Here is a 57,018-nt window from a genome sequence, read left to right on the forward strand (position 1 = left end):
CACGATAGGGACATACAACTTATCATTTTCCATTACAGGCTTAATCGTATTCGAATCTAGCAACACATCATTGACCCCAAGTAAAGGAGCCTTCGCTTGTGCACTCGCTGTATTCGTATGTAAACCCAGCAACCCCAAACAACAGATTGCCATCAAGCATACAGCCATCCATTTTACTTTTAAAAGCTTCATTCATTACACCATCCTGTGCTGTATTTTATAATGTGCGGGAGCTATCTCTAGCTTGTCTATGAAGTTATACAGACATGACGATATAGACATGGCAATATAGACATTCACTCAACATAAAGAACATAAACGCATCTCAACCGACTGAACCGGACGTCTTTTGGCCCCCTATACATATTAATAGATTACCAGACTATAGTAGGTAAATATAGTAAAACAATTTGAAAACAATCTCGCAATCCATCTTACCAAATAAGTTACAAAGTTGTGAATAAATCTTGATGGAACTAGAGACTACCTGAAGAAATATGAAGGTAAGGTACTTGGGGATAGAACTCTGGTATCTGACTAAATATTCTAGGTATCTAATAAACTATGGAATGTCATAGAGGAGTATCATTTAACCCGTTTACAAGGTACTAGGTATTAATAGATATAAAGAAAGACCCTGAGGATTGTCGCCCCCGAGGTCTCTCCAGTTGCCTATTCTATTAATGATACCTCAAACCTCTTTTTAACTTTATCCAGATAATTAGCAAGAAACAAATTCTTATTTGTAAATCCTAAAAAATATTCATAGTCATCCTCATCACTAGACGGATAATATTCCTGATGGAATAAAACATTGAAATGTTGTTTAAAATCTGAATCCTTTTTTAAGACAATGCATCTAAATAAATGATCAATTTCAATTGCTTTAATAATATCTTTTTTTTGCATCACTGAAAACCACATTATTTTCGGCGGTGTCTGGTTCGGTTCATTCCAATGAGGTATAGATTCCTTCCATGGCAACACCCACTCGGAATTCACAAAAACACATCTCTCTGAGATAAAATTCTGTGTATTCACATCAAATAAATTCATGTTCCTTTCGTAAAAGGAAAATAATACAATTGAATCCTTTTCAATGAATAACCTTATCAAGTCAGCAATATTCTCCGTTGACATATTATGCTTAATCACACCATAAGGCCGTTTAAGATTTATTTCCAAATTCATCATCCTATTCATTTGAATTAATAGTGATCCGATGTAGTTTTACCTGTCCTAGGGTCAATATATTGAAATTGCATTGGAATATTTGGTCAGGATCATAGATTTATTATCAGTCAAGAAGTAATAATAAAAAAGACCATAACACGAAACTATCTGGTATAGTGTACAGGCTACGGGAGTCATGAGAGTTAAATTCGTTTGGACTTAGCCGCCCAATTCATTCGACACTGGGTGGGGGTAAAAGTAAAGACCTTGAAATGGTATACTCTCAAGGTCTTTTTCTTATCCAAACTTTTTATTGAATCCCATTACTTACCATCCATATTCATTAGCCTTCTCTTCTCATCTAGCCATTCTTCTTCTCTTCTCACCCATTCTTCAGGACTTAATTTTTCGTCCGTCCAAAACGTAGAAGAATCCACAGCATTACCATCTTTATCGGTTGCAATAACCGATGTCCTACTTTTACCGAAAACCAAATTGGGACAAATTTGATGACCATCTTGGTTGTAAGTTAAACAGTGAACACCTATATTTCCCTTACAGCATTTTGAACCATGATTCTCTTCATTGTCTTCATAGAAACAACTTGCCTCTAGAACAATATGTTTCCATCCCATAAGACTCCTCCTTACACTCAAAAAGCAGCCTTTAATTCCTTAATGACGGCCTTGTAGTCGTGGTTGTTTATTCCAAGTCACTCAATTACACCGTTTTCTCGAATTATTCCATAAGCCCAATAAGAACCTTCGATCAGGGAGACACATACTTTCTACCATTTGGGGAACCATTTAGGTGCTCGAAATTCAGACTTGGATGCTCCGGATTCTCCTTGAATTGCTTAAAAGCTGCATCCGCTTTTTCTTGTATATTTTTTAGAAAGTTTATTATACGTTGTTAATTTCTTTACTCTTAATACTGGTGTATTCACACGCACCTATACTAAGGTCGCTTACGAAGTACGTTTGGAACTATCGACTGTCATGTTATAAACCGTTGCCTGCTTGTGCAACAATTCAATATTGTCTTTCTAAAGTGCATTCCCGGCACTCTGAACAAGCAAGTCTCCAACCTTGAAATCTTTAACAAGCGTCCATCCTTTGCCCTATACCCAAAGGAGATGGCTATAGGTAGATTCAATAACTTGACCGCCCACATGGACTTGATAAATCTCATTTATCTCGTATTTGAACATAACCGTAACTTCTTTATATGCTACTTCTACCTCATCAGTCTCCTCATTTTTTTGAAAGAACCATATCTCTGACTTGAATGTCTTCAATATTCTTCTCTCTTTCATCTGTTCTAACCTTCGTACCTGCTGTAAAGCAATTACATTCTCCATACCATTACCTTAACCATATAGCGCAAAAACCCACTTTTCTCTCTGTACAACCTTACAATCAAAGGAGAAGAACATATTACCTCCATTTCCATAAAAAATGTCACATTTTAATATATCGACACCTTAAACTTCCATTTTTATAGGCCAAATGGACCTTATTTTCCATAAACCGGTTAAGCCCATGGGATTAAAAGAAAATCAGGATAGGAGTCACTTGCAAAGCCCCCTTCGGGTATAGTAGTATGTGTTTAAAAAAAATCGGAGGGTATATGCCTAAACAACAAGACAAACATTCCATTCAGGCGTGGTCTCTGATCAATCGCAAATATTTGGGAAAAGGCGTGCGTGTCAAACGTTTTCGCAAACCAACACGCTGTCAAGTACGCAATCGCGTTCTGCTTGCCGTTTTGATGGCTAATGACATTAAACTGTCCCAACTTGCCGAGGAGCTTTCCATCTCCTCTCGCAGCGTCAGCGCGTGGGTATATGAAGGTCGTATTCCCGGCAACACTAATCTGGAAAAGACGTGTAACACACTTGGTTATCCGCACCATATTCTATTTAATGAAGAGGTTGTCCGGCGTTCACCGCTCATTTGTCAACCATCGCCGTCCCGTTTTATGAAACGGACTGTAACTCGTTCTCCAGTTAAAAACCGGATTTTGGCGGGTTTGTGCATGGTACATGATATTTCGGTGACTGATGTCAGTCATTGGATTGGCGTTCACCCCGGTACATTTCGGAAATGGTTGCATCAGGGTACCGTTCCTTCGCAAACTTTCCAGGATCAGGCGGAACAGTTTTTCCGTATTCCAAAATCCATTTTGTTTGCTGATGCCATGCTGAAAAAGTAAAAATGTCCTTTAAAACAAAACGATTGAATTTTTCATGAAAGTCTTTGAAAGGAACGCATTACCATCTTTCATGCATAAGGCTTTCACATCATGTGATTCACAGAATATAAAAGCAAAAAAGCACAGTCTGCCGACTCCTCGGTGTACTGTGCTTTTTAGATAGCAAAATTTAAATGCTTCTTGCTTATAATTTGTATACTTCTTAGGAATGAGCGCTTGCCGCTTCAGTTGAACGTCCACCTTCTGCCTTGATAGCCTTCAGCTTTTTCATAACCGAGTTGCCCCCACATCCAAAGTAGGCGTGAAGACGGCTGTATTCCTCATAGAGCTTATCATAGACGACAGCGTTCTCAGGAATTGGTCTGAAGCTCTCGTCCCGTACACGTGCCATATGGCGCGCTGCTTCGACGATATTGTCGTACCCTCCAGCTTCAGCTCCCGCAGCCACGACTGCCAGTCTGGCCTCCCCAAACGTCCTGATTTAATGTTCCTAATATATTTAGGTCACTCTTCTTACTTTCATTTCTGGTACCACTCTCATCACACACTTGTACGTACAACTCAACCAGCCTTTTTTATGTCTTTTTTCAATAAAGTTTATGTACATATTTTCAAAAATGTATAGAAAAAACAGCCATTTTCTGCAATCCAGAAAACAGGCTGTTCGGTATGGCGAGTAGCATGCCATTCAAAATTCAGCGTTGAACCCAAACGATTGATAGCCCCATTTCAAAATCCTCCAGACATTGCCTGAGCTGGTCCCGTGGATTCGCGTACAATCAACTCTGGAGGTATAATCCACTGACGATCTTCTTCACGATACCCCTTCTCTTTAATCATCGATAGCATGGTATCGGCGGCACGTAACCCCAATTCTTCCTTGGGGTGCCGAATGGTTGTAAGTTTGATTTCCGTGGCTGTCGCCAAAAATGAATCATCAAACCCAACCAGCGATAGATCTTGGGGAATGCTCAGGTCCGCCGAACGTACAATATCCAGTAGCCGCACCGCCAGTTCATCATTATAGGTCACCCATCCGGTCGGACGTTCCCCTGCCTCCATCGCCAGCAGCTGCGATGCGCGTTGTAACGGAAGCTCATTTTTTTCTTCAGTCCGGTACGTCGTTACTGCGTTCGGATGTAAGGTCACTCCATATTTACGGTGAGCAGCTACAAATCCCTTCATCCGCAGAATTCCTTGCATATCATCGGTTTTGAAAAAACCAGCCAATCGCCGGTGCCCCAGCTTGATCAAATGCTCTGCTGCCAAAAAACCACCCTTCTCATCATCCAAACGCAGACAAGGTGCGTCCATCTCCTCATAACGCGCATTGATCATTAAATAAGGGATTTGGCGATTTTCCACGGTTAAATAATAGTTCAAATTGGGATTACGTTCCCCGCTTTTGGTCGGCTCAATAATAATTCCACTCAGTGGTTGACTCAGCAGCATTTCCAAGCACTGACGTTCTTGTTCAGGGTCATTACCTGTGCTTGATAGCAGTAGCTTGTAGCCCTGCCGGCTTAGCTTAGATTCAATTCCCTGTACAATGGATGGAAAAATATAATCCGATATATAGGTTGTAACGACTCCAATTGTCCGTGGATCTTCGGGTTGCTTATGTTCCCGTGTTGCGACAAAGGTTCCCTTGCCCTGTATGCGAAACAGCCAACCTTCCTGTACCAGTTCACCCAGCGCCTGACGAACCGTTTGCCGACTAACTGCAAATTGTTCAGACATTTCATGTTCAGAAGGAAGCTGGCTTTGCGGCTCCAGTTTGGATGAATGAATCCATGATAAAATTTCCTGTTTAACTTGTATATATTTGGGCGCCATAATTTCCTCCGTACTTGCCATATCATGTACCTATTCGTATTCCGATTATAGCATATCGTCCATTTGTATATACAAATGTTACAGGAGCAGGATATCGTTGTATAGCTGCTGGAGGCATAAAGCCATTCACAAATCCCTTCCCATGCTTAGACTGAGTATCTAAAGGACTCTAGTGTAGGTGTAACACACATTACGAACGGAGCAACTGGTGTTCATTCATATACTTGAGTCCGGTATAGCGATCACGCAAAGTATGTGCCGTACGCAAAGCACGATCAAGCTGTTCCTGCGTAACCCCCAGATCGGCAATGGTAGACGGACCTCCAACCTGAGCTAGCCATGCACGCATCTGTTCCGATGTAGGCAAAGTCCGATATACTTTAAAAGCCTCCACATCCTGATTGGCAGCCAATTCCCTGTACATATCAGACAGTAAAGCAGAGGCAACGCCCACTTTGGCACCATGCAAAACTTGCTTGCGCCCCTCTGCAATAAAATCCATCTCAATTCGGTGAGAAATATGATGCTCTCCACCTGATGCAGGGCGGGAATGATCAATCATCAACATCGAAATACCGGATGCAATCAGCGCATTCATCAACACCTCGACACCTGTCTTGCTGCCTGCCGCAATCTCATCAACATGCTCTACACAGGCACGTAAAGCCTCCTCGGTAATTCGGTTAGCCACAGGTGAATACGGCTCGTTTCCCAAATCTCTGGACACATGCCAGTCTGCTAATGAGGTAAACTTACCGAGCATATCGCCAAAACCCGCAGCAGCCATCGTTTGAGGGGCACTCGCCAGTACGGACAAGTCAGCGAAGATCGCCTCTGGCGGGACGGCTTGAAACGTCTGCTTGCTGCCATCTACAATTAATGGGGCACCAGCGGAGGTAAAACCATCTACGGAGGCAGCCGTTGGGACTGACAAGAACGGACGATTCATTTTATAGCACACAAAGCGAACCAGATCGTGAATTGTACCGGACCCTACAGCAAGCACAGCCTGACTTTGATCCGCCACACCCAGCAGAACCTTCATGATATAAGTTTCATCAGCAATAACATCCCCTACCGCATTCGGAGGCAGCCGAACTACATCAACTGTCAAACCTGCTTCACGGATGAATTCAGCTACTTTTTTCCCTGCTGCCGCTGAAGTATGCTCATCCTCTACCAGAGTGACATGCCGATAATTCTGTTGAATTAAATAAGAAGCAATGGATTCAAGTGCTCCATCCCGTACCTCGATAAACAATTCAACCTTTCGGTGAGGATGATCAGCGTTACTAGCCTGCGCCTCTTCGTTCCACAGTTTGATTTGCTCATTCATATTCATTTCATCAGCCTCCTGAAAAAGGAATAATTTGTACAAGAATGATCCATACTAATAAATAGATTCCGTTTGAAAACGATTACTATTTAATTGTACGCACAAGTGTAGGTACAAGTCCAGAAAAAACGTACAAGTTACTATGCAATTCAACCATTCGAAAGGAACATGATTATGAAATTTGGAACGGACATTGCCTGCGCACTCGGGTTACTAGCAGGTACAACGTTTGGCAGTGGGATTGCTTTTTTGTTCGGCTGGCAAGCTTATCGCGCACTGACTTCTGTCACGGTTTTTGGCATTGCAGGGATTATCATTACTATTGCCGTTTTTCGCTTACTGTACCGTAGATCGCTTTCTACGTCCAATTCTCGATGAATTTTTTGAAAACCAGTCCATTTAAATTTGACTGCATACATAAAAAACGGGTCTCACAAGCCATTTGCAGCTTGAGAGTACCCGTTTTTGACTTGGAACCTATTTTACTTAATTCGTGTGAACTTCTGGATCAACGTCCAATTCATAATCAATTTCATCAAAACCGAATCCAAACAATTGAAGGAAATCCAAACGGTATTGTTCAAGATCACCCAATTCGGATACGTTTTCGGTAGTGATCTCAGACCAAGCCGCTTTAACAGCTTGTTGCACATCCTCTCTCATTTCCCAGTTATCCAGACGAATGCGCCCTTCTTCGTCCGTTTCCACTGTGGACCCATTGTATAACGTCTCGAACAGACGTTGCGCCTGCTCAATACATCCCTCGTGTAGTCCTTTTTCTTTCATGACCTTAAACAGTAAGGATATATATAGAGGCACAACAGGTATAGCGGAACTGGATTGTGTAACCAAAGCTTTATTCACTGAAACGTAGGCCTTCCCATGATAAGGCTCCAGTTGCTTTGTTAAAGTATGTGCGGTGGCTTCCAAATCATTTTTAGCTTGGCCAATGGTTCCTTTACGGTAGATAGCCTCCGTAATCTCGGGACCAATATACGAGTAAGCCAGTGTGGTTACTCCTTCAGCCAGCAGGTCGGCTTCTTCTAACGCTTTTAACCATAAAGACCAATCTTCTCCACCCATGACCGTGATGGTATTATCAATCTCCTCCTGCGTAGCTGGTTCCAGCGTAATTTCCGATACGACACCCGTATTCGTATTCACCGTTTTATTCGTAAAAGGCTGTCCGATAGGCTTGAGAACGGAATTGAAGGTTTCTCCTGTATCTGGGTGGGTCCGCCGTGGTGAAGCGACACTATACACGATCAAGTCTACCTTGCCCAGTTTTTCCTTGACCAGCTTTAACGTCTCTTGCTTAATTTCATGGGAAAAAGCATCTCCATTAATGCTTTCCGCTATGTAGCCAGCCGCTCTAGCCGCTCTTTCAAAGGCCACTGTATTGTACCAGCCTGCCGATGCTGTGCGTCCCTCTGAAGCAGGACGTTCAAAGGATACTCCAATGGTGTCAGCTCCCATACCAAAGCTTGCAGCAATGCGTGAAGCCAGTCCATAGCCTGTGGATGCTCCGATCACGAGTACCTTTTTAGCTCCTTGTAATGCTGTGCTGTCTTTGATGTAGTTGATTTGACGATTAACATGAGCCGCACATCCTGCAGGATGTGCAGTCGTACATATGAAACCACGAATTTTCGGTTTAATAATCATTGCAAGGGTCCCCCTACTTTGGCATTCATTTAATATTGATGGAAATGGTTGTCCAGTCATAACTATATTACAAATCAGCTTGTGGCTCAACTTATAACATAGTACTTGAGGGCAACCGATCATATACTCGACAACAGACATCCCCGAACCACCGACTCTATAAAAAAAGAAAATCGCCGTAAACATCATAGTCTCCAGCGCTCTTTCACTCCACTATTCATTTTGACTCATTCTCTAGCAACATCACATCTTCTCCTTGCTGTTGTCTTTTTTTGATATTCGCTCTTCCCCAGGTACACATTAAATCAATTATTTCATTTGCTGTTATACCATATTCCGTTATATAATACTCCACTTTTGGAGGCATTTGATTATACACATGTCTGCCAACGATGCCATCCTTCTCAAGTTCACGAAGCTGCTGTATAAGAACCTTTTGAGAAACGCCTGGAATACTACGCTGTAATTCACTTGTCCTCTTTCTACCAGCCATTAATAAACATATGATTAAGGATTTCCACTTACCTCCGATGATCTCAAGTGTTGCTTCTATGCCTAAATTATATTGTTTCATACGACCACCTTTTCACCGCTAAAATAACTAAGTTGATCCAATTAATTCTATAATCACATATCTTTACTCTAAGTACCATGCACACTTTCAAGTAACTATATTACTTTATTGTGTGTATTTACTTTTTTTATAGCGTACAGAATAATAAGACGTATCCCCAAAAAGCAAATGATGCTATGTAAGAAAGGTGATTTATGATGAAGACTCTCGTGATTTTAGCACATCCGAATATTGAAGATTCCAGAGTAAATCAAAGATGGAAACAAGAATTGCTTCAATATACCAATGAAATTACAATTCATGAAATTTATAAAGAGTATCCAAACTGGAATATTGATGTTTTGAAAGAACAAAAGTTACTTGAAGCACACAACAATATCATATTTCAATTTCCTTTATATTGGTACAGTTACCCTCCTCTGTTAAAAAAGTGGTTTGATGATGTTTTTACGCATGGATGGGCTTATGGTTCAAAAGGTGATAAGTTAAAAGGAAAGAAGCTAGGGATCGCCATGTCGATTGGTGATAAAAAAGAAAACTACTTATCTACTGGTTCCGTTACCTTTACGGTAGATGAAGTTATAGCACCTTTCAAAGCAAGCGCAGTACATGTTGGCGCCACGACATTACCCTATTTCGCTGTCTTTGGAGCCTCGTTTCAAGCAAGTGATGAAGACATTAACCAAAGCGCAAAGGACTATATTAAATATATATTCCAGTATAAATAAAATGGCTGTTTTACAACACGCATCTTAACCATATAAAAACAGGCTCTTGGTGGCATCCAGCCAATCCAAGAACCTGTAATGGTTAGGTATAATGCGGTCGAGAGGACTCGAACCTCCACGGGGGGTTAGCCCACACGGACCTGAACCGTGCGCGTCTGCCAATTCCGCCACGACCGCATACTATGTATTGATGGCAACTTTTTTAATCACCGTAATTAAGATTATATCTTGCATAGAATTTAAAAGCAAGCCATTTTTATATTATATTTTCTATGAATAATACTAGCAAATATAATAAAACCACTGGATATCACCAACCAGATATGGTAAGATGAACGCATCAGGAAAGGAGGTGCGTCAACATCAATAATCACATGTTGAGCGTATCCCTTACCCGGTCCGTTATTCTCTAATTTACAGAGTTGACGGAGGCGCGGGATACGGATCAAGGCTTTAATTAAGCGCCACGGGTAGAAAGGCCGTCTACGGACGGTCTTTTTTATTTCAGTATCATACTTAGTATAGATAAGATTACATAATGTGAAAAGAGGCGTTACAATGTCAATTAGATCTGCGAAAGTAGAAGAGTTGAAAGAACTGGTAGCCATCTGGCTGGATGCTTCTGTAGAAGCCCATCATTTTATTGCTCCACAGTATTGGAAATCTCAAGCTGCCGAGATGGAGAACAAGTACCTTCCCCTCGCTCAAAACTACGTTATCATACAGGATGATCATACGATTGGCGGCTTCGTTTCCATGTTGGATGGATACTTGGCTGCTCTGTTTATACGTGTTGATTCTCAAAGAAAAGGCTATGGCAAGCTACTATTAGATTGGGTTAAGAAGCAGCATGACGAAATTCAATTAAAGGTGTATCAGTCCAACACGAAAGCATTTAACTTTTATACTAAAAATGGATTTACCATTCAAGCGGAATCTGTGGATGCCGAAACTGAGGAGAAGGAATTTGTGATGATATGGACTAAACATTAATAATAATGAAGCACCCTTTAACTTTTTAGAACAAAGGCTCCGCTCCCGTATCCATACGGCACAAGCAGAGCCTTTTAATTTTATCTACTAACTGTCTAGTCTCTTATTTAAGCCCATAAACCTCGGTATATAAAATCTCTTTAAACGGAGCAAACGCCGATTCAGCCAACGCACCTGGATAGCTCATAATCTGAAGCCGCAGATCTGCCTGTCCTTCTCTTAAAGGGGGCTGTACATATTCAAAATCGTTCAGATGAAACCCTAATCGTTCGTAAAAGCCGATTCTTCTCCGTGACCATTCATCCACTGGCGGCTCAACCTCCAGCACTACCGGTTGGTCAGACTGTGAGACAAATTTCCTCATAAGCTTTTTGCCTAATCCGCCGCCTCGTATACGGGAATCTACCGCAATATGCTCTACAAATCGAAAATGTCCGAATTCCCAACCTACCAAGAAAGCCACTATGTTCCCCTGCTCATTCTTTTCAGTCATAATGCGATAGCTAGGATGTTTTAGCAAAGCCTTTTGAGCCTCAAACGTCCTACATTCTGATGCTGGAAAAGAAGACTCCATAATCGCATATATTTCAGGAAAATCGTGTTCATTTATCATATATCTCCAGCTCCTTTACCTCTAAATTCCCCAAATGACAGGCTGTCTTTATTAAGAGGAAGAGGGATGTTTAGATCTTGTTTAATTCCGTAAGCGTCAGCAACATATGTTCCAACAACTCTGAAATATCCTCCATCTGATCTTCGTTAATTTGCCTGGAAAATCGGAGTTCAATCCTATTATGGTATGTAGATGTCTTCTCTCCGTAAATCTGACTTAGCGTCTGTACTGGTCGAAGTTCAGGCTTCCAAATTTCGGCCAGTATTTTTTCAATCCGGCTGCATTGTGCCTCAATATCTCGAATCTTCATATCAAAATACAGCAATAAGCTACATCCCGGAGTTTGATCTTCCATTTCCAAAATTTCTGCAGCCAGGTTGTTTAAATCCATTTTTAGTTGAAGTTCTGCCGTCACACCCGGCTGTTCTCTCAGACTGAACTGTACGCCAAATTCACGCGACATTACCGACATTTCCAATCTATCGATTCGCTGTGTAATGTTAATACGTGAATCCAGATTATCCAGATCATAAACCGCATTTTCCATAGCCACTTTTAAATTATCAAAAACGGTCGGGTCGAACATTTTTCTCACCTCCAATTATGGAGTATAACATAGCTTGTGTTACTCCTAAAGGATGCCCCTTTTCACGAAAGCATATTAAGACGGAATTCTATAGTATACAGTAAGTTGGCTAACTCTTAATTGAAAATTAGTGAATAAATTTGTAAAAACTCATAATTGTGACAAAAAAATATATATTTTTGTTTATTGTTACATTTTTATTCCAATTTACTGGAATATACTATATAATAATGAATGGGATTAGTAAGTATATTATATAAATCCCAAAATAAAAGAAGGGAAGAGATGATTAAATGAAAAAGGCAGTTTTTTCCACACTAGGTCTTGCACTTCTATTAAGCACATCCACCGCTGTTGCATCTGCTCAAGAAGCAGCATCCGCTACAAACGGCTTAACTCCTTCCTCTGTACTTGAATATCATGAACAGGAACCAAATGATAGTTTTGAACAGGCTAACTACTATTTTATAGGTGACGCTGTTATCGGAAGACTTGGTGCCGAGGGTGTGCCTGGAGTCTGGGAAGCCTACGATGTATATAGAATTAAGGCTTTTGAATCGCAAAAAGTCCATTTTACAATTCAGGGAGACAGATATTCTGATTCCTGGTTGCAAATGACTGTTTACGATAATACTGGTCGTAAAATGAAACGTTCAAGAGATAGCCAATATTCTTTAGAAGTAGAACTTGAAAAAGGTAAAGAATACTACCTAGCCGTCGAGGTTTTTCCAGGAATTCAACCTGGAGGACATATATTTGACTATAAAGTCTCTTCTGAAGCTGTAAGGTAGACTAATTAAATTTATGTAACTTTTCAAGTTGTGTATCGTTCTTTAATGCCTGTTGTCGTATTGGATACAAGCAACAGACACATATAAAGACTAAAAAATCCTAACTACATCAAAAAGCCTCACCCTTTTTTAAAAGGGCGAGGCTTTTGTAGTTGAGTCATTCCTTCGTTAAACTCAGTTCATTTAATTTTGCCTTTTCCTTACGACAAACGCGAGCTAAAGTCCTCGTAGGAGAACTGACGGATTACCTTGATGCCCTCTTCATCGTTGTAGCTGGCGATGGCTGGCAGGTTGACTCCGTTGAACATATGGTTTTTGACCATCGTGTAATGGGCCATGTCGCAGAATACAAGCTTGTCTCCCGGCTTCAATGGCTCTTTAAAGGAATAGTCACCAATCACATCTCCAGCCAAGCACGTAAGTCCTCCAAGTCTGTAAGTATGTGCATACTCACCAGGCTTGCCAGCACCAATGATATTCGGGCGGTAAGGCATAGCCAGCACATCAGGCATATGACATTCAGCCGAAGTATCCAGAATGGCAATGTCCATTCCGTTTTTCATCGTATCCAATACGGTTGCAACCAGATATCCGGTGTTCAGAGCGATAGCTTCGCCTGGCTCAAGATAAACTTGCACACCGTATTTATCCTGAAAATATTGGATACAGCGTACCAGTGTGTCCAGATCATAGTCTTCTCTGGTAATATGGTGACCGCCGCCAAAATTGAGCCATTTCATTTGCTTAATGTATGGCCCGAATTTCTCATCCACGACTTTAATAGTTCGCTCCAGCGTATCAGAATTCTGTTCACACATCGTATGAAAATGAATACCGTCCACGCCATCCAGATCCTCAGGTCTAAAGTTAGCCAGAGTCACACCCATTCTGGAGTTGTTATAGCAAGGATCATACAGCGGCGTTTCGATTTCCGAATATTCCGGATTCACTCGAATGCCGATATCGATTTTTTTGGAAGTTACGCCTTGCACTCTGCTTTTGAAGCGGTTCAGTTGATCAAAGGAGTTGAAGACAATATGGTCAACATACTCCAATAGCTCATCAAATTCACTGTCAACATAAGCTGGTGCGTATACGTGAACCTCCTTGTCCATTTTTTCGCGACCGAGTCTTGCCTCGAACAACGAACTGGAGGTTACGCCTTTTAAGTATTTGCCAACCAGAGGAAAGGTCGAAAACATCGAAAATCCCTTAAGAGCAAGCAGAATACTGCAACCTGTCCGCTCTTGTACGGAATTCAAAACCTCAAGGTTTTTGACAAGAAGTCTTTCGTCAACAAGATAACAAGGTGATGGGAGTCCGGTAATATCAATATTCATCGCAGACCTCAATCAAGCAACGTTGGCGAAAAGTTCTCTTGCCATGGCAATCCGTGTTTATTTAGTGCTTCCATGAATGGATCTGGATCGAATTCCTCAACGTTGTAAACGCCTGGCTTTTTCCAGAGACCTTTGATGATAAGCATTGCACCGATCATGGCAGGAACACCTGTTGTATAAGAAATGGCTTGGGAGCCAACCTCTGCATAACATTCCTCATGATCACAAACGTTGTAAACATAATAGGTTTTTGGCTTTCCATCTTTCACGCCTTGGATGATGCAGCCAATGTTTGTTTTGCCTTTTGTTCTTGGTCCCAGAGAAGCCGGGTCCGGCAAAATAGCTTTCAGGAATTGCAGTGGAATGATTTGTTGTCCTTCATAATCAATAGGCTCGATCGAAGTCATGCCTACGTTTTGAAGTACGTTCAAATGATTCAGATAATTGTCCGAGAACGTCATCCAGAAGCGGATTTTTTTCACGCCTTTAATATTCACTGCAAGAGATTCCAGTTCCTCATGATACAAAAGATATATATTTTTCGGTCCAATTTCAGGCAGGTCGTATACTTTTTTCTCAGAAAGTGGCTCAGTTTCAATCCATTCTCCGTTTTCAAAGTAACGGCCTTTCGCTGTAATTTCACGAATATTGATTTCCGGATTAAAGTTAGTTGCAAAAGGATATCCGTGGTCCCCTGCATTTGCATCCACAATATCAATCGTATGAATTTCATCAAAATAGTGCTTTTGAGCATATGCCGTAAATACTCCAGTCACGCCTGGATCAAAACCGCTGCCCAGCAGAGCTGTAATTCCTGCTTTTTCGAATCTTTCTTTGTAGGCCCATTGCCAGCTGTATTCAAACTTCGGCGTATCCGGCGGTTCATAGTTCGCCGTATCAACGTAATGAACACCTGTCTCAAGGCAAGCATCCATTATCGTCAAATCCTGATAAGGGAGAGCCACATTGATAACTACATCCGGTTGAAAGCTTCGAATCAAGTCAATGACCATGTCGGTGTTGTCAGCATCAAGCTGAGCCGTTTGGATCTTCGTACGACCTCCACCCAGCTTCTCTTTAAGCGCATCGCATTTCTCAACAGTTCTGCTTGCGATACAAATTTCTTCAAATACATCTGGGTTTTGGCAACATTTATGCACCACAACGCTGGCCACGCCACCGGCGCCAATAATCAATGCTTTTCCCAAAATAAATAACCTCCTTATTCCATACGCTAATCGCTATTCATTCTTGCAAACAAAATGATTATAAAGACATCCCACCAAATAATCAAGAAAAACGACAATTTGCTGTGTCAAAATTCACAGGAGCATGTCACAAAAACTTTACAAATCCCAAAATTATGCATAAATTCTTTGTGAAGCGAGCCAAAAGCAAACATTTCCCCATACATTACAAGGAATCCAACACACCTTTAATGGAAGTTTTCTTGAATATAATGCTCATGTCTTAAAGAAATCATATTATCTTATTTTTGAACAAAAGACCACCCCTCCGCGTCCTATGAAGAAGATTCATGGGGTGGTAAAATAATGGGCTGATAGGCTAATGCTTCATCTACAATCTCTGCCGCACTCAAATCACGGTCATCCCAATAAATCAAATTACTAATCCCCGGATGAGGTGTATTTTGCATGACTTCAGTCAGCATGCTGTCAAGTTCCTCCTCCGTTCCCTCGCCTCTGATAATTTTGTCCACCAACTGTATAAGCTCACTTCGGTTTAACTTTTGGAGTTTCAATGGGTTTCGGTCCAGACTCATACAATCGCCCTCCTAGGTATGGATATAGTCAACATAGTGTTGTAGCCTTACACTTCTAGTGTAAGCACTATACGACCTATTATGGAGCTTTAAGAAGTGTCATAATAAATAAAGCCGCCCCCGGTACGGGAACGGCTCTATGTCGTAATAAAGCATATTAAACCATGATTTTGCAAATATCGTTCGTGAATTCAACCGGATCTTGCAGCGGCAAGCCCTCGATCAGCAAAGCTTGATTATACAGTAATGCCGTATAGAGGTTTACCTTCTCCTTATCCTCGGCAAAGGCTTCTTTCAAAGAGTTGAACACCGCATGGTTCACGTTGATTTCCAGCACTTTATTCGCTTTGACATCAGCGTTATTCGGCATGGCGTTCAAAATTTTCTCCATCTCAATAGTCACTTCGCCGTCTGCGGACAGACATACTGGATGTGTTTTCAAGCGTTTGGAGGCTTTTACACTGGATACTTTGCCTTCCAGCAAGCCCTTCATGTACTCGAACAACTCCTTGTTGTCGTTTTGTTCCGCTTCAGTTTCTTTCTCATTTTCGTCAGATTCAATCCCCAGATCGCCACTCGATACGGATTTGAATTCTTTCTCTTTATAGCTTAAGAGCATTTTAATAGCGAACTCATCAATATCATCAGTGAAATACAAAATTTCATAGCCTTTATCGGCCACTAATTCGGTCTGCGGCAGCTTTTCAATACGCTCGTTGGACTCCCCGGAAGCATAATAAATATACTTTTGATCCTCTGGCATACGAGATACATATTCGTCCAAAGTAACCTGTTTTTTCTCTGTAGAAGAGTAGAACATAAGCAGATCTTGAAGGGTTTCTTTATGTCTGCCGTAATCGTTGTAGACACCAAATTTCAATTGTCTGCCAAATGATTTGTAGAATTGATCATATTTCTCCCGATCATTTTTGAGTAGTGTCAATAGCTGGCCTTTAATTTTACTTTCGATATTTTTGGCAATCAGCTTCAACTGACGGTCATGCTGCAGCATTTCTCTCGAAATGTTGAGTGACAGGCTTTCAGAGTCAACCATACCTTTCACAAAGCTAAAATAATCCGGCAGCAGGTCAGGAGATTTTTCCATGATCAGTACACCGTTGGCATACAACTCCAGCCCTTTTTCATATTCCTTGGAGTAAAAATCAAACGGTATGTTCTCAGGAATAAACAGAATAGCTTGGTACACTACCGCGCCGTCCGCGCTGACATGGATATGCTGGAGCGGCTTGTCGTAGCCATAGCGTTTTTCCGCGTAGAAGTTTTGATAATCCTCGTCGGTTAGCTCGCTTTTATTTTTTCTCCAGATGGGCACCATGCTGTTAATACGCTGTTCTTCTTTGTAATCCTCAAACTCGTTGTCGCTTCCTTCTTTCAGACGCTTGCCTGTAACATCCATTTTAATCGGGTAGCGGATAAAGTCGGAGTATTTTTTAATAAGCGCTTTTAAACGGTACTCGTCCAAATATTCGTCGTAGGACTCATCCTCGGTGTTTTCATTGATTTTCAGTACAATCTCGGTTCCGACCTCGTCCTTCTCAGCCGCCTCAATGGTATAACCGTCAGCACCTGTTGATTCCCATTTATAAGCCGTATCGCTTCCCAAAGCCTTGGTAGTTACTGTAACTACATCTGCTACCATGAAAGCTGAATAGAAGCCAACGCCGAATTGACCGATGATGTCATGACCATCCTTGGACTCATTTTCATTTTTGAATGCCAATGAACCACTTTTAGCAATGACGCCCAGATTATTTTCCAGTTCTTCCTTGGTCATCCCAATCCCGGTATCACGCAGCGTTAGCGTTCTATGATCCTTATCGGCAATTACTTTAATATAATAATTTTCTTTGTCAAAGACCAATTGATCGTCTGTCAGTGCTTTGTAATAAATTTTGTCAATCGCATCACTTGCGTTGGAGATCAGCTCTCTTAGGAAAATTTCCTTTTGAGTGTAAATCGAGTTAATCATCATTTCGAGCAGACGCTTGGACTCAGCCTGAAACTGTTTTTTCTCCATTCGGATATCTCCTTTCAAATATAAACCTATGTAAGGCCAGCGGATAAGAGCTATGCAAACGATTCAACTTTGTTAGCACTCCCACCATTCGAGTGCTAGCCTACCTTTTTTATAACATTCCTCATTTTTTATGTCAATATCTTGCTTAACCTGCACAGTAAAATTACATTTCAGGAAATCGCTAGTGTCTGATCTGCTTAAACATAACGTTAAACAGTTCGACAGTGGATGGAAACAGCCCCTGCACATGAGGAAGCAGATTACTCCTGATCCGTAGCTCATCCTCATCCAAATGCCTTAGATCCTCATGAAAGAACCATACAATAGGATAATCCCCGTCCTTATGTCTGCTGCCTGCATTTAAACACACAGGACCCTGATTGTCTTCTGCAATTGCAAATGGAATATAGCCTGCTGACAGCAAAGGTGACCATTGATCGATCAAATCATAAAATGCCTTTAAGCCATGACCTATCGGCAGACGTGGAAACTCTACAAACGTACAATCGCTCCAGTATACTCCCGGAATAGATTCATTATCGAATTGTAAAGATACATAATGGTAGGACATGATAAAATTCCTCAGCAGAGGCGGCAATTCAAAATGGTATTTTTCTTCCATATCCCGAACTTCCTGTTCTGTAATCTGTGAAGGAATAGGTTTCCACTTGATCCATCCCTCCTCATCGACGTTCCCATCACGCATTTCGAACGGTACATTTTCTTCCACATCCATAAAAAAGGCTTCATTCATCTGTGCAAATAACTCCTTCATGGATGTGCGAATATCCGCTTTCTTGTCCATGTTCTCACACCTCTTTCCTTTTTATTCCCATTTTGCACCATAGGTGTATGCCTCATGCGTCTTTATATGAAAATAGCATTGCAATTTATCCACTACTCTTTTTATGTTCAGCTTATCAGAACTTGCTTTTTTCACCATTTGCGGAATATTAGTATTACCAGCGCAATGGCTCATAACTACGCCAGAGCAACCAACGCTCTGTCTCGTGAATTGGAGCAGTGCCAATGCTATATTCATCCTTTGAGCCACTCTGCAAATCAATCAAATGAAGCATACCGCCATACGTCCCAACCGCCAGCATGCCTTCATCAGGTGTAACTGCCAGCCCGGATATCGTACTGCCGACAAAATAGCGCCAAAGTTCACGCCCCTCTCTATCAATAAGACGGAGATAGCCGTAGGCATCACCTAGAATAGATCCTTGTGTCAGCGCTACTGCAGCGTATACTCGCATTTCTTCATTTATTATCGGCCATTCTTCCTTATTCTGAGCAATTCCCTGCTCCACTTCGGCAATTGGCATCTGAATGGTGGCACCGTTGTAGAAATGACAGGCATTGTACCAGACATCCATATCATCTTTGGAAAATAGGGCATAATGCGGATAGCTGGAGCCTGGCTCCAATGTATGCACCGTCTTATCGGTTAAGTCCATAAGCAAATGCTCACTCATCTGGCTGCCATATGCGAGCCAGCGTCCATCCTTCGACACAGCTCCATGCGCCATATCCACAATCGTGTCTTCCAGTCCCAATTCCCTTCGTTCAGACGCCGTGGGATGAATCAATTCCACCTGATCACCAGCCAGCAAATAAACACCGTAACCGCAAACCAGCAACAGACGCTGTCCATCGCCAAAAGGAATCACTTCATCTAATATATCCTCAGGGTGCTCCTCATCCGCCAAGCATTCCAAGTCAGGAATAGATGCTTTTAAACGGGCTTGTATATCCTTCCACTGAAAATAGGCTGTCTCTTCCCCTTGCAGATTCCGATCCGGTTGACGAACAATCCGAATCCCATTTCCACCCACCAACGCAAAATAACTCCCGTCCGGCGAACAACCTACTCGGTGCATTCCAGGGATTTGCCTGATTCCATCTTTTCCCGCCACATAGATCTGTCCGCGTTCCCGAGGATTGCCTGCATGTAGAATGACTTCATTGCCTCCATTTATAAAAGCCATCGGCCTAACGGCTTGCAAAGCCTCCTCAAACGCTGCTGTAAGCGGCCAGGATGCAGCCGGAATCTCCTGACGTAACTGCTCTATTTCCCCGGCCTGATTTGCCTCCTGAATCATACGAAAAATATCTTCGGCTAGTTTGGAGCGTTCGTCTTGCTTTGGCTCTGGCTGCTCCTGCTGCCACTGACTTTCCATACCGATTCTGACAAATTCATTCACGTCTGCGGCATACCTTTTTCCTTCCTGTCGCCACTGTGCCGCCATTTCATGATCCAACCAACTCATCCTGCTTCCCCCATCCAGTGTATGTATGTCTTATTTGTTCTACAGGCTTTATTCATTCTGTTAGGTGGTTCCTCACCTTCGTCAACACAAACCACAGGTCTGTCACTGCCTTTACCTCGTCATAGTCCAGATAGGCATCGCGCTTGTCGTAATATTTGACCGCCACAATCACCATCTGAAGTGTCACTGGCTTTCCAGCAGCCTTAAGAACTTCTACAACACTTTCAAAGGTGGCCAGCTCAAACCAGGTTTGAACCTGACGATCTGATATCCATAGGGGAATATACTCGTCCTGTTCGTTGGTTGCGGCTGTACCGTCCTCTGCACATTCCTCCAGCCAATGCTCATCCAAATAATAAATCGGTGTATGAACAGGGTCCTGATCCCATTGATCCACATTCACATATAACCAGTTATTATGCAGCTGCCCCACACTGCACACCAATTCCTGCATTCCTTCAAAAACACGATAAGAAGGGCGCTCCCTGCGACGGTAATCCTCAAGTCTTGTCTCATACCTGCTCATCTCCAGCCACCCCGTTTCTGTATCATCCAAACACTCAAAATTCGCGTAACATACACTTATAACTCATAAAACCCGATATAAGTACAAGCACCTCGTCCATAGTTAAGACTACATAAGGAGATTGATCTATTCATGAAAAGAATCACCGCACTTATCATCCTGTCCATGCTCTTACTTGTAACCCCGATCTACGCTGCTGCACCAGCACCTATGCTGGTTTATGTGGATCAGAATAACCACTCCTTCATCCCGCTTCGCCTCCTGAACAGCTATGAAGGGATCACGCTCAACCTGAACCCAGCGGACAAAAAAATAGAAATAGCGCAAGGCAATACCCGGCTTACCTTATTTACGGGACAAACTGTTGCTAAAGTAAATGATCAAACGGTTCGTATGCAAAATGCACCTTTTACCGATAACGGCGCTACCTATGTACCCTTGCAGTTCATCAGCCAATATCTAAATCTGCAAGTCTTATGGCAAAAAGAAACCTCAGCTGTGCGTATTACGCAGGGTACGACGTCTGTTACGCTTCCGGTACTTACCGGCAAGCTACCCGGAAATACTGCCCCGATCACGACAGCTCATAAGAGCTTCAAGGTTGGACCTCGTACCTTTTCCGCTAAGGTGGTCACCATCTCCATGCTCCATCCCAAGATAAGTTTGGACGTGGCACTGGCAAGCGATACCCTTGGTAAAGTGGAGGACTTAAGCAGTCTTGCCAAACGCAATCAAGCGGTTGTAGCCATTAATGGCACATTCTTTGACGCCTATACCAAAAGCTCATACAAGACGCCTTACGGCTATCTGGTCAGCCATGGCAAGCTGTTGAAAAAAAGCTCCGGTGACCAACGTACCGTCTTTACCTATGATGCTAACCATTTAGCCAAGCTTGTGTCAGGTTCTGTCTTTGAACAACAGTTAAGTCAAGGCAGCGTCGAAGGTGCTCTTCAAGCTGGACCTCGTCTGGTTACGAACGGTCAGGTTTCCCTAAATGTCAAAGCCGAAGGCTTCAAAGACCCTAAAATATTAACAGGCGGCGGCGCCCGCAGCGCACTTGGAATTACTAGGGATCATAAGCTGATCCTCCTGACCACAAGCGGAGCGACCATTCCACAGCTCGCCCAAATGATGAAGCAGGCTGGCGCTTATCAGGCCATGAACCTGGATGGCGGTGCTTCCAGCGGACTGTACTACAACGGCTCTACCTCACCACACCCGGCCGCCAGATCAGCAACGCTATTATTGTAAAGTATCAATAGACGAATAAAGGGCTGTCTTCACGGATCTGCAAGCCGTGGGGATAGCTTTTTCCTTTTTCCCAGTCCCGGTTATTATGGCTCCCCTGTGTTCGAGCGGTTTGTCTGATCCGTTACGGGTTGATCCTGCAACCTACAATCGAACCAGGCTGGTAAAGCTGTTACTGCCTTCGCCTCCTTTTTTAAAAGAAAGATAAATACGGTGGTTTTCTCCTCTGCTTGCCAAGCATTCATAAAGTCCGGGTTGCACAGACAGGAATGACCCTCCCCATATACAATCAGGTTCTAACTCGCCACCTGTGGCTTCCTCTCCTGCACCAATAAATATGTTCCCTGAAGGAACCTTCAAAAACAGCCGCACCATGGGCTGCTCGATATGATCTGTTATCACAACCTCATACGTCCCATCCGCTCCTAGGTTCAAGAAAGCAGCGTTTCCCGCATTTAACTCCCCCAGCTCGTCTGCTTCGATAGACCACCAATCCGGCTCATCGTTCAAGCGATGCTTCAGAGCTTGCGTATCAAATAGGCAAAGAGTCGCCGTGTCTGTCGTAAATTGAAATGGACTGATTGCCATGTTCATCATACAATCCTCCTGATAATAGTCAGCGAATTTCCGTTTTCCCACGTCTTCCGCTATCCGTATTGCTATAGATTTGAGGGAAATTATCCCTGTATGTAAAGTATAACAATGCTTGTAGAACCAGACAACATACTAGAGCCACCATCCATTCTGCATTAAAAAAGCCCTCCCTCACGATGTCGTGAAAGAGGGTCGCTTTGTAAGTTTGAGCGATGCTAACCTAACGTTAGATCAGAAAAGATTTGGTGATAATCACCAACAAAATGAACAATACCAAAATCGCGCCTGTGGATGTCCATGCTCCACCGTAACCTACTTCACCCATGTCTAAATCCCTCCTTGCGTTAAAGCTTACTCTTATCGTATGTAGAAAAGCAGATAACGACCGGGCGAATCGGCAAGTTTATTTGCTGTGAAGGAGCCTCTTAGAAAATGGACTGGTATGTTTCGGATGGGTCGGTAATGACTCGGGATGACAACTGGCAAAGAATGTCGTCGGATCTACGCAACAGCCTGCTCACATCTTTCTGCTTCATCTTTTGAATGAGCGAGGTTTCTAGCTGGGATGAAAGAAATTGAGTGGTGCCTATAAATACAACAATATCCAATCCGGGGTTGGTGTCAGTATGTAATAAGTGCAACAAATCCGCCATGGACAAGAGTCCCGGAGGGAAAATACTATTAGTTTCTTTCATATATAGAGCTTTTACCATGGAGGTTAACGCCCTGTCGCAGAGGATAATGCAGCATTGGAGTTGGTTATGCTTGTACAGTATTTGGGCTAGTTTCATGTGGTATTGGGATAGCGTGTGGAAATCGGTTATTGAATGAGTAGGTGTTGTGAGGGTCTGGACGGTTGAGTGGGACTTGGAATATAGGTAGAAGGAGCTTCTTTCATATCTATTCCTCCAGAGATTCAAGAATAGTCTTATTATACGCCAAAATAATACTTATAGATATCAAAAATATTTATTGTATCTAATATTCAATGTTTTCATTTAGATTTCTTGTCTACACTTTTAGAATAGTGAGGTGTAGACGATGGAAGACAAAGAAGTCCTCAAATTAGTGGGTGCCAGAATACGTGCTTTGCGAAAAGAAAAAGGATTGTCTCAGGAGTCGCTTGGGGAAAAAGGCGGATTCCATTTTTCATACATAGGGCAGATTGAACGTGGAGAAAAAAACGTATCTTTAATAAACATAGCTAAAATCGCTGATGCACTGGATGTTAATTTGATTCAGCTTTTCGCTTATGTAAATGAGGATATTAAGGTTACGAAGCATGAAGATGGTATACAAGAAATCGTAAATATACTTCAAAAGACGAGTCCAGAGAAGGTACGTTTGGCGAGGAATGTGATACGGGAGATTATCAACTAAGAAAATTCTCAAAAATTGTGAGAGCAATCTCTTGGGAAATAAAAAAAGGACCATACTTTTCATTTTCAGAAAATCATAGTCCTCATTTTTTATTCAATACCAAAAAGGCACATTAGTTTTTTGTCGTGACCTTCTTAGATGGAATTTAACGCAACAACCATTCCTTTATTGTCAATGTAGAAGAACCATTTTGAATGAGCGGATCTAAATCCCCAATCTTTGTCGCTTCCTCAAGTGACGCTGCTTTTATTAAATAGGCTCCTCCCGTTCCATCGCTAAATGGACCATACTTTTCAAGAGCTCCCTCTTTCTTTAACTTTTCCAGATGGTCATAGTGCCCTTTGATATCATCAGTATTGAACTTGTTTGTTCGTGTAGTAATTAATAAAAAGTAATTCATTGATTTCCCCTCCATATTTCCCTTGTAATAAAAAATATCTGGCGTTCCTTTAAGAAGATATTACAGCGTTAGCTATTATAATAAAAGTCCTTAAAGATGAAATGCAACTATAAGGGAATTTGGTCAATTTTAGCGGATTCTCAAACTAAAACACGCCCTCAAGTGGCGTGTTTTAGTAATCACGAATCTCTCCAATTCAATTCCCCTAAACTCTTACTTCCAGATCTCGTCCGCAATCTCTTTTATGAAAGCAAGCTTTTTCCACTGCTGCTCTTCTGTCAGAATATTGCCCTCTTCTGTGGAAGCAAAGCCGCATTGTGGGCTGAGGCAGATGTGGTTGATGTCCACGAATTGAGTTGCTTCCTTAATACGGTTGATGACCGTTTGCTTGTCTTCCAGCTCACCCGTTTTGGAGGAAACGAGGCCCAGCACGACTTGTTTTTCATCTTTCAGATGCTTAAGCGGTGTAAAATCACCTGCGCGGTCGGTATCGAATTCGAGATAGTAGCCGTCGATGTTATCGATGCCGAACAGGGTTTCGGCTACAGGTTCATAGCCGCCAGAAGATGCCCAGGTGGAATGATAGTTACCACGGCATACGTGGGTTGTAACGACCAAATCGGCTGGAAGATCCTTCACGGTTTCCTGATTCACGCGAGCGAACAGCTTTTTAGTATCTTCCACATTTTCACCCGCATGCTGTCTAGCTTCCCAATAGTTTTTATCACAGAGCATGCCCCATGTGCAATCATCCAGTTGCAGGCTGCGGCAGCCTTCATTATAGAGCGCTTGGATCACGGATTTGTAGGCTTTGGCAATGTCCGTCACCAGTTCATCCAGATTGCTGTAATACGTATCGGTTGATTCTTTATTTTCTCCACGCAACAGCTCAGCCAGGAACTGCGCAGGTGCCGGAATCGTTTGGCGAGCGATAGCATCCTCTCCTGCGACTTGTTTCAGGAATTTAAAATCTTCAATGAAAGGATGACGGGAATGTCCAATTTTACCGGACAAACGTGCGGTTTCCGCTCTTGTTTCCACACCTTGGAATTGGTAGCCGTTTGCAAGCTGTACCTTTTCCACGCCGTCCAGTCCCCACATAAAATCAAGATGCCACCAGGAACGTCTGAATTCCCCATCCGTCACGGCTTGAAGGCCTACGGATTTTTGCTTTTCCAAAAGTTTGATAATTTCTTCATCTTCAATCTTTCTCAGCTCGTCCGCAGAGATTTCATTATTTTGAAATTGAATTCGGGCATCTTTAATCGCTTGCGGGCGCAAAAAGCTGCCAACCATATCATGCCTAAAAGGGGTCACTTTACGTTGGGATGCATTGTCAAGGATGCTGCTCATTAGGGTTATCTCCTTTTTCGCTTCAGTAGTGAAGTTGTTGTAAGAAAGATAACATACATTTTCAGCTATAAGGTAACTCCAATAAACTATAGCTAGTTATAGCCTAAGGCTATATCAAACTTTTTTATTCCCCTATTGCCTCATGCAACGCTTCTACATAGACTGTGGCCAGCTTGGAGAGCGCGACGTTTTTATGGCAAATCCATCCCACATTAATAGACTCATCACACTCCAGGGGGACGGAAATAATTTCGTTACCGTTCAGATCCGCACTAATCACTCCGGTAGAAATGGTATAGCCGTTCAAGCCAATGAGCAGATTAAAAAGGGTGGCCCGGTCATTGACGCGAATGCTTTTGGGGTGCGACAATGTACTCAGAATCTCCTCGGAGAAGTGAAAGGAATTGTACTCCCCTTGTTCAAAGGACAGATATGGGTAAGGATGAAGTTGGTCAATGGTCACGATAGACTGCCGGGATAGCGGGTTATTGGCACTGATAAATATATGCGGCTTGGCCGTAAACAGGCTGTTGAATTGCAGATTTGCATCTTTTAGCAGCTTGTTGATGACTTTGGCGTTAAATTCGTTCAGATACAGGATTCCGATCTCACTGCGTAGGCTTTTGACATCCTGTATGATTTCATGGGTTTTGGTCTCCCGCAAAGCCAGCTCATATTCATCCTGTCCATATTGATTCACCAGATTTACAAATGCATTCACTGCAAAAGCATAATGTTGCGTAGACACAGCAAAATGCTGTGGTGAAGGCTTGGCATCCAAATAGCGACTTTCCAGCAGCTCCGCCTGCTCAACGACCTGACGCGCATAACCTAGAAATTCCACGCCTTCCTTGGATAAAGAAATGCCTTTATTAGTACGCTCAAAAATGGTGATATGAATTTCTTCCTCCAGATCGCGAATCGCGTTGGACAGACTGGGCTGGGAAATGAACAACCGCTTCGCCGCCTCATTCATGGAGCCACGATTGGCAACCTCGATGACATATTTTAATTGTTGTAGGGTCAATGCATGATGTCCTTTCCGTTTATTGTTTCTTCTATTATATAATACATGATCACCCTCCTGGAAAAGGGAATAGAAACACCCCCTTAAAATGGAAACATCCATTTCAAGGAGGTGCTTTTTTCACTGCTGTATTAATTAACGAATTTCACCGTTTGTAGCGATCAGCTTTTGATACCAATAGAAGCTTTGTTTACGAATGCGACGCAAATCTTTGAGGTCAAATTCCTCACGATCCACATAGATGAATCCGTAACGCTTACTGGAGCCCTGATGGGTACTAACCAGATCAATCGCAGACCACGGACAGAAACCGAACACTTCTACGCCGTCTGTAATAGCCAATTGAATCTGCTCGATATGTTTCTTGAAGAAGTCAATACGATAAGGATCGTTTACTACATCCCCTTCTTCCAGCTTGTCAAAAGCGCCCAAGCCGTTCTCTGTCACGATTAAAGGCAGGCGGTAGCGAGAATATATCTGGCGTAATGTGGTTCTAAAACCAACCGGATCAATCTCCCAACCAAACTCCGTCGTTTGCAGGTTGGGGTTCACAGAACCTCGGTATGCTCCGGGTTCACCCACAATTTCATGCTGATCTCCTGTATGTGAATAATCATTTCCATCATCCAGACTTTCCCCTACGGTTTGAGAGGTATAATAATTAAATGCGATAAAGTCCGGCTTCCCTTTCGCTAATATATCCATATCCCCTTCTTCAATAACAGGCTCATAACCCTTCTCGACCAAATAGCTCCAGGCAATGTGGTTGTAGCGACCAAATACAGCCATATCCAGGTAAAGCCAGTTGCGAATAGCTGCATAGTTGTCAGCCGCCAGCGTATCTTCCGGTTTGGAACTGGCTGGATAAATGACCCCAATATTCGGTGCTGGTCCAATTTTCGCATTAGGCAGCATGTCATGGCACAATACCATCGCCTTCGCCTGCGCGACTAACATATGATGATTTTGCTGATACAGTACCTTTTGCGGATTTTCCAGGCTAGTATCCAATGTACCAATAGAACCGGGATGGAGAATCAGCATGTTCTGCTCATTAATGGTGAGCCAGTATTTCACCCTGTCCCCAAAGTTCTCAAACAACGTTTTGGCATACTGCTCGAAGGCATCAATCGTTTCCCTCTTGGACCATCCGCCTTGTTGTTCAAGCGCATAGGGCAGATCAAAATGATACATGGTAACAATCGGTTCAATACCATATTTAATTAATTCGTCAATCAATGAGCTGTAAAATGCAATTCCCTTCGGATTGACTTCACCCGCGCCTTGTGGATAGATGCGTGTCCAAGCGATCGAGAAGCGATACGCCTTAAAGCCCATTTCAGCCATCAGAGCTACGTCCTCTTTGAACATATGGTAATGATCACTGGTTACCTTAAAATCAGTCACCCCTTCAACGTGGTTAGCCATGTCAATGACAGAGGGCCCTTTTCCATCTTCGTCCCATGCACCCTCTACCTGATATGCGGAAGTTGACCCTCCCCAGAAAAAGTTTTCAGGAAATGCCTTCAATTGATTATGTTTCATGCTAAAGTCCCTCCAGTTATCGTTATATCCTTATAATTTCGCTTCATGTACGTGATGATGAGCTTCCCTGTATTACACCACCAAAGTTAGCAATACTTCATTTTTCTGAACCTGCTCCTGATTGGTCTCAAATACGTCCACTTTATGTTTCGTCAGGGTGACGATGACAGGGGTTACGATTTCGTACCCTGCTTCTATAATCTGCTCTCTGTCAAATTGGATTAACAAGTCCCCTTGTTTTACGATATCTCCCTCTTGAACGACCGGATTAAAATGCTTTCCTTTCAACGCGACGGTGTTAATTCCAATATGAATTAATATCTCCGTACCCGCCTTGGAAGTCAAGCCGATGGCATGTCCTGTAGGAAATAGCGACGTTACAACTCCATCTATGGGCGCTACAACCTCACCGACAGAAGGTTCAATGGCTAACCCTTTTCCCATCGCCCCTGTAGAAAATGCCGAATCGTTCACTTGGCTCAGGGGTGTCGTATTGCCTGTGATCGGGCTGTAGATCGTTTCTTTCTTGATGTCAACAGCCTTGGTTGCTGTAACAGTTGGTAGAGGTTCTTCCGTCTTAACGACCTCAACAGTTGCCGCGGTCTCCCCCTTCACCTTGCTTTCATAGCCAAAAATAAGAGTCAGCACCGTGGCTACCGCGAACGAGCATGCAATGGCAATCACGTAAACCAAGGTAGGGGTATATACTGGAATCGCAAAAATGTTGTGAAACACATAAGCCGTCATTTTCACTCCAAAGTGTCCATTGATGGCCCCACCTATAGCCCCTGAGATAATGACAATCGGAATGACTCGTTTAAAGCGAAGCACCAGACCATACACAATCGGCTCTGTCACACCCGCCAGCAAGCCTGTAATACTCGTGGAACCTGCAAGGGTTCTAAGTGTTTTATCTTTTTTAGCCTTCAGGAAGATACCGAATGCGACACCAATTTGAGCAAATACAGCTGCTGCAGCCATGGCCTCAATCGGATCACCGCCAACGCCGATGTTTTGAATCGTGATCGGGGTAAAGCCCCAGTGAAGTCCAAAGACGACCATAAAGGTCATAAAACCGCCAAGCACAATCCCTGACAAGATGCCGCTTACACCGATTAACCATGTCACACCCGAAGAAATCCAATCTCCTACCGTTGTACCGAACGGTCCAAATGCGATGGCAGATAGCGGAACCATAATCATTAAAGCCAGCATCGGAACTAAAAACAGCTGCAAATCCTTAAGAATGATTTTCTTCAAAAACTTGTCGACCAACGCATAGATGCTGATAGATATGAAAATCGGGAAAACACTCGCTGAGTAGTTCATCATGATCACCGGTATTCCTAAAAACGATACATCAGAGCCTTTGTCCATCAGTCCCGTAAAGTTGGGTTCCAGTAGAGCTGCACCGATCACACCAGCTACATAAGGATTCGCTTTCAGCTTTATACCGAGCGTAATTCCCAGTAAAATCGGCAAGAAGTAAAAGACAGCATTCCCGGCAGCAGACAGGATCAGATAGGTATCACTCGTTGCAGACATCCAGCCTAGCAAGGTCAAAACCGTCAAGAGGGCTTTCAGCATCCCCGAGCCTGCCATCGCCGGAATCAACGGGGAGAAACTGCCGGAAATGACTTCGAAGATTGTGGATATGACCGATGTCTTCTTTCCGCTGGATTCTTTGGCCGTAGAGGTGTCTGACCCAAAATCCCTGTTTTTCATAATCTCTGTGTATACATAGGCAACATGGCTGCCAATCACGACTTGAAATTGTCCTCCGCTTTCAACAACAGTAATGACTCCCTCGTGCTTCTCAAGCGCTTCTCTTTCGGCTTTTCGTGAATCCTTCAGGTCAAATCGGAGCCGTGTAGCACAATGGACAAGCCCATTGATATTTTCTTCTCCTCCAACGAGACGTACGATATCCTCGCCCATTTTCTGATGGTCCATGTTCATTCTCCTCTTGGGCAGATTGCCTGAAAACAAAAAAATACCTAAACGAAAGGCATGCATGATCATAGAAAATGATCACTGCCATTCATTTAGGTATCGCCTGCTTATCAGTAACAATCCTTAAATTTAAGTTGTGAGCCTACTATAAATCACTCCGTAATCGTTTGCAAGCTTTTTTTCTAAGAATCAGCCATATCGTTTCTGGAGGTTACACGCTGTATATGAATCGTCAAATACACTTTTTCATCAATCGACATCGCACTTTCATGCTTTAATTCCAGGTACTGATTAATTAATTGGGTACACTGAAAAGCCCTCTCGTATTTATCTTTGACTTGGTCATACAAAAAGTTATCCCCTGAAGCTAATTGCTCTTGTTCATTGCTCAGCAAGCGCTGGGCAAAGTACTGCAAATGAGTAATAAACCGCGAATAATTAAATGAGGTTTCATCCAGTGTAATCTGATAGTAATCGGTTACAATATTGAAAATGTCATCAATGACTTCCGTAATCTCAACCGTTTGTTTCATGCCCTGACCGTCTTGTCTTGCATTGACAAAATGCATGGCAATAAAGCTTGCTTCATGCTCATCCATTTGAATGCCAAATTGAGCATGAATGATGTCCAATGCATTCATACCTATCATAAATTCTTTTTTGTAAAATTTTTTGATCTGCCATAACAGTGAATTTTTAAGCCCTACGGATTTTCTGTATCGAGAGATGGCAAATTGAATATGGTCAATCAACGAAATATAGATATTATCACTAAAAATATCTCCCATTTCTTTTTTGGCGCTCCCTACAATTTCATCCGCCACTTTTAGATACTCTACAGATGTTTCTCCAATGATATCAATTAATTTTTGCGGAATTTTATCGGACTTTAATACAAAGGTTTTTTCTATTTTTTCTTCATCGACCCTTTGACCATTTTTCTTTTTAAAACCCAGACCGTTCCCTATGACAACAAACTCATGACCTACCTGATTCTCGGCCCGAATGACATTGTTGTTAAATATTTGCCGGATGATCATCTAGCTGCTCACCTCATTGATGTAATGACAAAGTTTGGAATAACAAAAAAACCAAATAACGACTAAGTCCATTAGTCATTATTTGGGTATCGCCTGCTCACCAGTAACAATCCCGAAGGGCACTTCACCCCTCATTCAATTACTCTTACTATACCGCTTTCAAAGCAGAATAACAATACAATCATACCAAAAAAACCGCCAAACACTCGAAATCCCTGTGCTCAGCGGTAATTTAAGTTCATGCTTAACGTTCTTTTTCTTTGCAAAATACGTCTTTGGCAACCTGAACTGCTGAGGCTGCCCGCGGCCATCCTACGTAAAAGGCTAGCTGTGTAATGACCTCAATCAATTCTTCCTCCGAAATCCCGTTCTCCTTGGCCAGATTCAGATGATAAGGAAGTTGATTCACATGCTCACCCGCTACCAGAGCGGCAACTGTAATAAAACTCCGTTCCCTAAGAGACAACTCACTTCTTCTCCATACATCTCCAAAAAGAACATCCTCCGTATAGGTTACAAATGCGGGTGCAAAATCACCTATCGTTTCCCGAACACTCGATTTGATTAATTTATGCTTCATAAGACCATCTGGGCAAGTCCGTTGCCAAAGGACCAATCCTCTAATTCAGTCTCTACCAGTGTCACAAATACATCCTCTGGTCTAATCTTGCATTCAATAGATATGAGTTCGGCTAACCTTTGGTAAAAACCCTTTTTTTGTTCCGTAGTTCTACCCGATCCCATTGTAATTTGGATGTACAACAGCTTGTCTGTTCTGGGTACATTCAAATAATCGGGACTATAATAAAACTCGCTCTGCTTATGGGCATGAAAAACCTGAAAGTAATCTTTGGACGGGACCTGAAAATGTTCGATCAAAGCATTCATGATACAGCGGCTAATGCCAGGCAGCTCTTGTTCTGTGTATTGCTGCTCCATGTAGCCTACTCGTACAAAGGGCATATTCATCTCTCCTATCTTGGGAATAAGATGATTGTACTCCCCTCACCTCCATCTGTATAATTGAAAATAATAATAATTATATTCAATTTCATCGATGGAGATGAGTCCATATGGATTTAAAAGAGTTAACTACGTTTCGTACAATTATTGAAGAAGGAACCTTCTCAAAAGCTGCCACCAAATTAAACTACGCGCAGTCTACAGTCACGAACCAAATCCAGAGGCTAGAGAAAGAGCTGGGGTTTCAGCTTTTTATAAGAGGCTGGGATGCGGAATTAACTCCCTCAGGAAAAATTTATGCCGAAGAGGTAGACGGACTGATTCAGCATTGGAATTTTGTAATGGACCAGGCGAAGTCGCTGAAAAAAGAGGAGATTGGCACGCTCCATATCGGTGTGATTGAAACGGCAGCTGCTGCCGCATTGCCTTTGATTCTACGACAGTTTCGAGAGCATAAACCGAATATTACGTGCCATTTTACAGTAGGAAACACGGATACACTCTCAAAAGCTTTGGTGGACGGCACACTGGATTTTGCAATTTCCGGGGAACCTCACTCGGTACCATCCTTACATTTTGAACCTTTATATCACGAACAAATTGCTTTTATCGTGTCCCGCAGTCATCCCTTCGCGGCAAAAAATGGGCTTCAGCTCGAAGATCTGTATGAGTACCCGCTTATCGTCGGAGGGAAGAACTGCTTGTACCATATACGGCTGGAGAAAGAGCTTTCTCGCTTCCGGTCGATGCCATTTTTTTATACCGTCAGTCAAATCTCGTCTATCCCCTCATTCGTAAGTACGATCCCTTCGGTTGGAGTGGTTCTGTCGTCAATGCCTTTGCCGGAGGAACTGGTCACCATCCCTTTCCAGTTAACAGACCCGAATATCCCCATTGGACTGTTACAAAACAATCAGCATCCACAATACCTGACTTCAGCCCGAAAGCTGTTTATGGAGTTGGTTAAGGAGCTTTGTAGGTTACAGCAATGCCATAACTACTAATAAGCTTATATGGGCAGAGGCGGCGCCTTACCATAAAGAAAAAGCCGCTAAACACTCAGAAACCTGTGTTTAGCGGCTTTACTATTTGAAAGATCGAGGAGATGTGCCCCTCTTTTTATTTTTATACTCTGGTGATACTCGTTATTTCGTTTCAACTGTTTTTTTCCACAGTCCCAGAATGAGCGCGGAAATCACGGAGCCAGTCGCCACTGCAAGCAAGAACAGCAAAGCATGGTTGGCAAGAGCTGCTACAAAAATCCCGCCATGTGGAGCTGGAAGATTGATTTGCCAGAATTGCGTCAGACCACCAGCAATCGCTGAACCTACAATACAAGAGGTGAGGACACGCAGAGGATCAGCAGCTGCGAATGGAATGGCTCCTTCCGTAATGAAGGACAATCCAAGTACATAGTTCGTCAAGCCAGATTTGCGCTCTTGCTCGGTAAACTTATTTTTGAAGAACGTCGAAGCTAGTGCAATCGCCAGTGGAGGTACCATACCGCCTGCCATAACAGCTGCCATCATAGCCCCGTTTGTGTTACCGCTGGAAGTAAAGACACCGATCGAAAATGCGTAAGCTGCTTTGTTGAAAGGTCCACCCATGTCGATCGACATCATTCCGCCCAGAATCAGACCCAAAATAACCGCATTACCTGTTCCCAAATTGTTCAAAACATTGACAAGCCACGTATTAATACCACCGAAAATCGGATCGAACAGGTAGAACATAATCGCGCCTGAAATTAGGAGTCCAAATACAGGGTATAACAAGATTGGTTTTAAACCATCCAGAGCTTTCGGCAGACCTGCCAAAGCTTTACGCAGGAAGATAACTACATAACCGGCCATGAAACCAGCTGCCAGACCGCCAAGGAACCCTGCATTGGAGTTTACAGCCATCAGACCACCGACCATACCTGGCATCAGTGCCGGGCGGTCTCCAATGCTCATTGCGATAAATCCGGCCAGTATCGGAATCAGGAAGTGGAACGCACCTGTTCCCCCGCCAATCGTTTGCAGCAGTTGGAAAAGTACATTATCTTCTCCGGCCACTTGTTCGATCAAGAAGGAAATCGCTAACAAGATCCCCCCGCCGACAACGAATGGCAACATATGAGAAATACCGTTCATTAAATCCTTGTAAATTTTACTGCCCACGCTGGTCTTCTCGGCTTTTGACTCTTCAGCGCTGCCTTTACCTTCACTACGGTAAATTGGCGCATCGCCGTTTAGCGCTTTGCGAATCAATTCTTCGGATTTACGGATACCGTCACTTACCGGTCTTTGCAATACAGGCTTACCGTCAAATCTGGCCATTTCGACCTTCTTGTCAGCCGCAACAATGACACCTTTGGCACGACGAATTTCATCCGCTGTCAGTACGTTTTGTGCGCCTTCCGAGCCGTTCGTTTCTACCCGGATATTGACACCCATCTCTTTCGCTTTCTTAATGAGAGCGTCTTCAGCCATAAACGTGTGCGCAATGCCTGTAGGACAAGCGGTCACCGCAACGACAAACTCGTCAGAATCCGGGTTGCCAACGATTACCTCCGGTGTTTGCTGTGCTTTGGCTGCCTCTTTCTTGGCCTCTTTGGCTTTCTTGGCAGCTTCTTCTTCCGCCTGTTTGGTATCAAATAGCTCTGTTACTTCATCTGGTGTTTGCGTGTTCATCAGTTTGTCGATGAAATCGGTATCAATGAGCAACCGCGAAAGAGCAGCCAGTGTGCGAAGATGCGTATTCGCTGCTCCCTCTGGAGCTGCAATCATAAAGAATACTTTTGCTGGCTCGCCGTCCAACGATTCGAATTCTACGCCTTTACTGCTTTTGGCAAATACAACGGTCGCTTCATTCACAGCTTTGGTCTTGGCATGCGGCATCGCAATACCGCCGCCGATTCCAGTGCTGGATTCGGCTTCGCGTTTGTAAATCATTTCTTTAAACAAGGCACGGTCATTAATACGTCCACTTGCTTCGAGACTGGCGATGAGTTCCTCAATCGCCCCGTCCTTTGTCGTCGCCTGCAGGTCCATGATCATCGTTTCTTTAATCATCAGGTCTGTTATTCTCATTGTTCACACTCTCCTAAGTTCGATCAGCGTGTAGACACACGCATAATAAGCTCATGATGCAGCCGGATTACCGTTTTGAAATCGTGACTTGCGGCCGTAATTGTTCAATTTTCTCTCTTGTAGCCAGATCATCGGAGAACGCAGTTGCGCTTCCGGATGCCACTCCTGCACGGAAGGCTTCGATCGGATCGCCTTGAAGAGCCAGCGTACCCACGAATCCAGCAATCATAGAATCACCTGCGCCTACAGAATTTTTCACCGTTCCTGCTGGTACATTTGCGTGATACACTTCATCTGCCGTAATGAACAAAGCCCCTTCTCCTGCCATGGAAATGAGTACATTTTTTGCACCTGCTTCCAGCAGTTTACGACCGTAAGTGACAATCTCCTCCTCTGAATGAATAGTTACGCCAAACAACTCAGCCAGCTCATGATGATTGGGCTTAATGAGCAGCGGCTTATGAACCAAAGCCTTCATCAGCGCTTCACCTGTGGTGTCGATGACGAATTCAGCCCCGGTGTCCTGACACACGCGAATCAATCGCTCATAGAAGTCTCCTCCAAGAGATGGCGGGATACTTCCCGACAAGACGACAATGTCATTTTTCTGGAGACCCGCCAGCTTTTGTACCAATGCATCGGCCTCTTGCTCACGAATCACAGGTCCCAAACCGTTAATTTCTGTTTCATCACCATGCTTGAGCTTAATATTGATCCGTGTATCATCTTCGATCATTACAAAATCAGTTTTAATGGATTCTTCCCGCAATGTATCGTCGATAAACCTGCCTGTGAACCCTCCGAGAAAACCAATCGCCGTGCTGTCTGCTCCCAGCTGGTTCAATATACGTGATACATTAATTCCCTTGCCCCCTGGCAGTTTTAGATCACGTTTCATCCGGTTCAAATCACCGAGCTTCAAATCGTCAACTTCCACGATGTAATCAATGGAAGGGTTTAGTGTTACTGTATATATCATTGTTATCCCTCGATTATCTTAGTTTTCTGAGCTATGGATCGGCGTGAACGTTCTGGCACCGATTCAGTAATAAGGATAGCTTCCTTGAGATCGAACAATTTGGCGAACGTTACTTCTCCAATTTTGCTGGAATCGGCCAACACATATGTTTTGCCGGACAGCTGATGGGCGCGCCGCTTGATCAGCGCCTCTTCAGGATCAGGAGTCGTATACCCCATCTCAACATCTACCCCGTTCGTTCCCAGAAAGCACTTGTCGAATCGAAAATTGTCCAGATTCTGTAGGGCAATACTCCCGATTACGGCTTTGGTATGAATTTTCATCATCCCTCCCAGTAGATAGCTTCTAATTCGTTTGCTTACCAGTGCTTCTACGTGGGAGAGACCATTCGTCACGACCGTCACGTCTTTAGCTTCAATGTAAGGAATCATCGCCATCGTTGTTGTTCCCGCATCCAGATAGATACATTCACCATCCAAAATTTCTTTAGCTGCCATACGGGCGACTGCGTTTTTTTGTTGAACGTTTTTGAACGTTTTTTCTTCCATGCCGGGTTCCTGACTTTTCTGATTTAGCAAGGTTGCCCCTCCATGAATCCGCTTTAACAACTGACGGCCTTCAAGATCTATCAAATCACGCCGAATCGTTGACTCAGAAGCTCCCAAGAGATCAGCCAATTCCTGCAACTTTACAACACCACGCTCTTGTAAGCGCTGTATTATTAACTTGTATCTTTCTTCCGTCAGCATCTTCATTCCCCCAACTGTTCTTATCGTACCACAAACCTAGCAAAAAACAATCATTTTTCTTCAAAAAGATTCAAAAAAATTCATTCCGACTTCATTTTTTTACAAAATGGTGAATTCCTACTCTAATCAGCATGATTGCGTTTACATTTTAAAGAAATTTCATCTGCTTTTATGTAAATTCATTCTTCTTACATGGAAATTCAGCAGTAAACGTTCAAAAACGTTCTGACACTTCAATTAGCACTATTTTACCATTCTACGTACCATTCGTCCCAATCTTATTTAGTCAGAAAAGAGCTAATCACCGGGACTTCGTCCTCAGTGTTTAGCTCTTTGTGACGCTTCTCCCCTAACGCTCAATTCTTAACGATTCCAATAACAAAACCATCATATCCCTTGCTCCCCACGGTCTGAATGGCTGTAGCTGTAATTCTCGATTCCTCAGCCAGCAAATCATAAAACTTTCTTACGCCCTGCACACGAGGGTCTGTGCTGTAAGCTTGAATGATCTCCCCTTCACGTACTACATTATCGCCAATAATAACGGTGCCAGGACGTGAAAAACGAAGTGCCCACTCCAGATATAATGGATTATTGGGTTTATCCGCATCAATAAAAATGAGATCAAAAGGTGCAACGCCCTCATCCTTCATTTGTGTCAACTGCTCCAATGCGTCTCCCTCTCGAAGTTCCACCATTCCATCCAACTGAGCCAACGATATATTCGACCGAGCGATTTTAGCATGAACCGGATGGGCTTCCAGCGTAACTATTTTTCCATCTGTCGGCAACGCCCTACCCAGCCAGATTGTACTGTAGCCTCCCAAGGTACCAATCTCCAACACACGTCGTGCACCTTGCATTTGAGCTAAGATATTTAATAGCTTTCCCTGATTAGGCGACACATCATGCGGAGGTAATCCTGCCTGTTGGTTAGTTGCCAATACCTTTTCCAAGACAGCATCATGCGGAATAAGACGCTCCGAGATATAATGATCTACTTGTTCCCACGTATTCGTTGAATGCATTTGCTCCACTCTCCTTTGGCTTTAACTTACAATTTGATTGTAAATGAATTACTATTATAAAAATAATATATGTTTTTACTCTATTCATAATTTAAATGTATGAGTTAATCAGAAAGGAGTCCGGTCTTGAACCTGCATGCATTACGCTTATTTCACGTGGTCGCCTCTACAAGGAGTGTGACACGTGCCTCTGAACTATTAAATATTAGCCAACCTGCGATAACAGCCCAGATTAAAAAATTCGAAAAAGAAATATCCCTCACACTGCTCGTGCCCATGGGAAGAGGGATTACCTTAACCGATGCTGGTGAAAAGCTTGCTGTTCTCGCCAAACGGCTTTTTGCTGTCGAGCAGCAAATCGAACAATTTTCACAGGATTATCGTGACGGAGCCCATGGTCATATTCGGCTGGCTGCTACTTATTTACCGGCTCATTTCCTCATTCCGGCCTGGATCGCAAAATTCAAACAGCAATATGAACAAGTTGAAATGACGATTCATACCACGAACTCCAATGATGCCTTGCAGCAGCTATTGAATATCGAAGTAGATTTGGCGATCTATGGAGGACTGCCTGAGCAGTACTCCGATACGATTCAGACCGAAGAATTATTTCGTGATGAGCTATGGTTTGTAGTAGCGCCGGATCATCGGTATGCGAATCAGCAGGTTTCATTATTGCAAATGATGCAGGAGCCCTTTGTTATGCGTGAGAAGGGAAGCTCGACACGAGAGAGATTGTTTTCCTTATGTCGAACCTACAATGCCCCTGCTCCCAAAGTCACACTTAACTTCACAGGGCTGCATGAGGCGATTACCGCAGTGATTGCCGGTTATGGTGCAAACTTTGTGTCCTCACTAGTCGTGCGTGAATATGTAGAACGCGGTGAGCTATGCCGGGTATATGTGGAGGGTGTCCAGCTTCTCAATTCAATCGCTATTTGTACTCGCAAAAATGAGCCACTATCAGCGGCTACCCAGAATTTCATCCAGCTTATTCGCAATCATTCTTGATAAGCATGGGATACCTGTGTACACTTGCGCCTTCTTTTAATAACAAGAGCCATGACTGCGTGCATACCGCATTCATGGCTCACCTTGTTATGATAAATATTCACCCTCAATCATCTTCTCCAGGTAATCTCCCGGCTGCGCAAGAAACTCAGCAAAGCTGCATACATCCGCATATTCCTGATGTTCTTCATCGTAATAGCCCAGACACTTGTGCTTGGGATTCCACACCAAAAGGATATCCGAATAGTTATCTACTTCTAGAGACAAACGCAACAGCTTTTGCCGACCTACTTTCATCTCAACCGTATCTATGAAAGAGAAGAACTCAACAAATTGGATACCCAAATCATTTTCTGGCAGGTCTACACGGCGCTGGTCTCCCATTAGAAAGGCTGTAAGATCCTTAGGAAGCTTGTAGCTTTTTAAAGCATGTTGTTTATTCTCCAGATTATGAAACGCTGGCGGTTCCACAGACTTTAGATATTCGGCCATTTCCACGTTCTTATTGCTAACAGCAATCGTATATGCCCGATCTCCACCTTTTTCTGCCAGTGTCACGTCAGCCCCATGCTCTACCAGGTACTTAACCATCGCAAAATCATTATTTCGTGCTGCTAGAGTTAAAGGAGTCGCTTTATAGGGATACACCATATCAGAGGCATTGTAATTAATATCTGCACCATGCTCCAACAGTAGTGCTACAGTGTTCAGGTCATGGTTACTAACTGCGTTGCGCAGCGTTGCTCCCCCATGCTGCTTTATATCGAGGCCAAGTTCGTGAATCAGCGGGATATTCTTTTTATTGCCATAATAGGCTTGCTCATAGGCACCAGATTTGACTTGGTTTTTTCCGTCCAGCTTGGCACCATGGGCCACCACATAGCGGACAATCTCTTCTGAGCAGTAGCGAACAGCTGTTAAAAATGCAGGGCGATCTTTTGCATTGAGTTGAACTCCCTGCTCCACCAACAGCTTTAACACGTCCATTCGCCGAGAAATAAGCGCAAGGTCTAATGGACTTAACGTCGTATGTTTGCTGAGTTTAATTTCTTGTTCTATATCCCAGCCTTCGGTCAGCGCTTGGCGTAATGCCGATATATTGCCTTCTACAATATGCATTGCGATTTCGGGAAGAACGTCAAATTTGCCAATATCTTTTAATTGGATCATTGTATACCCTCACTCTTTATGTATCTATTATCATGTAAATCTATTTTATACCAATCTCCCCTTTACATAAATCCGCCTGACTTCCCAGTTTATTTGCTCACTTTTAATGCAAACAAGTGAGTAGTATAGGTGAAAGTACCTTAGAGAAGCTATAATTGTATAGTATTATGATTCTGTATACTCGATGCAACGAAAAGGAGAACATATGAATAGCATTCAATACTTATCCCAATTCAATTTGCTACATAGTCTCTCACGAGAAGATTTGATTGAAATGGATCAAATGACCTCTATTACGACTATACAAAAAAACACATTTATTCAAACCCCGGATACCTTCTCCAAGGGGCTTTATTTTGTGAAAAGGGGAAAGGTACGTCTCTACAAGCTGAATGCCGATGGGAAGCAGTTCACTTTGGATATTCTCAGTGAGGGAAATGTATTCGGTGAAATGGACATGATTTCGCTGGGGACACGGGACATGTACATAGAAACGATAGAAGAATGCGATATCTGCTTGATGGACACAGACCGATTTGAACATTTTTTAATCCAGCATCCCCGGTTTATGATGAACATGATTCAGGTACTAAGTGACCGGATCTCAGGAATGAGCAGTCTGGCCCAGCATCTGGCTTTGGGGAATTTACAAGATAAAATTATGTATATTCTTTTAAAATTATGTGATCAATTTGCCCTTCAAAGTCATGATGAGTATTATAAAATTGATTTTCCGCTTTCTCACCAGGAAATAGCGAATTTGGTTGGGGCCACCCGTGAAGCTGTAACAACCGCTCTACAGGAGCTTGTCAAAGAAAAGGCCATTAAAACCGGTTTTAAGACAATTTACATCCATCGCCAAAAGCTAGCCAAGTTGTAAGCTACATTACATCTTTCCTCCTGACAAAAGAATTATCGTATACCTACCAGCAAATATACGATATGGAGTGATGAAATGTTACACCGCAAAGGAGCTCGCAAAGGAACAGATATCCCTACTGATGTACTTCAACTGCTACAGCAGGGACAGCTTGAGACCGTGAATCTTACCGAATGGCTGGCTGTGGATCATGTTGTTCTTCTGCGGAACGCTCTGGATGAGTTTGGATTGCAGCGATCATTCAATGTCTTCTTGACTGAATTGGATCATCTGAAGGAAAAAAAGATCATGAAAATGATACCCGCAATAGCACAAGCGTGGCTTCATGTGCTTGAGCAACAAGCGCTAGAAGAACGTACTCGACTCTTTGACGCGATGGCCTCCCATCTTTCAGACAGCATTCGCTGCTGGGCTGCCTACATCATCGGGATTGATTCCCGTTTAAGTCTAGAAGAAAAATTAGCTGGCATTCGACCATTTGCAGCGGATTCCCATTTCGGAGTACGTGAAATAGCCTGGATGGCAATGAGAGAACCTATATTCTTGCAACTGCATGAGGCGCTTGCGCTGTTAAACAGCTGGGTGCGAAATGAGGATGCTAACATACGTCGTTTTGCTATTGAATTAACCCGGCCACAAGGCGTTTGGGCCAAGCATATCCCTGAACTAAAAGAACATCCCGAGCTGGCTCTTCCACTTTTGGAAGCGGTTCAATCCGACCCAGTCAAATATGTTCAAGACTCGGTGGGCAATTGGCTGAATGATGCCAGCAAAACTAACCCGGAATGGGTAACTCAGGTTTGTGATACATGGCTGATGACTTCTGATACAAAGGAAACGAAGCGAATAGTAACTCGGGCCCAAAGAAGCTTGAACAAAATGAAATAATTTGAAGACTCCTCCCTATCCAATCCATATCTAAAATATTCACATAGACTATGAGATACATCTGGAATATTAGGAGTGGAATTCCTATGTCTATTATCCGAATCTATTTGGAAGCAGACAGTATTGTATCTGGGAACGTTGCAGCGAGACGGGTTAACGACACTTTCTCCTACTAATCTAATCATAAATATTGGTTTATTAGTTGGTGCTACCGTAGTTGTTGAGGTGATCAATTTCAACACCAGCGCTTCCTCAACTTCTGTCAACAACGTCACAGTGACGACCACAATAAACGACTGAGCTACGTAAAACAGGACAAACGCCTCTTTTTTATGATTTTATAAAAGGGTAAAATTTCCTTTATAAATATGAAACAGAGGGAGTTATTTCCATGCAATTCAGTTTTGCCTATTTTCGATTTTATATTGTTGCACTTATAGCACTATTCATTCTTACCAGTTGCAATTCCAAAAATGCTGTAACTACAGTCCACACGAATTCTAATGTAGACAATATGACTCATAATACAGCCGTTGTGGACAAAGAAAGTCAGCCTGTCCCACACGTCACAGAGTCGTCGGCTCATACCGTTACCTCGGATAAGGATCTTGTGGCTCTCACCATTCCCGCTGGCTGGCGTAAATTTAAACAAGGACAACTGGATTCGGTGCTTAGTGTTTGTGACAAAGAAAAAAAGAACGTAGGGCTGGTTTTCCGTGTCCCCAAGTCAGCTTTTGCAAATAATATGACGCTCGACGAATTCGTACAGCAACGTGAAGAAATCTCCGCACTGGGCCTAGAAAACTTTAAGGCTGTGGATACTACCCCAATCCAGATTGATTCCACAACCGCCAGAACAGCCGATTATAGTGGGAATTTCAAGGGCCAACAGGTCTATTACTTCAGTGCCATGTTTGAGAGCAAACAGCATTATCTTCAAGTATTGATCTATTCAAGGGGAGGCTCAGCTATAGAAAAACATCACGAATTTGCGACAATAGCCAGCTCCTTGAAAATATTAAGCGATTCACAAGTTGAGCCTGATCTTCGTTCAACAACTATTTTAAAAACTTTTAAAAGCGAAGACGCCCAGCAACGAATCCGTCTCCCTTATGTATGGAAGTCTGGTTTAATTCTTAATCCAGATGCATTAATTCAAGCCTGGTATGAAAAAAACGACGCGTACATGGCGGTCATCAAGGATTGGAAATCTGAACTGCCTTATGAGAAATCCTCAATGATCACATTAAAAGAATACGCTGAGTTTTCAGCTCAATTAGTACTTAAAAGGTCTGGAAAAGGGATAATATTGACGGGACCAATAAAGGTCAATATTAACGGGAATCAAGGTTTGCAATACGAAATATGGACAGAGAGCGATAAAGTGAAAGTTGTATATTTAATCACTTATTTGGAGCATACCGATTCGTTCTCTCAAATTATTTTCTGGACAAGAGCAGATTATTACGATGATCAAAAATCTGAATTTCAAAGATATACCAAAACATATAGAGAAGAAGAAATATAGACATAACAAAATCCGCCAAACACTTAGGAATCTTGTGTGAAGCGGATTTTTCTATATGACTTTCGCAGATTGAAGTCTTAAAGCTTCTCCCAATTAGTATACAAAGATGTTACTTGTATTTCCTTTATTTTTTGTGGGCTAATAAGAGATTAACTATGGTATCCAGTTGAAGCTCCAGCGAATAGGGGTCTTCCATCACAAACTCATCCCCTTTATTGCTGAATGAACCGTACATGTACACCTGTCCTTTTTTTACAGCCGGAAGACCTTTCCATAGCTCACTATGCAGGATCTGATTGGCCCCCTCATCTTTTGAGCCATATACAAAAATATGATCTCCCATATACTCGGGTAAAACCTCAAGTGAAATATTTTCAAATCCCTCTTTCATATTCAATGCTTTCTTTGTGGGTGGCAGCTTTAGCATTTGATATATGGTTGGGCTTCCGTAGTTGCCGCCTTTCGCCGCCAAAACATATATGGATTTATTGGCGACTTGTACGATCGAAACCGTCTCTCCATCTTTAATGATACCGTCAATTTTGGTTCTGGCCTCTGCAACTTTCTTCTCATATTCAGCGATCCACTGCTCGGCTTCTTTCTGTTTGCCAAAAATTTCACTGATTCTGCGGAATTTATCCAGTGGTCCCGCTGTAGATTCACCCTCCCAATACGGCAGGAACACAGTCGTTCCTATCTTTTGGTAGCTGTCGATGTTCTTTTCAATTGAGCCGATAATTAAATCAGGTTGCAGAACGGTCAGTTCCTCCAAATCCATAGGAAAATCCCCGAGATCTTTGATTCCGGCTAACTTCTCCTTGGGATATCCCGATGGATCAATCCAAGCCTCATTTAGCATATAGCTTCTGACCCCTACCGGAATAATCCCCAGTTTTAAAAGATGACCCATATACTGATCCGAGCCACTCGTTTCGGGTTTGCAGGTACTTCTACATCGCCTTTTAGTGTCTTAACCGTTCTTGTCTGCGTTTGTACTGCCGCTTGTCCATCGCTGTTAGATGTTGCCACTGTATGATTAGCCTTCGTCTGCGAGCTTCCATGTGTATTCGTCGGAGCTGAGCAGGCCCCCAGCATCAATGATAAGCACAACATGATCATCATAGCCGTCATTTTGCCTCTACCGTGCATGAAAAAATCCCCTTCCGCATGATACCGATATTGATAATCAATATCAGTATAACGTGTGAAGGCTGTCCGCTGAAGGGCATATTTAAGCTTCGTTTGGGGCATACCTGATCTTGTCCCTGGATATGCTGCTGCTGTTCTTTTTTGAATCGTATAGGAGATAGTCCCTTATATTTCTTGAAGCTGCGACTTAATGAATGCGCATCTGGATATCCCACACGCTCTGCGATCTCCTGCAAAGTGGCATCCGTCTGCATTAGCAGCTCTGCCGCCCGATTCGCCCGTATCTGACCCAAGTAATGAATTGGACTGGTATGCATTTTACTTTTGAACAGCCTTGATAAATGTCCGGTACTGCACTCTAGGTCCTCCGCAATAGATTCTAGTGTTATAGGCCGACTAAAATGCTCACGAATATAGGTTACAGCTTGCGCTACCAAGTCAGGCTTAAGGGGCTGAATACCTTGTCGATCCAGTTGGTGTAACAACTCGAATACAAAATGATGAAACAAAGCTTTGACATGCAGTTTACCAAGTCCCGATCCCTTATGCCATTCTTGCTCCAACAGCTTCACTTTATCATACAGGGGCAGCGGGTAATGAGGTGCGAAAGCATACTGATTCTGAAAGGGATTTTCCCTTTCCAGCAATTGTGCGACCTCCTTACGACCAGGCAGGGCCAAAGTTGCCTTGTACAGAATGATATAATATTCAAGCACATCCTCTGTCAGGACGCTCAGACACATTCCTTTCCCCCCATGCAGGACATGGAAACGATCCACCCTATGAACACTGTCATCCAGCCATACTCGTGCACTTCCGCGCACCGTATATAAAAACGCACTGACCGGAAGTCTATAGCTCCTCAATTCTTCCCCTTTATCCATTTTCTTATGGCGAACATCCATCACCTGTATAAACACATGATTCCACAATACAATGTGATCGTTCAACTTCATTACTACCACTCAGCCCCTATCCAAACCGATGTGTTGCTTATCCCGCCCAATTTATTAGAATAAATTTATTATAATTGATAATCATTCTCACAAGCAATCATTACGTCTAACTTCCTCTAGATCGTCAAAGCCGCTGATTATCCCCCTATGCAAATATAAGAAAAAGCCCTGTAAAAGGGCTCTCTTTCTTGTGATCCATTCTATTGTCGCTTAAAGTTCCACCTCTATGATTAGGTTCCAAATCGTTTGCGATACCCGCACTTTCGGCACAACTCTTCTACTGCTTCTCTTCTGGAGAATCCAAAGTACAGACGGTTTGCACGCTCACCTTCCACGATCTCGGAAAAAGTTTGCTCATGCACATTTCCTAAGTTAATGACACCTTCTCCATCAAGACAGCAAGGGACCACTGTTCCATCCACCAAAACCGCCGCCTGACTGCGAAGCGCGTGACAAAAGCCTTTTCCGTCATCTTCCGGAGCACTCAGGCTAGGCCATTCAAATTCGTAGTCCTGATTCAAATATACATTAGGAGCGATTTTGACCCCACTGCCCGGTATTACTTTTTCCTCAATCCGATAATCCAGTCCAAACTCTTGCTCCAATTGCTCCAGTGTCTCCCGGTTGCGCTGACGCTGCACATTAGTCAAATTATCTTGAGTCAGATTCCAGAGACGGAAGGAAATAATGATATTGTGCTTCACAGCTTCTCTGACAAACGTGAAAATATGACCCAAATAACCTTCTCGATCCACAGAACCTTCATGCCCGTCGAAACTATGAAGAGAAAAATTCATCTGCCGTAAGGCTGGCTGACCAAGCAGCTTATGTCCGGTCTTCGGCAGCAAGGTACCATTGGTGGTAATGTTGACCTTTAAGCCTTTCTCATGCGCACTCTCCAGCAAAAGATCAATTTTGGGATGGAGCAAAGGCTCTCCTTTTACATGCAGATAAATGTAATCCGTATGCGGCTTGACCTGATCAAGCACATTCCGAAAGACTTCCGGATCAATAAATTTTTTGACACGTTGTGTCTGAGGGCAAAAACTGCATGCAAGATTGCAAATGCTTGTTATCTCAATGTATACCTTCTTAAAAGTCTTCAACATGATTTCCCCATTCTAACCTTCATCCTGAGCATTTGGTTTATGCTCACTAATCTTATGATTATAACGGGTTATGAACGAGAGGTAAACTCTGCGGATATTTTCTATTGACCTTAGGTCTGACCTAAGGTTTATAGTGAAGTTATTCAATTTTCAATTATGAGTAAGGAGACCTGTCATTGAAAAAACACATAACGATCAGCCAGCTTGCTCAGCTCATGAATGTATCTGTACATCAGCTGCGGTATTTTGAGGAAAAGGGGATCCTTTATCCGTTATACACAGATGAAAATCAATATCGAATGTACGGACTTCATGAAATTTATCAACTTTCCCATATTTTAATGCTACGTAAACTAAACATCCCTGTCGGTCAAATTGAAGAATGTATGACTTCCTACACTGCCGATAATTACAACCAGCTTTTAGAACATTCGTTACAGAAGGTACAGGATGAAATGGCTAACTTAAAGTTGCTCGAACAGTTTATTCACAAAGTGCTAAAAGAACATCATACCCTTACCCAGCAAAACAATGAGTATCGACTCAAGCTGCAGGGCACTCGGCATTTAAAGCTGTGGTTTGCATTGGAGAGTGATCAAGAACTCACGGCCAGGAATCTATTTGAACAGCGGCCTGCCCCACCACAATTATTTGAAAATGATCTACATTATCTATCTGATTCTGGAGAGGTGAAGCTATACTATGAAACGACATCAGGAACAGCTGACTACATTCTGGAAGAAGGTACCTATCTCTACAAGCATTTTTCCGCCTCTGATGACGCTGAGATAGAACACCAAGTCCAACAACTGGAGCATTATGCGACCCAACACCAATATGAATGCTTGAGCAAGATCATTGTGGTGGAAAAATCCTATCTATCCATATTTGACAGCAACGAGCTGCAATATGAGATTCAAGTACAAATTTCTGATAGCAGGAGGACGTTACATGAGTCCACAATCCTATGACATTGTTGCTTATCAAGAGCAAGACCATGAAGCCGTATGTAAGCTCTTAGTAGAATCGTTTAAAGCAAAATTTCAAGCTCTTGTTGCACTGGAGGATCAAGATATACAGCGTTTATTAATGCAGGTTTGGGTTCAAAATGCTAATTCTATATCTATGAAACAATTTGTGGCCAAAGAGAACGAAGATGTTGTTGGCGTCCTTTCACTCAAATGGAAGGCTCCCTCCTCTTCACTTCCTATAGCCAATCTCATTTCTTTGGCTCCGCTTATAAAACAGTTTGGCTGCTTTAATGTATTTAAATTTTTGACAGGCATGCATGCGCTGGAATATAAGCCCGCCATAGATGAGTGTTACATAGATCATTTGGCGATTCGCTCAAGTCATCGCAATCAGGGGATCGGGCGACGTTTTCTAGCTTTCGCACAGCAGTTTTCGGTTGAATCCGGTTTCCATGCGCTGACACTTCATGTAGCACATAAGAACCAGCAGGCTATCCGCCTGTATCACAATTTAGCATTCGAAATAGAGCAGTCCCAATATAATTATTGGCGGCATTTTTGGTTCAAGGAGCCTGTATGGCATCTAATGAGCTGGAAAGAACGAAACTGCAATCGAGGAGAGAACAGCATTGAAAAAAACATATAGGCTTACCCTTGGTATTGTGGCAGGTCTGGTTGTTGCCTTGATATTGATTGTTTTATATCAAAATTCCTACAAGATGATGGAAGAAAAAATACAAATTGCGACTCCCAAAGGAGTATTAACAGGTACACTGGCTTTGCCTAAGAACTACTCGGGAAAGATTGGACTGGTTGTTTTTGTCCATGGAGATGGTCCAATCAATGACACCTATGATGATGGATACAAACCACTGTGGGAAAGGTTCGCTTCTAAGGGCTATGCTTCCTTATCCCTGAATAAGCCCGGTATTAACGGCGCTCCAGGCAATTGGCTGGAGCAGAGCATGGAGGACCGGGCACAGGAGATTCGATATGCAGTTGACTGGGCCAAAACCTTACCGATGATTGATAAGCACAAAATCGGCCTATGGGGGGCCAGTCAAGCAGGCTGGGTCATTCCGAAAATCGTTAAAGAGGAGCATGATATTGCATTCAGCATCCTTGTATCGCCGGCCGTGAATTGGATTACACAAGGGCAATTTAACACCAGGAAAGAGTTGGAACAAGAAGGAGCTAGCCCGCAGCAAATTAAAAAGAGACTGGACTACGACCAAAAGATTCTACAACTACTGAAAAAACATGCTTCCTATGAAAAGTACCTAAGCATGGCCGATCCTGAGAATATAATTCCCAAAGAAAGATGGAGCTTTATAGGCAAAAATTTTCGTTCTGATTCTACGGAAGAATTAAGCTACTTAAAATCCCCAGTACTCTTGGTTCTGGCTGGAAAAGATATGAACGTAGATGTAAAAGACACCGAGCGAGTATATCGCCAAAAGATATCTCCAGAGCTGCTGTCTGTCATTCATTTGCCTGAAGTTGACCATTCCATGATGAATGAACAAATCGCACATTCCAAGTCCCTAACCTTCTTAACAGCCATATTTGCCCCGAGACAATTGGTGAATAGTGAGTACCTGAAGATTCTTGCCGATTATGTCAGTCAGCATTAAACAATGATATTCTTTTTTTCCATATTTCTTTGGAATAGGCTAATGAAAACCCCATCGAAAAGATTCTTTCTACACCTTTGTCCTTGACTCTTTTTATGGCTTCATAAATAACGGCTTTTCCAAGCCCTATTTTTCTATACTTCGGTATCGTACCTACAGGCTCCAGTATTCCTATTTTATTTAGCTCGTCGTACCAGAGAGTAGTGAAAGAAGCAACTTCATTCGCATCCGAAATTCTAAACCCGTTTGGTAATTCCAGCTTTACATCATGCGGTACATTCATATAGGACGTCGTTTCTTTCCCATCCTGCAAGATGTACCCTCTTTTTTTCAAAAGCTCCTTCAGTTGCTCTCCATCCTCGTTTACGATTATATCTAAAGTAGCTACATTCTCACCATGTAAAGCTAATTTCAATTCAGCATAATCTATTAATTCATTTAGAAATTCATTTGAAGGAACTCAACTCATTTGTAAAATATGAACTGCGTTGAAACAACGATCAAAGTTACACTCACAAACAATGGGTTGCTATTTATAATCAAACTCAATAAGCGCTCATTCAACCCTTACCTGCCCTTGGTTAGGCTGGAAACAGATCTATGAACAACAAAAAAAACGGCATTTCTGCCGTTTTTTCTAAAGAATGGACTCTCAGGGACTCGAACCCTGGACCAATTGATTAAGAGTCAACTGCTCTACCAACTGAGCTAAGAGTCCATATAAAATTATGGTGGAGCCTAGGGGGATCGAACCCCTGACCTCATCGCTGCCAGCGATGCGCTCTCCCAGCTGAGCTAAGGCCCCGTCACATGTAAATGAATTAACGTTTCAAGCGACTTCTATATCATATAAAATATTCGACCCTGTGTCAATACTTTTATAAAAAAATATAATCCTCTTTCCACCACGGCCCTAAAAAGATACAGTCAGCGATCAGTCGCTGTCTGTATCTTTGGATAACAGTGTTTTCAGTTCCTTCATAAACATATTGATGTCTTTGAACTGCCGATAGACGGACGCAAAGCGTACGTAGGCGACTTCATCCACAGGATAAAGCTGTTCCATGACTAGCTCACCAATCTGCTGGCTATCCACCTCTGTGGCTGCTGTGTTGCGAATAGCGTTCTCCACCTGAGATACGATCAGATCGAGCTGCTCGACTGAAACTGGACGCTTCTCACAGGCTCGAATGAGACCGCGCAGCATTTTATCACGGCTAAACTCTTCACGGCTGCCATCTTTTTTGATGACCATCAGTGGGGTCTCTTCCACCATTTCAAAGGTGGTAAAACGCCTGGCACACTGTTCGCATTCGCGACGGCGGCGGATGGACTTATTATCATTCGCTGGTCGCGAATCCAACACTTTCGTGCCATTGTAGGCACAATATGGGCACTTCATAATCTCATCACTTCCTTTTTCCAATAAATTCCCGAAGCTTTTTAGTAATAATTTTGTCGAAACGGATCATAATATGTTTACCACGTCGCGAGGAGGTGAACAACAATGGCACAAGGAAACAATGGCAACTCCAACAACCTGGTAGTCAGCAGATCCTCCGGTGCTCTGGAGCAAATGAAATATGAAATCGCTCAAGAGCTGGGTATCAGCATTCCTCAAGATGGATACCAAGGCAACATGACTTCCTATGAGAACGGTTCGATCGGGGGCTACATCACAAAACGCCTCGTAACGATCGCCGAACAACAATTGGCAGGTCAATACCAATAATCTCGGTAATAATCAAGAAGTAATACGAAAAAGTGTAGGGATAGGCTGCTAAAAACAGCCTGTCCTGCGCTTTTTTCATTTTAAAGCGAAAAGGCTCATATTGTCATTAACCTGTCACTTAAAACTCATTATAAATTTTTGTATATTGCCTGTAATAGTAGATGACTCGCTGTACATAATGCCGTGTCTCACCAAAAGGGATTTGCTTAATGGACTCTTCTTTGCCATCCCACACCCCTTGATCCAGCCACTCCTTAACTTTACCTGGACCAGCATTGTATGCCGCTACGATGACCACAGGATTATCCTGAAACTTCATAGACAGGTTATGCAGATACCAGGTTCCCAGCTCAATGTTGGTGCCGGGCTCGTGCTTTACACTGTCCAGCGGGACCTTCTGAATCTGGGCACTGTCCATAATCCAATTGGCGGTATTCGGCATAATCTGCATAAGCCCCAGTGCACCCTTGTGTGACTGCTTGCTGGTTTTAAAGTTTGTTTCCACACGGATAATAGACGCCACCAAAAATGGGTCCACTTCATACGTCTGAGAATATTGCCGAATTTCATCCTTATATTGAATCGGGTAAAACCATGACATCCAATTGGAATTGAGGAACAGAATCAGGACAAATCCGACAAACAAAATGAGCAGGACTCTTTTCTTACGTAAAATGTTCATGCAAGTCCCTTTCGCTGCCAAAACTGATCAATTTGCCGCTTCGTCTCAGTCTGTGTTCCGCTATTATCAATAACAATATCAGCCAAACTTTTTTTCTGCTCGATATCCATTTGTGCGGACAGGCGAAGCTCGGCTTGCTCTTCTGTCAGACCGTCTCTAAGCATCAGACGTCGGAGCTGAATATCACGTGGTACATATACAACCATAATTTCCTCGTACAGGCTCTCCAGCCCAGACTCATACATTAACGGGATATCTGCCAAAACAAGCTTGTCCGGCTGCTCCCGTTCATAAGCTTCCATGCGCAGACGCATTTCCTCACGAATAGCAGGATGCGTAATATCGTTAAGTGCCTGTCGCTGAACAGGGTCTCCGAATACAATCTCTCCCAGTCTTTTGCGGTGCAGGGTACCGTCACTGTTCACTATAGCTTGTCCAAAATGCTGTATGACCGCCGCCAGCACCGGATGCCCCGGAAGCATGACTTCCCGGGCAATGGCATCTGCGTCGATCAGCAGCGCACCCTTGGCGACCAAAAGAGCCGACACGGTGCTTTTTCCGGTAGCGATCCCTCCGGTTAATCCGATATTCATGCTCTTCACCTCATAACAGCTTCAATATGCCCATCATAATGAGTAATAATGCCGGCAATACACCGAGCGCCTTCATAAATCGAAATGCTGACAGGAAGAACCCTGCCTTCATACCAGCAATTAAAAATACACCACTGAATAACGTAATAGCCAGCGCAGTAGACAGGGGCTGAAAACCAAGCATGGCTGCACCTAATCCCGCTCCGAACGCATCGACCGATAATGCAATACCTAACCAAACCGCTTCGGTAGCAGATATACTGCCGGAACGGTCCATATCCGCAGCAGATGGGCTTCGAAGAATCCGAATAACAAGCCCCCATTTGCGGAACTCCAGCGAAAATAACGTTCGCTCCTCTTGCAGTAGCTCCAAAGAGGTTTCTGTCGGTAGGCCTTTTCCTGAGCTGCTTAGAGACTCTGTATTGGCATCCTCTGCACTTTTTTTCTCCGCAAGTGCTGATATATTCTCTGAATCAACCTGTTCCGTAAGGCGAAGATTCCCCGGGACTTCCGCTGCTTCCTCCGTCAAATCTTCCTTGCGGTGCAGAGCCTGAATCAAAGAGTAGCAGCCGATACAGATCAGAATGACAGCACCGAAAACCGTCGTATATACAGGAGACAGAACACGAGATAGTAATGCGCCGAGCTGCATGGATATGCCGATCACTAAACCTGAACATACTGAGATGATCGCAATCGACAACAGTGGAATTTTCATTTTGCGCAGACCATATGTAACACCGACTCCGAAACTGTCCAAACTTAGCGCAAATGCCAGTAACAGCAGGGCTCCCCAATGATTAGCCACTCCAAATTCCCTCCCATTGCGAAGGCTGGGCCTTACAGCAACCTACTTCCTTCGCAGTATTGGTACTTGGAACAATATATGAGAGGGATGGGCTTGGGGTGACTGTGCCTGTTTAGCGCAAAGGCTGGCAGACCGGGCAATGATGTGTGCCACGTCCGGCTACGACGGATTTTTCGATCAATGTACCACAGTTCATGCAAGGCTTCGCGTTACGTCCATAAATTTGCAACTGATGCTGGAAATCGCCCGTTTTGCCCTGTCCGTTGACGAATGATTTGATGGACGAGCCACCAACCTGAATCGACGCGCCCAGCGTGGAGACAATAGCTTCATGCAGTATGCGAAATTGACTATCCGTTAAGCTTTTGGCTGGCTGTGCCGGATGAATCCCTGCCTTAAATAACGATTCATCTACATAAATATTCCCGATGCCTACTACATATGACTGGTTTAACAGCGCTGCCTTGATCGAAGTCGAACGAGTTCCAACAGCGGCACGCAGCATTTCAGGTGTAAAAGCCTCGTCCATCGGTTCCAAACCGAGTTTGTTTAGCGGCTTTTCCAGCAAATCCTGTCCTGCCGGAAATAAGTGCATCGTGCCGAACTGGCGCACATCCTGATAACGCAGCTCCGTACCATCTTTAAAATGAAAGATGACATGGGTATGCTTTTCCACAGGATCATCTTGTGAATACAATCCATAGCGTCCTTCCATTCGAAGATGGGAGACAAGCACCAGCCCGTCCAGCAAAATCCGAAGAAACTTACCGCGTCTCTCCACTCCTGTAATCCGGTGGCCGGCCAATTCCATCGCAAATGCGTGGATATCATCGGGACGTTGGATAATACGAGGCAAATTTACGGTTACATGATCTATATGTTTATCAACGATAAGCTCGTTTAGTGTTCGTTTAATGGTTTCTACTTCCGGTAATTCCGGCATGATGTCTTCACCTCACCCTATATTATAACGGAAGCAACGTCAAATTGGGACTATCTGCTCATTGAAATATCTTACTTGGCCTCATACCAATTGCTGCCATAGCTGACTTCCGCTTTAAGCGGTACAGCCAATTTTAATGCAGCTTCCATGGTAGCCGGGACAAGCTCTTTCATCGTCTCCATTTCCTCAGGCGGAACCTCGAATACAAGCTCATCATGTACTTGTAGCAGCATGCGGCTGCGAAGATTGCGTTCACGCAGCGCTGCGTCCATCTGCACCATCGCCAGCTTGATAATATCGGCTGCGGTACCTTGAATCGGCGTATTCATCGCTGTACGCTCAGCGAACGAACGCTGGTTGAAATTGCTGGCGTTAATCTCAGGCAAATATCGTCTGCGTTCCAGCAGCGTTTTTACGTATCCATCCCTCTTCGCATCCTTCACAATATCATCCATGTAACGGCGAACACCTTGGAACACGTCAAAATACTGGTCGATAAAGCGAGCCGCTTCCTTCCGCGTAATATTCAAATTTTGCGACAGACCATAGTCGCTAATCCCGTAAACGATCCCAAAGTTGACCGCCTTTGCGGAACGGCGCATATCGGAATCTACAGCTTCTGCTGGTACACCGAACACATCGGATGCGGTCTTGGTATGGATGTCCATATCGTGGACAAAAGCCTCTTTCAAACGCTCATCATCCGAAATATCAGCCAGCACCCGCAGCTCGATTTGTGAATAGTCTGCCGCCAAAATCGACCAGCCCGGCTCCGAGGGAACAAATACTTTGCGGATTTTGCGTCCTTCTTCGAGACGGATCGGGATATTCTGCAAATTCGGAAATTGACTGCTCAAGCGTCCGGTTGCCGCAACCGTCTGCCGGAAATACGTATGCACTTTACCTGTCTTCTCCGAAATTTCTTTAAGCAATCCTTCGACATACGTCGATTGGAGTTTGGCAATGGTGCGATATTGCAAAATATTTTGCACAATATCATGATATGGAGCAAGCTTTTCCAGTACCTCTGCATCGGTCGAGTACCCGGTTTTTGTCTTTTTAATAACTGGCAGACCCAGTTTATCAAACAAAATCTCACCCAACTGCTTGGGCGAATTAAGATTGAACTCTACCCCTGCAATGCTGTAGATCTCACCCACCAACGTTGCAATCTGGGCTTCAAATTCTTTACCCAAAGCGCGCAGTTCCTCTACATTCACCAAAATCCCCTGCTTCTCCATATCCGCCAGAATGCGTGATAACGGCATCTCCAGCTCATGGAACAGCTTGTGCATTTCCGTCTTTTCCAGTTCCGCCTGCTGCACGGGTACCAATGCTTCGATCACCGCTGCCTTACGTGCCACATGATCGGATAGTACATCCATTTCAGGAACTTTATATTTAGCTCCTTTACCAAACACTTCGTCATCTGGACGAATCGATGACAAGCCATACTTGGCTGCCAGTCCACTCAACGTCTGATTCGCGTCTGTCGGGTCTAGCAAGTATCCGGCCAGTTGCACATCAAATTCGGCTCCGGCAAACTCAATTCCATGCCAGTGTAAAGCCAAGTCTGTACGGTGCAAATCATGACCGCGTTTTTTGCGTTCAGGATCGGCAAGCCATTCGCGAATAAGGGTAGCTGCATCACTTTGTAGAACATTCAGTGTCATAAAGAACTGCCGCCCCGTTGCGGCAAATATTAAGCCTACAATTTCAGCATGATGCGGATTATCACCATGCGTCTCCACATGCAGCACATTTATGTTATTCAGCACTTCTACCAATTCGCTGATACGCTCTTCATCCAGCACAGTCACGTCTGCCGCGGCTTCCTCTACGCCAACTTCAGCACTGCCAACCTCGCCCGATAAGGATAAACGCTCCAGCAGGGACTTGAACTCCAGTTTCGCCAGAGCTGGTCCAGCCGTCTCTGCCTGTAGCCCGCTGAAAACTACATCTTCCAGCTGTTTGTCCAACGTTACATCCCGATAAATAGTCGCCAATTCCTTGCTCATTCGTGCATCGTCAGCATGTGTCTCCACGCGTTCTTTCATTTTGCCCTTCAGCTCATCCGTGTGCGCCAGCACCTCTTCGACTGAACCATATTGATGCAGCAGCTTGAGCGCTGTTTTCTCACCCACGCCCGGAATGCCAGGAATATTATCCGACGTATCGCCCATCAGACCCTTAAGGTCTATGATTTGCAGCGGCTTCAAGCCGTAACGTTCCTGAATCTGCTCAGGTCCGTACGTTTCCACCTCGGTAACCCCTTTGCGGGTTAAGCCGACCGTGACATGGTCTGAAGCCAATTGAAGCATGTCCTTGTCGCCAGTCACAACCAGCACATTGAAACCCGCTTCGTCCGCTGTTCTGGACAGGGTGCCTATAATATCGTCTGCCTCATAGCCATCCAGTTCAAATTGGGCAATGCCAAAGGCGGTCAATAGCTCTTTCAGCAGCGGAAATTGCTGGGACAGCTCCGGCGGCGTTTTCTCCCTTCCACCTTTGTAATCCTCGTACCCTTTATGGCGAAACGTAATTTTACCAGCATCAAAGGCAACCAAGATATGTGTTGGTTTGTGCTCCTCCAAAAGCCGCAATAACATTGTCGTAAATCCATACACCGCGTTCGTCTGCTGTCCGCTTGAATTCGTCAATGGCGGCATAGCAAAAAACGCCCGGTATATGATACTGTTACCATCTATAAGCATGAGTTTATCCATTTCGCACCTCACAAGTTCATCAATGCATTCGTAACGTTCTTACGTTTTACGCATTCCTCTTCCTATCTTAACATACAAGACTCTTTTTCAGAAAAAAAACGGCTGTTTCCTAGCCAAATTTGCCTTTTGCTCAAAGACAAGTCTGGGTTGGAAACAACCGCTATATACCAATCGCTCTACTGGTTCAAATCTGGTCTCTCCCCTGTCACGAGATATACAGTGCTTTCACCAATATTCGTGGCATGGTCACCAATACGTTCAATGTATCGTCCTACAAGCAATTGCAACATGGCCTGTGAAGCCTCTGCCGGCTTTTCTACCATAAAAGCGTATAGATCACTGATCATGTGGCTGTACAAGGAATCCACCCGATCATCCTCTTTAGCCATTTTGTAGGCCAGATCTGTATTTTCATCCAAATAGGATTTGATCG

Annotated in this window: 59 protein-coding genes, 3 tRNA genes and 2 pseudogenes (2 of these 64 running past the window's edge); 16 read left to right on the forward strand and 48 right to left on the reverse strand. The window is 43.5% G+C overall.

Translation table 11 applies throughout. The features are described from left to right. From BN1546_RS02755 to BN1546_RS02765, 3 genes are all read right to left on the reverse strand, one after another. On the reverse strand, window positions 1-192 hold the beginning of the coding sequence (locus BN1546_RS02755; RefSeq protein ID WP_090735838.1) for a polysaccharide deacetylase family protein. It extends 945 nt beyond the left edge of the window; only the first 192 of its 1,137 coding nucleotides appear in the window; its start codon is at window positions 190-192; its stop codon lies off the left edge, out of view. A gap of 480 nt (window positions 193-672) precedes the next feature. Further along, on the reverse strand, window positions 673-1,191 hold the full coding sequence (locus BN1546_RS02760) for a hypothetical protein (protein ID WP_049825457.1): 519 nt from the start codon (window positions 1,189-1,191) through the stop codon (window positions 673-675). Between the two features lie 305 nt (window positions 1,192-1,496). Then, window positions 1,497-1,808: a hypothetical protein gene (locus BN1546_RS02765; protein WP_025677012.1), complete on the reverse strand. Its 312-nt coding sequence runs from the start codon at window positions 1,806-1,808 to the stop codon at window positions 1,497-1,499. Between the two features lie 994 nt (window positions 1,809-2,802). On the opposite strand from BN1546_RS02765, the gene BN1546_RS02775 reads away from it, so the two are divergent. Next, entirely contained in the window at window positions 2,803-3,387 is a 585-nt protein-coding gene (locus tag BN1546_RS02775) for a helix-turn-helix domain-containing protein (RefSeq protein WP_013370447.1), read from the forward strand. A 202-nt stretch (window positions 3,388-3,589) separates the two neighbouring features. On the opposite strand, the pseudogene BN1546_RS02780 reads toward BN1546_RS02775, so the two are convergent. The 3 genes and pseudogenes from BN1546_RS02780 to BN1546_RS02790 all read right to left on the reverse strand — a co-directional run. Further along, window positions 3,590-3,835: pseudogene (locus BN1546_RS02780) on the reverse strand (Ribulokinase); the annotation flags it as partial. Window positions 3,836-4,116: 281 nt separating this feature from the next. Then, window positions 4,117-5,223, reverse strand: a complete 1,107-nt coding sequence (locus tag BN1546_RS02785) for a GntR family transcriptional regulator (protein WP_013370444.1) — start codon at window positions 5,221-5,223, stop codon at window positions 4,117-4,119. 190 nt (window positions 5,224-5,413) lie between these two features. After that, window positions 5,414-6,565, reverse strand: coding sequence for a sn-glycerol-1-phosphate dehydrogenase (locus BN1546_RS02790; protein WP_090735841.1), 1,152 nt, complete (start codon window positions 6,563-6,565; stop codon window positions 5,414-5,416). A 168-nt stretch (window positions 6,566-6,733) separates the two neighbouring features. Between BN1546_RS02790 and BN1546_RS02795 the strand changes: the two genes are divergently transcribed. Next, window positions 6,734-6,937 carry a hypothetical protein gene (locus BN1546_RS02795; protein ID WP_090735843.1) on the forward strand — a complete coding sequence of 68 codons (204 nt, stop codon included), beginning with the start codon at window positions 6,734-6,736 and terminating at the stop codon, window positions 6,935-6,937. A 108-nt stretch (window positions 6,938-7,045) separates the two neighbouring features. On the opposite strand, the gene fabV is transcribed toward BN1546_RS02795, so the two are convergent. Beyond that, a complete protein-coding gene (gene fabV / locus BN1546_RS02800) occupies window positions 7,046-8,224 on the reverse strand; it encodes an enoyl-ACP reductase FabV (RefSeq protein ID WP_090735846.1) in 1,179 nt (392 codons plus the stop codon). A gap of 217 nt (window positions 8,225-8,441) precedes the next feature. Further along, window positions 8,442-8,798: a winged helix-turn-helix transcriptional regulator gene (locus BN1546_RS02805; protein WP_090735849.1), complete on the reverse strand. Its 357-nt coding sequence runs from the start codon at window positions 8,796-8,798 to the stop codon at window positions 8,442-8,444. 197 nt (window positions 8,799-8,995) lie between these two features. Between BN1546_RS02805 and BN1546_RS02810 the strand changes: the two genes are divergently transcribed. Continuing rightward, window positions 8,996-9,526: an NAD(P)H-dependent oxidoreductase gene (locus BN1546_RS02810; RefSeq protein WP_040101681.1), complete on the forward strand. Its 531-nt coding sequence runs from the start codon at window positions 8,996-8,998 to the stop codon at window positions 9,524-9,526. A gap of 92 nt (window positions 9,527-9,618) precedes the next feature. On the opposite strand, the gene BN1546_RS02815 is transcribed toward BN1546_RS02810, so the two are convergent. Continuing rightward, a tRNA-Leu gene (locus BN1546_RS02815) sits at window positions 9,619-9,703 on the reverse strand. A 381-nt stretch (window positions 9,704-10,084) separates the two neighbouring features. On the opposite strand from BN1546_RS02815, the gene BN1546_RS02820 reads away from it, so the two are divergent. Then, on the forward strand, window positions 10,085-10,519 hold the full coding sequence (locus BN1546_RS02820; RefSeq protein WP_090735852.1) for an N-acetyltransferase: 435 nt from the start codon (window positions 10,085-10,087) through the stop codon (window positions 10,517-10,519). Between the two features lie 103 nt (window positions 10,520-10,622). Here BN1546_RS02820 and BN1546_RS02825 read toward each other — a convergent pair whose 3' ends face one another. Both BN1546_RS02825 and BN1546_RS02830 read right to left on the reverse strand, forming a co-directional pair. Then, complete coding sequence (locus BN1546_RS02825) at window positions 10,623-11,132, reverse strand: GNAT family N-acetyltransferase (RefSeq protein ID WP_090735855.1); 510 nt, start codon at window positions 11,130-11,132, stop codon at window positions 10,623-10,625. Window positions 11,133-11,202: 70 nt separating this feature from the next. Next, entirely contained in the window at window positions 11,203-11,718 is a 516-nt protein-coding gene (locus BN1546_RS02830; RefSeq protein WP_090735858.1) for a hypothetical protein, read from the reverse strand. 293 nt (window positions 11,719-12,011) lie between these two features. Here BN1546_RS02830 and BN1546_RS02835 point away from each other — a divergent pair, with 293 nt between their 5' ends. Then, window positions 12,012-12,509, forward strand: a complete 498-nt coding sequence (locus BN1546_RS02835; RefSeq protein ID WP_058829372.1) for a hypothetical protein — start codon at window positions 12,012-12,014, stop codon at window positions 12,507-12,509. 200 nt (window positions 12,510-12,709) lie between these two features. Here the strand turns inward: BN1546_RS02835 and nspC are convergent, their stop codons facing one another. From nspC to BN1546_RS02870, 7 genes are all read right to left on the reverse strand, one after another. Then, on the reverse strand, window positions 12,710-13,849 hold the full coding sequence (gene nspC / locus BN1546_RS02840) for a carboxynorspermidine decarboxylase (protein WP_013370431.1): 1,140 nt from the start codon (window positions 13,847-13,849) through the stop codon (window positions 12,710-12,712). A gap of 8 nt (window positions 13,850-13,857) precedes the next feature. Then, window positions 13,858-15,057, reverse strand: a complete 1,200-nt coding sequence (locus BN1546_RS02845; RefSeq protein WP_013370430.1) for a saccharopine dehydrogenase family protein — start codon at window positions 15,055-15,057, stop codon at window positions 13,858-13,860. A 314-nt stretch (window positions 15,058-15,371) separates the two neighbouring features. Next, the gene (locus BN1546_RS02850) at window positions 15,372-15,632 is read right to left on the reverse strand and encodes a bacteriocin immunity protein (protein WP_013370429.1); all 261 of its coding nucleotides are present in this window, start codon (window positions 15,630-15,632) and stop codon (window positions 15,372-15,374) included. Between the two features lie 157 nt (window positions 15,633-15,789). After that, complete coding sequence (gene htpG, locus BN1546_RS02855; RefSeq protein WP_090735861.1) at window positions 15,790-17,670, reverse strand: molecular chaperone HtpG; 1,881 nt, start codon at window positions 17,668-17,670, stop codon at window positions 15,790-15,792. A 181-nt stretch (window positions 17,671-17,851) separates the two neighbouring features. After that, on the reverse strand, window positions 17,852-18,475 hold the full coding sequence (locus tag BN1546_RS02860; RefSeq protein WP_064963206.1) for an SMI1/KNR4 family protein: 624 nt from the start codon (window positions 18,473-18,475) through the stop codon (window positions 17,852-17,854). Window positions 18,476-18,629: 154 nt separating this feature from the next. Beyond that, on the reverse strand, window positions 18,630-19,943 hold the full coding sequence (locus BN1546_RS02865) for a WD40 repeat domain-containing protein (protein WP_090735863.1): 1,314 nt from the start codon (window positions 19,941-19,943) through the stop codon (window positions 18,630-18,632). A gap of 52 nt (window positions 19,944-19,995) precedes the next feature. Next, the gene (locus BN1546_RS02870) at window positions 19,996-20,469 is read right to left on the reverse strand and encodes a hypothetical protein (RefSeq protein WP_013370425.1); all 474 of its coding nucleotides are present in this window, start codon (window positions 20,467-20,469) and stop codon (window positions 19,996-19,998) included. Window positions 20,470-20,601: 132 nt separating this feature from the next. On the opposite strand from BN1546_RS02870, the pseudogene BN1546_RS02875 reads away from it, so the two are divergent. Further along, window positions 20,602-21,731, forward strand: a pseudogene (locus tag BN1546_RS02875) (phosphodiester glycosidase family protein). Between the two features lie 130 nt (window positions 21,732-21,861). On the opposite strand, the gene BN1546_RS02880 reads toward BN1546_RS02875, so the two are convergent. From BN1546_RS02880 to BN1546_RS27670, 3 genes are all read right to left on the reverse strand, one after another. Beyond that, the gene (locus tag BN1546_RS02880) at window positions 21,862-22,314 is read right to left on the reverse strand and encodes a DUF6386 family protein (protein WP_090735864.1); all 453 of its coding nucleotides are present in this window, start codon (window positions 22,312-22,314) and stop codon (window positions 21,862-21,864) included. A 223-nt stretch (window positions 22,315-22,537) separates the two neighbouring features. Then, on the reverse strand, window positions 22,538-22,636 hold the full coding sequence (locus BN1546_RS27580) for a hypothetical protein (RefSeq protein ID WP_014599622.1): 99 nt from the start codon (window positions 22,634-22,636) through the stop codon (window positions 22,538-22,540). Window positions 22,637-22,736: 100 nt separating this feature from the next. After that, on the reverse strand, window positions 22,737-23,024 hold the full coding sequence (locus BN1546_RS27670; RefSeq protein ID WP_255305256.1) for a hypothetical protein: 288 nt from the start codon (window positions 23,022-23,024) through the stop codon (window positions 22,737-22,739). A 328-nt stretch (window positions 23,025-23,352) separates the two neighbouring features. Between BN1546_RS27670 and BN1546_RS02890 the strand changes: the two genes are divergently transcribed. After that, window positions 23,353-23,691: a helix-turn-helix domain-containing protein gene (locus tag BN1546_RS02890; RefSeq protein ID WP_017425886.1), complete on the forward strand. Its 339-nt coding sequence runs from the start codon at window positions 23,353-23,355 to the stop codon at window positions 23,689-23,691. Window positions 23,692-23,836: 145 nt separating this feature from the next. Here BN1546_RS02890 and BN1546_RS02895 read toward each other — a convergent pair whose 3' ends face one another. The 8 genes from BN1546_RS02895 to BN1546_RS02930 form a co-directional block, all read right to left on the reverse strand. After that, the gene (locus BN1546_RS02895) at window positions 23,837-24,091 is read right to left on the reverse strand and encodes a YciI family protein (protein WP_090735865.1); all 255 of its coding nucleotides are present in this window, start codon (window positions 24,089-24,091) and stop codon (window positions 23,837-23,839) included. A 213-nt stretch (window positions 24,092-24,304) separates the two neighbouring features. Beyond that, entirely contained in the window at window positions 24,305-25,444 is a 1,140-nt protein-coding gene (locus BN1546_RS02900) for a 5-methyltetrahydropteroyltriglutamate--homocysteine S-methyltransferase (RefSeq protein ID WP_090735868.1), read from the reverse strand. A 124-nt stretch (window positions 25,445-25,568) separates the two neighbouring features. Next, complete coding sequence (locus BN1546_RS02905) at window positions 25,569-26,471, reverse strand: LysR family transcriptional regulator (RefSeq protein ID WP_013370387.1); 903 nt, start codon at window positions 26,469-26,471, stop codon at window positions 25,569-25,571. A 135-nt stretch (window positions 26,472-26,606) separates the two neighbouring features. Then, on the reverse strand, window positions 26,607-28,016 hold the full coding sequence (locus tag BN1546_RS02910; protein WP_090735871.1) for a glycoside hydrolase family 1 protein: 1,410 nt from the start codon (window positions 28,014-28,016) through the stop codon (window positions 26,607-26,609). 72 nt (window positions 28,017-28,088) lie between these two features. Further along, a complete protein-coding gene (locus BN1546_RS02915) occupies window positions 28,089-29,969 on the reverse strand; it encodes a beta-glucoside-specific PTS transporter subunit IIABC (RefSeq protein WP_090735873.1) in 1,881 nt (626 codons plus the stop codon). A gap of 182 nt (window positions 29,970-30,151) precedes the next feature. Continuing rightward, window positions 30,152-31,009, reverse strand: a complete 858-nt coding sequence (gene licT, locus BN1546_RS02920; RefSeq protein WP_090735877.1) for a BglG family transcription antiterminator LicT — start codon at window positions 31,007-31,009, stop codon at window positions 30,152-30,154. 244 nt (window positions 31,010-31,253) lie between these two features. Continuing rightward, complete coding sequence (locus tag BN1546_RS02925; protein WP_090735879.1) at window positions 31,254-31,589, reverse strand: carboxymuconolactone decarboxylase family protein; 336 nt, start codon at window positions 31,587-31,589, stop codon at window positions 31,254-31,256. Beyond that, complete coding sequence (locus BN1546_RS02930) at window positions 31,586-31,972, reverse strand: tautomerase family protein (RefSeq protein WP_090735882.1); 387 nt, start codon at window positions 31,970-31,972, stop codon at window positions 31,586-31,588. The genes BN1546_RS02925 and BN1546_RS02930 overlap by 4 nt, the downstream gene beginning before the upstream one ends. A 110-nt stretch (window positions 31,973-32,082) precedes the next feature. Here BN1546_RS02930 and BN1546_RS02935 point away from each other — a divergent pair, with 110 nt between their 5' ends. Next, window positions 32,083-32,976: a LysR family transcriptional regulator gene (locus BN1546_RS02935; RefSeq protein WP_090735884.1), complete on the forward strand. Its 894-nt coding sequence runs from the start codon at window positions 32,083-32,085 to the stop codon at window positions 32,974-32,976. 141 nt (window positions 32,977-33,117) lie between these two features. Here the strand turns inward: BN1546_RS02935 and BN1546_RS02940 are convergent, their stop codons facing one another. From BN1546_RS02940 to BN1546_RS02955, 4 genes are all read right to left on the reverse strand, one after another. Further along, window positions 33,118-35,046, reverse strand: coding sequence for a PTS fructose transporter subunit IIABC (locus tag BN1546_RS02940; protein WP_090735887.1), 1,929 nt, complete (start codon window positions 35,044-35,046; stop codon window positions 33,118-33,120). Window positions 35,047-35,113: 67 nt separating this feature from the next. Beyond that, a complete protein-coding gene (pfkB, locus tag BN1546_RS02945) occupies window positions 35,114-36,025 on the reverse strand; it encodes a 1-phosphofructokinase (RefSeq protein WP_040101700.1) in 912 nt (303 codons plus the stop codon). Between the two features lie 2 nt (window positions 36,026-36,027). Continuing rightward, window positions 36,028-36,774, reverse strand: coding sequence for a DeoR/GlpR family DNA-binding transcription regulator (locus tag BN1546_RS02950; RefSeq protein ID WP_013370378.1), 747 nt, complete (start codon window positions 36,772-36,774; stop codon window positions 36,028-36,030). 356 nt (window positions 36,775-37,130) lie between these two features. Further along, a complete protein-coding gene (locus BN1546_RS02955) occupies window positions 37,131-37,802 on the reverse strand; it encodes an O-methyltransferase (RefSeq protein WP_090735889.1) in 672 nt (223 codons plus the stop codon). A gap of 126 nt (window positions 37,803-37,928) precedes the next feature. Here BN1546_RS02955 and BN1546_RS02960 point away from each other — a divergent pair, with 126 nt between their 5' ends. Next, complete coding sequence (locus tag BN1546_RS02960; protein ID WP_058829354.1) at window positions 37,929-38,816, forward strand: LysR family transcriptional regulator; 888 nt, start codon at window positions 37,929-37,931, stop codon at window positions 38,814-38,816. 87 nt (window positions 38,817-38,903) lie between these two features. Here the strand turns inward: BN1546_RS02960 and BN1546_RS02965 are convergent, their stop codons facing one another. After that, window positions 38,904-39,986: an ankyrin repeat domain-containing protein gene (locus BN1546_RS02965; protein ID WP_090735892.1), complete on the reverse strand. Its 1,083-nt coding sequence runs from the start codon at window positions 39,984-39,986 to the stop codon at window positions 38,904-38,906. A 205-nt stretch (window positions 39,987-40,191) separates the two neighbouring features. On the opposite strand from BN1546_RS02965, the gene BN1546_RS02970 reads away from it, so the two are divergent. The 3 genes from BN1546_RS02970 (at window position 40,192) to BN1546_RS02980 (ending at window position 43,282) form a co-directional block, all read left to right on the forward strand. Next, window positions 40,192-40,866 carry a Crp/Fnr family transcriptional regulator gene (locus BN1546_RS02970; protein ID WP_090735894.1) on the forward strand — a complete coding sequence of 225 codons (675 nt, stop codon included), beginning with the start codon at window positions 40,192-40,194 and terminating at the stop codon, window positions 40,864-40,866. 75 nt (window positions 40,867-40,941) lie between these two features. Then, window positions 40,942-41,754, forward strand: coding sequence for a DNA alkylation repair protein (locus tag BN1546_RS02975; RefSeq protein WP_090735897.1), 813 nt, complete (start codon window positions 40,942-40,944; stop codon window positions 41,752-41,754). Between the two features lie 391 nt (window positions 41,755-42,145). Next, on the forward strand, window positions 42,146-43,282 hold the full coding sequence (locus BN1546_RS02980) for a hypothetical protein (RefSeq protein WP_090735899.1): 1,137 nt from the start codon (window positions 42,146-42,148) through the stop codon (window positions 43,280-43,282). Between the two features lie 124 nt (window positions 43,283-43,406). Here the strand turns inward: BN1546_RS02980 and BN1546_RS27675 are convergent, their stop codons facing one another. The 4 genes from BN1546_RS27675 to BN1546_RS02990 form a co-directional block, all read right to left on the reverse strand. Next, the gene (locus BN1546_RS27675) at window positions 43,407-44,141 is read right to left on the reverse strand and encodes an ABC transporter substrate-binding protein (RefSeq protein WP_255305257.1); all 735 of its coding nucleotides are present in this window, start codon (window positions 44,139-44,141) and stop codon (window positions 43,407-43,409) included. A gap of 35 nt (window positions 44,142-44,176) precedes the next feature. Beyond that, entirely contained in the window at window positions 44,177-44,431 is a 255-nt protein-coding gene (locus BN1546_RS27680; RefSeq protein ID WP_255305258.1) for a hypothetical protein, read from the reverse strand. Continuing rightward, window positions 44,410-45,387 (reverse strand): AraC family transcriptional regulator, encoded by a 978-nt coding sequence (locus BN1546_RS27685; RefSeq protein WP_255305259.1) that lies wholly within the window; start codon window positions 45,385-45,387, stop codon window positions 44,410-44,412. Before BN1546_RS27685 ends, BN1546_RS27680 begins: the two co-directional genes overlap by 22 nt. A gap of 230 nt (window positions 45,388-45,617) precedes the next feature. Continuing rightward, window positions 45,618-46,496, reverse strand: a complete 879-nt coding sequence (locus tag BN1546_RS02990) for a radical SAM/SPASM domain-containing protein (RefSeq protein WP_013370372.1) — start codon at window positions 46,494-46,496, stop codon at window positions 45,618-45,620. Between the two features lie 176 nt (window positions 46,497-46,672). Between BN1546_RS02990 and BN1546_RS02995 the strand changes: the two genes are divergently transcribed. The 3 genes from BN1546_RS02995 to BN1546_RS03005 are packed head-to-tail and all read left to right on the forward strand — an operon-like array spanning window position 46,673 to window position 49,101. Continuing rightward, entirely contained in the window at window positions 46,673-47,467 is a 795-nt protein-coding gene (locus BN1546_RS02995) for a helix-turn-helix domain-containing protein (RefSeq protein ID WP_040101707.1), read from the forward strand. Further along, a complete protein-coding gene (locus BN1546_RS03000; RefSeq protein WP_040101708.1) occupies window positions 47,448-48,113 on the forward strand; it encodes a GNAT family N-acetyltransferase in 666 nt (221 codons plus the stop codon). The genes BN1546_RS02995 and BN1546_RS03000 overlap by 20 nt, the downstream gene beginning before the upstream one ends. After that, window positions 48,097-49,101, forward strand: coding sequence for an alpha/beta hydrolase family protein (locus BN1546_RS03005; protein ID WP_090735902.1), 1,005 nt, complete (start codon window positions 48,097-48,099; stop codon window positions 49,099-49,101). Before BN1546_RS03000 ends, BN1546_RS03005 begins: the two co-directional genes overlap by 17 nt. Here BN1546_RS03005 and BN1546_RS03010 read toward each other — a convergent pair. From BN1546_RS03010 to nrdR, 4 genes are all read right to left on the reverse strand, one after another. Beyond that, window positions 49,088-49,414, reverse strand: coding sequence for a GNAT family N-acetyltransferase (locus BN1546_RS03010; RefSeq protein ID WP_141651580.1), 327 nt, complete (start codon window positions 49,412-49,414; stop codon window positions 49,088-49,090). The two genes, BN1546_RS03005 and BN1546_RS03010, sit on opposite strands and share 14 nt — an antisense overlap. A 332-nt stretch (window positions 49,415-49,746) precedes the next feature. Next, window positions 49,747-49,819: transfer RNA gene (locus tag BN1546_RS03015), tRNA-Lys, on the reverse strand. 11 nt (window positions 49,820-49,830) lie between these two features. Continuing rightward, window positions 49,831-49,906 (reverse strand) — tRNA-Ala (locus BN1546_RS03020). Between the two features lie 129 nt (window positions 49,907-50,035). Continuing rightward, the gene (gene nrdR, locus BN1546_RS03025; protein ID WP_013370366.1) at window positions 50,036-50,503 is read right to left on the reverse strand and encodes a transcriptional regulator NrdR; all 468 of its coding nucleotides are present in this window, start codon (window positions 50,501-50,503) and stop codon (window positions 50,036-50,038) included. 105 nt (window positions 50,504-50,608) lie between these two features. On the opposite strand from nrdR, the gene BN1546_RS03030 reads away from it, so the two are divergent. Then, complete coding sequence (locus tag BN1546_RS03030) at window positions 50,609-50,833, forward strand: alpha/beta-type small acid-soluble spore protein (protein ID WP_013309613.1); 225 nt, start codon at window positions 50,609-50,611, stop codon at window positions 50,831-50,833. Between the two features lie 118 nt (window positions 50,834-50,951). Here the strand turns inward: BN1546_RS03030 and BN1546_RS03035 are convergent, their stop codons facing one another. From BN1546_RS03035 to phoU, 6 genes are all read right to left on the reverse strand, one after another. After that, window positions 50,952-51,515: a lytic transglycosylase domain-containing protein gene (locus BN1546_RS03035; protein WP_013370365.1), complete on the reverse strand. Its 564-nt coding sequence runs from the start codon at window positions 51,513-51,515 to the stop codon at window positions 50,952-50,954. Further along, window positions 51,512-52,108 (reverse strand): dephospho-CoA kinase, encoded by a 597-nt coding sequence (gene coaE / locus BN1546_RS03040; protein WP_013370364.1) that lies wholly within the window; start codon window positions 52,106-52,108, stop codon window positions 51,512-51,514. Before coaE ends, BN1546_RS03035 begins: the two co-directional genes overlap by 4 nt. Before the next feature lie 10 nt (window positions 52,109-52,118). Beyond that, window positions 52,119-52,916: an MntP/YtaF family protein gene (locus BN1546_RS03045; protein ID WP_090735907.1), complete on the reverse strand. Its 798-nt coding sequence runs from the start codon at window positions 52,914-52,916 to the stop codon at window positions 52,119-52,121. A gap of 112 nt (window positions 52,917-53,028) precedes the next feature. Next, window positions 53,029-53,859, reverse strand: coding sequence for a DNA-formamidopyrimidine glycosylase (gene mutM / locus BN1546_RS03050; RefSeq protein WP_040101712.1), 831 nt, complete (start codon window positions 53,857-53,859; stop codon window positions 53,029-53,031). 71 nt (window positions 53,860-53,930) lie between these two features. Next, window positions 53,931-56,585: a DNA polymerase I gene (gene polA / locus BN1546_RS03055; protein ID WP_090735911.1), complete on the reverse strand. Its 2,655-nt coding sequence runs from the start codon at window positions 56,583-56,585 to the stop codon at window positions 53,931-53,933. Window positions 56,586-56,761: 176 nt separating this feature from the next. Next, a protein-coding gene (gene phoU, locus BN1546_RS03060; RefSeq protein ID WP_016819636.1) for a phosphate signaling complex protein PhoU crosses the window boundary here: on the reverse strand, window positions 56,762-57,018 show its final stretch. It continues 403 nt past the right edge of the window; only the last 257 of its 660 coding nucleotides appear in the window; its start codon lies beyond the right edge, outside the window; the stop codon is at window positions 56,762-56,764.

This window comes from Paenibacillus sp. Mc5Re-14, from assembly GCF_001049835.1.
In the GTDB taxonomy this organism is placed as follows: Bacteria; Bacillota; Bacilli; order Paenibacillales; family Paenibacillaceae; genus Paenibacillus; species Paenibacillus polymyxa_C.

Bases quoted from the DNA above. Each gene is read 5' to 3' on its own strand.
- nspC (WP_013370431.1), bottom strand. From the start codon at position 13,849: ATGAATATTGATATTACCGGACTCCCATCACCTTGTTATCTTGTTGAC.
- BN1546_RS02795 (WP_090735843.1), top strand. From the start codon at position 6,734: ATGAAATTTGGAACGGACATTGCCTGCGCACTCGGGTTACTAGCAGGT.
- BN1546_RS02775 (WP_013370447.1), top strand. From the start codon at position 2,803: ATGCCTAAACAACAAGACAAACATTCCATTCAGGCGTGGTCTCTGATC.
- BN1546_RS27685 (WP_255305259.1), bottom strand. From the start codon at position 45,387: ATGAAGTTGAACGATCACATTGTATTGTGGAATCATGTGTTTATACAG.
- BN1546_RS02870 (WP_013370425.1), bottom strand. From the start codon at position 20,469: ATGAGCAGGTATGAGACAAGACTTGAGGATTACCGTCGCAGGGAGCGC.
- BN1546_RS02980 (WP_090735899.1), top strand. From the start codon at position 42,146: ATGCAATTCAGTTTTGCCTATTTTCGATTTTATATTGTTGCACTTATA.
- BN1546_RS02950 (WP_013370378.1), bottom strand. From the start codon at position 36,774: ATGCTGACGGAAGAAAGATACAAGTTAATAATACAGCGCTTACAAGAG.
- BN1546_RS02820 (WP_090735852.1), top strand. From the start codon at position 10,085: ATGTCAATTAGATCTGCGAAAGTAGAAGAGTTGAAAGAACTGGTAGCC.
- BN1546_RS02925 (WP_090735879.1), bottom strand. From the start codon at position 31,589: ATGAAGCATAAATTAATCAAATCGAGTGTTCGGGAAACGATAGGTGAT.
- pfkB (WP_040101700.1), bottom strand. From the start codon at position 36,025: ATGATATATACAGTAACACTAAACCCTTCCATTGATTACATCGTGGAA.
- BN1546_RS02790 (WP_090735841.1), bottom strand. From the start codon at position 6,565: ATGAATATGAATGAGCAAATCAAACTGTGGAACGAAGAGGCGCAGGCT.
- BN1546_RS02965 (WP_090735892.1), bottom strand. From the start codon at position 39,986: ATGATCCAATTAAAAGATATTGGCAAATTTGACGTTCTTCCCGAAATC.
- nrdR (WP_013370366.1), bottom strand. From the start codon at position 50,503: ATGAAGTGCCCATATTGTGCCTACAATGGCACGAAAGTGTTGGATTCG.
- BN1546_RS02990 (WP_013370372.1), bottom strand. From the start codon at position 46,496: ATGTTGAAGACTTTTAAGAAGGTATACATTGAGATAACAAGCATTTGC.
- BN1546_RS02890 (WP_017425886.1), top strand. From the start codon at position 23,353: ATGGAAGACAAAGAAGTCCTCAAATTAGTGGGTGCCAGAATACGTGCT.
- BN1546_RS02865 (WP_090735863.1), bottom strand. From the start codon at position 19,943: ATGAGTTGGTTGGATCATGAAATGGCGGCACAGTGGCGACAGGAAGGA.
- BN1546_RS27680 (WP_255305258.1), bottom strand. From the start codon at position 44,431: ATGCACGGTAGAGGCAAAATGACGGCTATGATGATCATGTTGTGCTTA.
- BN1546_RS03030 (WP_013309613.1), top strand. From the start codon at position 50,609: ATGGCACAAGGAAACAATGGCAACTCCAACAACCTGGTAGTCAGCAGA.
- htpG (WP_090735861.1), bottom strand. From the start codon at position 17,670: ATGGAGAAAAAACAGTTTCAGGCTGAGTCCAAGCGTCTGCTCGAAATG.
- BN1546_RS02955 (WP_090735889.1), bottom strand. From the start codon at position 37,802: ATGCATTCAACGAATACGTGGGAACAAGTAGATCATTATATCTCGGAG.
- BN1546_RS02930 (WP_090735882.1), bottom strand. From the start codon at position 31,972: ATGCCCTTTGTACGAGTAGGCTACATGGAGCAGCAATACACAGAACAA.
- BN1546_RS02760 (WP_049825457.1), bottom strand. From the start codon at position 1,191: ATGAATTTGGAAATAAATCTTAAACGGCCTTATGGTGTGATTAAGCAT.
- BN1546_RS02850 (WP_013370429.1), bottom strand. From the start codon at position 15,632: ATGAGTCTGGACCGAAACCCATTGAAACTCCAAAAGTTAAACCGAAGT.
- fabV (WP_090735846.1), bottom strand. From the start codon at position 8,224: ATGATTATTAAACCGAAAATTCGTGGTTTCATATGTACGACTGCACAT.
- mutM (WP_040101712.1), bottom strand. From the start codon at position 53,859: ATGCCGGAATTACCGGAAGTAGAAACCATTAAACGAACACTAAACGAG.
- BN1546_RS02900 (WP_090735868.1), bottom strand. From the start codon at position 25,444: ATGAGCAGCATCCTTGACAATGCATCCCAACGTAAAGTGACCCCTTTT.
- BN1546_RS02895 (WP_090735865.1), bottom strand. From the start codon at position 24,091: ATGAATTACTTTTTATTAATTACTACACGAACAAACAAGTTCAATACT.
- polA (WP_090735911.1), bottom strand. From the start codon at position 56,585: ATGGATAAACTCATGCTTATAGATGGTAACAGTATCATATACCGGGCG.
- BN1546_RS02805 (WP_090735849.1), bottom strand. From the start codon at position 8,798: ATGAAACAATATAATTTAGGCATAGAAGCAACACTTGAGATCATCGGA.
- BN1546_RS02970 (WP_090735894.1), top strand. From the start codon at position 40,192: ATGAATAGCATTCAATACTTATCCCAATTCAATTTGCTACATAGTCTC.
- BN1546_RS02810 (WP_040101681.1), top strand. From the start codon at position 8,996: ATGAAGACTCTCGTGATTTTAGCACATCCGAATATTGAAGATTCCAGA.
- BN1546_RS27580 (WP_014599622.1), bottom strand. From the start codon at position 22,636: ATGGGTGAAGTAGGTTACGGTGGAGCATGGACATCCACAGGCGCGATT.
- BN1546_RS02830 (WP_090735858.1), bottom strand. From the start codon at position 11,718: ATGTTCGACCCGACCGTTTTTGATAATTTAAAAGTGGCTATGGAAAAT.
- BN1546_RS02940 (WP_090735887.1), bottom strand. From the start codon at position 35,046: ATGAGAATAACAGACCTGATGATTAAAGAAACGATGATCATGGACCTG.
- BN1546_RS02835 (WP_058829372.1), top strand. From the start codon at position 12,012: ATGAAAAAGGCAGTTTTTTCCACACTAGGTCTTGCACTTCTATTAAGC.
- BN1546_RS02785 (WP_013370444.1), bottom strand. From the start codon at position 5,223: ATGGCGCCCAAATATATACAAGTTAAACAGGAAATTTTATCATGGATT.
- BN1546_RS02880 (WP_090735864.1), bottom strand. From the start codon at position 22,314: ATGATGAACATGGCAATCAGTCCATTTCAATTTACGACAGACACGGCG.
- BN1546_RS02915 (WP_090735873.1), bottom strand. From the start codon at position 29,969: ATGGACCATCAGAAAATGGGCGAGGATATCGTACGTCTCGTTGGAGGA.
- BN1546_RS03000 (WP_040101708.1), top strand. From the start codon at position 47,448: ATGAGTCCACAATCCTATGACATTGTTGCTTATCAAGAGCAAGACCAT.
- BN1546_RS27670 (WP_255305256.1), bottom strand. From the start codon at position 23,024: ATGGTAAAAGCTCTATATATGAAAGAAACTAATAGTATTTTCCCTCCG.
- BN1546_RS27675 (WP_255305257.1), bottom strand. From the start codon at position 44,141: ATGCTAAATGAGGCTTGGATTGATCCATCGGGATATCCCAAGGAGAAG.
- BN1546_RS02975 (WP_090735897.1), top strand. From the start codon at position 40,942: ATGTTACACCGCAAAGGAGCTCGCAAAGGAACAGATATCCCTACTGAT.
- licT (WP_090735877.1), bottom strand. From the start codon at position 31,009: ATGATCATCCGGCAAATATTTAACAACAATGTCATTCGGGCCGAGAAT.
- BN1546_RS03035 (WP_013370365.1), bottom strand. From the start codon at position 51,515: ATGAACATTTTACGTAAGAAAAGAGTCCTGCTCATTTTGTTTGTCGGA.
- BN1546_RS02935 (WP_090735884.1), top strand. From the start codon at position 32,083: ATGGATTTAAAAGAGTTAACTACGTTTCGTACAATTATTGAAGAAGGA.
- BN1546_RS02765 (WP_025677012.1), bottom strand. From the start codon at position 1,808: ATGGGATGGAAACATATTGTTCTAGAGGCAAGTTGTTTCTATGAAGAC.
- coaE (WP_013370364.1), bottom strand. From the start codon at position 52,108: ATGAATATCGGATTAACCGGAGGGATCGCTACCGGAAAAAGCACCGTG.
- BN1546_RS02860 (WP_064963206.1), bottom strand. From the start codon at position 18,475: ATGGACAAGAAAGCGGATATTCGCACATCCATGAAGGAGTTATTTGCA.
- BN1546_RS02910 (WP_090735871.1), bottom strand. From the start codon at position 28,016: ATGAAACATAATCAATTGAAGGCATTTCCTGAAAACTTTTTCTGGGGA.
- BN1546_RS02825 (WP_090735855.1), bottom strand. From the start codon at position 11,132: ATGATAAATGAACACGATTTTCCTGAAATATATGCGATTATGGAGTCT.